At 35.3% G+C, this 57,671-nt stretch carries 52 protein-coding genes, 1 tRNA gene, 1 pseudogene and 1 other annotated feature (1 of these 55 only partly in view); of the genes and pseudogenes, 7 read left to right on the top strand and 47 right to left on the bottom strand.

Features of this window, described 5'->3' with window-relative positions; genetic code table 11:
• From JF75_RS03250 to JF75_RS03240, 3 genes are all read right to left on the bottom strand, one after another.
• Window positions 1-155: the 5' portion of a metal-dependent hydrolase family protein gene (locus tag JF75_RS03250; RefSeq protein ID WP_046331813.1), read on the bottom strand. 1,030 nt of this gene lie to the left of the window's left edge; only the first 155 of its 1,185 coding nucleotides appear in the window; its start codon is at window positions 153-155; the stop codon falls past the left edge of the window.
• A gap of 49 nt (window positions 156-204) precedes the next feature.
• Window positions 205-443: a binding site (T-box leader), on the bottom strand.
• A 1,044-nt stretch (window positions 444-1,487) separates the two neighbouring features.
• Window positions 1,488-3,533: a PTS sugar transporter subunit IIABC gene (locus JF75_RS03245; protein WP_046331812.1), complete on the bottom strand. Its 2,046-nt coding sequence runs from the start codon at window positions 3,531-3,533 to the stop codon at window positions 1,488-1,490.
• A 1-nt stretch (window position 3,534) separates the two neighbouring features.
• A complete protein-coding gene (locus JF75_RS03240; RefSeq protein ID WP_034977286.1) occupies window positions 3,535-4,236 on the bottom strand; it encodes an N-acetylmannosamine-6-phosphate 2-epimerase in 702 nt (233 codons plus the stop codon).
• A 139-nt stretch (window positions 4,237-4,375) separates the two neighbouring features.
• On the opposite strand from JF75_RS03240, the gene JF75_RS03235 reads away from it, so the two are divergent.
• Window positions 4,376-5,197, top strand: a complete 822-nt coding sequence (locus JF75_RS03235) for a MurR/RpiR family transcriptional regulator (protein ID WP_046331811.1) — start codon at window positions 4,376-4,378, stop codon at window positions 5,195-5,197.
• Window positions 5,198-5,372: 175 nt separating this feature from the next.
• Here JF75_RS03235 and JF75_RS03230 read toward each other — a convergent pair whose 3' ends face one another.
• From JF75_RS03230 to JF75_RS03195, 9 genes and pseudogenes are all read right to left on the bottom strand, one after another.
• The gene (locus JF75_RS03230; RefSeq protein ID WP_046331810.1) at window positions 5,373-5,858 is read right to left on the bottom strand and encodes a prolyl-tRNA synthetase associated domain-containing protein; all 486 of its coding nucleotides are present in this window, start codon (window positions 5,856-5,858) and stop codon (window positions 5,373-5,375) included.
• Between the two features lie 41 nt (window positions 5,859-5,899).
• Window positions 5,900-6,016, bottom strand: a pseudogene (locus tag JF75_RS10770) (type II toxin-antitoxin system RelE/ParE family toxin); the annotation flags it as partial.
• Between the two features lie 179 nt (window positions 6,017-6,195).
• Window positions 6,196-6,501 (bottom strand): hypothetical protein, encoded by a 306-nt coding sequence (locus JF75_RS03225; protein ID WP_046331809.1) that lies wholly within the window; start codon window positions 6,499-6,501, stop codon window positions 6,196-6,198.
• A 54-nt stretch (window positions 6,502-6,555) separates the two neighbouring features.
• Window positions 6,556-7,440: a restriction endonuclease gene (locus JF75_RS03220; RefSeq protein WP_046331808.1), complete on the bottom strand. Its 885-nt coding sequence runs from the start codon at window positions 7,438-7,440 to the stop codon at window positions 6,556-6,558.
• 42 nt (window positions 7,441-7,482) lie between these two features.
• Window positions 7,483-8,403, bottom strand: a complete 921-nt coding sequence (locus tag JF75_RS03215; RefSeq protein WP_046331807.1) for an abortive infection family protein — start codon at window positions 8,401-8,403, stop codon at window positions 7,483-7,485.
• A 52-nt stretch (window positions 8,404-8,455) separates the two neighbouring features.
• A complete protein-coding gene (locus JF75_RS03210; protein WP_046331806.1) occupies window positions 8,456-11,473 on the bottom strand; it encodes a type I restriction endonuclease subunit R, EcoR124 family in 3,018 nt (1,005 codons plus the stop codon).
• An 18-nt stretch (window positions 11,474-11,491) separates the two neighbouring features.
• A complete protein-coding gene (locus tag JF75_RS03205; RefSeq protein ID WP_046331805.1) occupies window positions 11,492-12,676 on the bottom strand; it encodes a restriction endonuclease subunit S in 1,185 nt (394 codons plus the stop codon).
• Between the two features lie 20 nt (window positions 12,677-12,696).
• Window positions 12,697-14,274 carry a type I restriction-modification system subunit M gene (locus JF75_RS03200; RefSeq protein ID WP_046331804.1) on the bottom strand — a complete coding sequence of 526 codons (1,578 nt, stop codon included), beginning with the start codon at window positions 14,272-14,274 and terminating at the stop codon, window positions 12,697-12,699.
• Between the two features lie 133 nt (window positions 14,275-14,407).
• Window positions 14,408-15,748: a KAP family P-loop NTPase fold protein gene (locus JF75_RS03195; protein WP_046331803.1), complete on the bottom strand. Its 1,341-nt coding sequence runs from the start codon at window positions 15,746-15,748 to the stop codon at window positions 14,408-14,410.
• A gap of 261 nt (window positions 15,749-16,009) precedes the next feature.
• Here JF75_RS03195 and JF75_RS03190 point away from each other — a divergent pair, with 261 nt between their 5' ends.
• Together JF75_RS03190 and JF75_RS03185 are read left to right on the top strand one after the other, a co-directional pair.
• Window positions 16,010-16,444 (top strand): LytTR family DNA-binding domain-containing protein, encoded by a 435-nt coding sequence (locus JF75_RS03190; RefSeq protein WP_046331802.1) that lies wholly within the window; start codon window positions 16,010-16,012, stop codon window positions 16,442-16,444.
• Window positions 16,441-16,899 (top strand): DUF3021 domain-containing protein, encoded by a 459-nt coding sequence (locus JF75_RS03185; protein ID WP_046331801.1) that lies wholly within the window; start codon window positions 16,441-16,443, stop codon window positions 16,897-16,899. Before JF75_RS03190 ends, JF75_RS03185 begins: the two co-directional genes overlap by 4 nt.
• A 131-nt stretch (window positions 16,900-17,030) precedes the next feature.
• Here JF75_RS03185 and JF75_RS03180 read toward each other — a convergent pair whose 3' ends face one another.
• From JF75_RS03180 to rlmD, 5 genes are all read right to left on the bottom strand, one after another.
• Window positions 17,031-17,396 carry a TIGR02328 family protein gene (locus JF75_RS03180; protein ID WP_046331800.1) on the bottom strand — a complete coding sequence of 122 codons (366 nt, stop codon included), beginning with the start codon at window positions 17,394-17,396 and terminating at the stop codon, window positions 17,031-17,033.
• Window positions 17,393-17,773, bottom strand: coding sequence for a YbgA family protein (locus JF75_RS03175; RefSeq protein WP_046331799.1), 381 nt, complete (start codon window positions 17,771-17,773; stop codon window positions 17,393-17,395). Before JF75_RS03175 ends, JF75_RS03180 begins: the two co-directional genes overlap by 4 nt.
• A gap of 117 nt (window positions 17,774-17,890) precedes the next feature.
• Window positions 17,891-18,589 (bottom strand): DUF6994 family protein, encoded by a 699-nt coding sequence (locus JF75_RS03170; RefSeq protein WP_379859266.1) that lies wholly within the window; start codon window positions 18,587-18,589, stop codon window positions 17,891-17,893.
• Between the two features lie 30 nt (window positions 18,590-18,619).
• Window positions 18,620-18,886 carry an AbrB/MazE/SpoVT family DNA-binding domain-containing protein gene (locus JF75_RS03165; protein WP_046331797.1) on the bottom strand — a complete coding sequence of 89 codons (267 nt, stop codon included), beginning with the start codon at window positions 18,884-18,886 and terminating at the stop codon, window positions 18,620-18,622.
• 354 nt (window positions 18,887-19,240) lie between these two features.
• The gene (gene rlmD / locus JF75_RS03160; RefSeq protein WP_046331796.1) at window positions 19,241-20,593 is read right to left on the bottom strand and encodes a 23S rRNA (uracil(1939)-C(5))-methyltransferase RlmD; all 1,353 of its coding nucleotides are present in this window, start codon (window positions 20,591-20,593) and stop codon (window positions 19,241-19,243) included.
• Between the two features lie 172 nt (window positions 20,594-20,765).
• Between rlmD and JF75_RS03155 the strand changes: the two genes are divergently transcribed.
• Window positions 20,766-21,476, top strand: coding sequence for a Bax inhibitor-1/YccA family protein (locus JF75_RS03155; RefSeq protein WP_046331795.1), 711 nt, complete (start codon window positions 20,766-20,768; stop codon window positions 21,474-21,476).
• A gap of 67 nt (window positions 21,477-21,543) precedes the next feature.
• Here JF75_RS03155 and JF75_RS03150 read toward each other — a convergent pair whose 3' ends face one another.
• From JF75_RS03150 to JF75_RS03075, 16 genes are all read right to left on the bottom strand, one after another.
• Window positions 21,544-22,464, bottom strand: coding sequence for a diacylglycerol kinase family lipid kinase (locus JF75_RS03150; protein ID WP_046331794.1), 921 nt, complete (start codon window positions 22,462-22,464; stop codon window positions 21,544-21,546).
• A 30-nt stretch (window positions 22,465-22,494) separates the two neighbouring features.
• The gene (gene gatB, locus JF75_RS03145; RefSeq protein ID WP_046331793.1) at window positions 22,495-23,925 is read right to left on the bottom strand and encodes an Asp-tRNA(Asn)/Glu-tRNA(Gln) amidotransferase subunit GatB; all 1,431 of its coding nucleotides are present in this window, start codon (window positions 23,923-23,925) and stop codon (window positions 22,495-22,497) included.
• Between the two features lie 3 nt (window positions 23,926-23,928).
• Window positions 23,929-25,368, bottom strand: a complete 1,440-nt coding sequence (gene gatA / locus JF75_RS03140) for an Asp-tRNA(Asn)/Glu-tRNA(Gln) amidotransferase subunit GatA (protein ID WP_045927722.1) — start codon at window positions 25,366-25,368, stop codon at window positions 23,929-23,931.
• Window positions 25,368-25,670: an Asp-tRNA(Asn)/Glu-tRNA(Gln) amidotransferase subunit GatC gene (gene gatC, locus JF75_RS03135; protein ID WP_045927721.1), complete on the bottom strand. Its 303-nt coding sequence runs from the start codon at window positions 25,668-25,670 to the stop codon at window positions 25,368-25,370. Before gatC ends, gatA begins: the two co-directional genes overlap by 1 nt.
• 14 nt (window positions 25,671-25,684) lie before the next feature.
• Entirely contained in the window at window positions 25,685-26,824 is a 1,140-nt protein-coding gene (locus JF75_RS03130) for a CamS family sex pheromone protein (RefSeq protein WP_034977775.1), read from the bottom strand.
• Window positions 26,825-26,837: 13 nt separating this feature from the next.
• A complete protein-coding gene (gene ligA, locus JF75_RS03125) occupies window positions 26,838-28,850 on the bottom strand; it encodes an NAD-dependent DNA ligase LigA (RefSeq protein WP_046331792.1) in 2,013 nt (670 codons plus the stop codon).
• A gap of 47 nt (window positions 28,851-28,897) precedes the next feature.
• Entirely contained in the window at window positions 28,898-31,150 is a 2,253-nt protein-coding gene (pcrA, locus tag JF75_RS03120; RefSeq protein ID WP_046331791.1) for a DNA helicase PcrA, read from the bottom strand.
• An 80-nt stretch (window positions 31,151-31,230) separates the two neighbouring features.
• Complete coding sequence (locus JF75_RS03115; protein ID WP_046331790.1) at window positions 31,231-31,878, bottom strand: glycoside hydrolase family 73 protein; 648 nt, start codon at window positions 31,876-31,878, stop codon at window positions 31,231-31,233.
• A 164-nt stretch (window positions 31,879-32,042) separates the two neighbouring features.
• Window positions 32,043-32,128 (bottom strand) — tRNA-Leu (locus JF75_RS03110).
• 72 nt (window positions 32,129-32,200) lie between these two features.
• A complete protein-coding gene (locus JF75_RS03105) occupies window positions 32,201-33,952 on the bottom strand; it encodes an ABC transporter ATP-binding protein (protein ID WP_046331789.1) in 1,752 nt (583 codons plus the stop codon).
• A gap of 86 nt (window positions 33,953-34,038) precedes the next feature.
• Window positions 34,039-34,713, bottom strand: a complete 675-nt coding sequence (locus JF75_RS03100; RefSeq protein WP_046331788.1) for a MarR family winged helix-turn-helix transcriptional regulator — start codon at window positions 34,711-34,713, stop codon at window positions 34,039-34,041.
• 110 nt (window positions 34,714-34,823) lie between these two features.
• Window positions 34,824-35,279 carry a SprT family protein gene (locus JF75_RS03095; RefSeq protein WP_046332924.1) on the bottom strand — a complete coding sequence of 152 codons (456 nt, stop codon included), beginning with the start codon at window positions 35,277-35,279 and terminating at the stop codon, window positions 34,824-34,826.
• Window position 35,280: 1 nt separating this feature from the next.
• A complete protein-coding gene (locus JF75_RS03090) occupies window positions 35,281-35,979 on the bottom strand; it encodes a glycosyltransferase family 32 protein (protein WP_046331787.1) in 699 nt (232 codons plus the stop codon).
• A gap of 2 nt (window positions 35,980-35,981) precedes the next feature.
• Window positions 35,982-37,412: an oligosaccharide flippase family protein gene (locus JF75_RS03085; RefSeq protein ID WP_046331786.1), complete on the bottom strand. Its 1,431-nt coding sequence runs from the start codon at window positions 37,410-37,412 to the stop codon at window positions 35,982-35,984.
• Complete coding sequence (locus JF75_RS03080) at window positions 37,409-38,557, bottom strand: CDP-glycerol--glycerophosphate glycerophosphotransferase (protein ID WP_046331785.1); 1,149 nt, start codon at window positions 38,555-38,557, stop codon at window positions 37,409-37,411. The genes JF75_RS03085 and JF75_RS03080 overlap by 4 nt, the downstream gene beginning before the upstream one ends.
• Window positions 38,558-39,002: 445 nt before the next feature.
• Complete coding sequence (locus JF75_RS03075) at window positions 39,003-39,851, bottom strand: aldo/keto reductase (RefSeq protein ID WP_046331784.1); 849 nt, start codon at window positions 39,849-39,851, stop codon at window positions 39,003-39,005.
• 289 nt (window positions 39,852-40,140) lie between these two features.
• Here JF75_RS03075 and JF75_RS03070 point away from each other — a divergent pair, with 289 nt between their 5' ends.
• Both JF75_RS03070 and JF75_RS03065 read left to right on the top strand, forming a co-directional pair.
• On the top strand, window positions 40,141-40,881 hold the full coding sequence (locus JF75_RS03070; protein ID WP_046331783.1) for a CPBP family intramembrane glutamic endopeptidase: 741 nt from the start codon (window positions 40,141-40,143) through the stop codon (window positions 40,879-40,881).
• 327 nt (window positions 40,882-41,208) lie between these two features.
• Entirely contained in the window at window positions 41,209-41,793 is a 585-nt protein-coding gene (locus JF75_RS03065) for a TetR/AcrR family transcriptional regulator (RefSeq protein ID WP_046331782.1), read from the top strand.
• A 66-nt stretch (window positions 41,794-41,859) separates the two neighbouring features.
• On the opposite strand, the gene JF75_RS03060 is transcribed toward JF75_RS03065, so the two are convergent.
• From JF75_RS03060 to JF75_RS03000, 13 genes are all read right to left on the bottom strand, one after another.
• A complete protein-coding gene (locus JF75_RS03060; protein ID WP_046331781.1) occupies window positions 41,860-42,618 on the bottom strand; it encodes a GntR family transcriptional regulator in 759 nt (252 codons plus the stop codon).
• A gap of 293 nt (window positions 42,619-42,911) precedes the next feature.
• Entirely contained in the window at window positions 42,912-43,445 is a 534-nt protein-coding gene (locus tag JF75_RS03055) for a ClbS/DfsB family four-helix bundle protein (RefSeq protein WP_045927709.1), read from the bottom strand.
• 62 nt (window positions 43,446-43,507) lie between these two features.
• A complete protein-coding gene (locus JF75_RS03050; RefSeq protein ID WP_045927708.1) occupies window positions 43,508-44,410 on the bottom strand; it encodes an ATP-binding cassette domain-containing protein in 903 nt (300 codons plus the stop codon).
• A 3-nt stretch (window positions 44,411-44,413) separates the two neighbouring features.
• Complete coding sequence (locus JF75_RS03045; protein WP_245190727.1) at window positions 44,414-45,481, bottom strand: ABC transporter ATP-binding protein; 1,068 nt, start codon at window positions 45,479-45,481, stop codon at window positions 44,414-44,416.
• Between the two features lie 5 nt (window positions 45,482-45,486).
• Window positions 45,487-46,395, bottom strand: coding sequence for an ABC transporter permease (locus JF75_RS03040; protein WP_034977189.1), 909 nt, complete (start codon window positions 46,393-46,395; stop codon window positions 45,487-45,489).
• Window positions 46,396-46,397: 2 nt separating this feature from the next.
• Window positions 46,398-47,330, bottom strand: a complete 933-nt coding sequence (locus JF75_RS03035; RefSeq protein ID WP_046331779.1) for an ABC transporter permease — start codon at window positions 47,328-47,330, stop codon at window positions 46,398-46,400.
• Window positions 47,331-47,407: 77 nt separating this feature from the next.
• Entirely contained in the window at window positions 47,408-49,027 is a 1,620-nt protein-coding gene (locus JF75_RS03030; protein ID WP_046331778.1) for a peptide ABC transporter substrate-binding protein, read from the bottom strand.
• 15 nt (window positions 49,028-49,042) lie between these two features.
• Window positions 49,043-49,858, bottom strand: a complete 816-nt coding sequence (locus tag JF75_RS03025) for a PfkB family carbohydrate kinase (protein ID WP_046331777.1) — start codon at window positions 49,856-49,858, stop codon at window positions 49,043-49,045.
• Window positions 49,859-49,872: 14 nt separating this feature from the next.
• The gene (locus JF75_RS03020; RefSeq protein ID WP_046331776.1) at window positions 49,873-50,850 is read right to left on the bottom strand and encodes an SIS domain-containing protein; all 978 of its coding nucleotides are present in this window, start codon (window positions 50,848-50,850) and stop codon (window positions 49,873-49,875) included.
• 233 nt (window positions 50,851-51,083) lie between these two features.
• Window positions 51,084-51,737, bottom strand: coding sequence for an amino acid ABC transporter permease (locus JF75_RS03015; protein ID WP_046331775.1), 654 nt, complete (start codon window positions 51,735-51,737; stop codon window positions 51,084-51,086).
• Window positions 51,738-51,753: 16 nt separating this feature from the next.
• Window positions 51,754-52,392, bottom strand: coding sequence for an amino acid ABC transporter permease (locus JF75_RS03010; protein ID WP_046331774.1), 639 nt, complete (start codon window positions 52,390-52,392; stop codon window positions 51,754-51,756).
• Entirely contained in the window at window positions 52,389-53,204 is an 816-nt protein-coding gene (locus JF75_RS03005; RefSeq protein WP_046331773.1) for a glutamate ABC transporter substrate-binding protein, read from the bottom strand. The genes JF75_RS03010 and JF75_RS03005 overlap by 4 nt, the downstream gene beginning before the upstream one ends.
• A gap of 11 nt (window positions 53,205-53,215) precedes the next feature.
• Window positions 53,216-53,953: an amino acid ABC transporter ATP-binding protein gene (locus JF75_RS03000; protein WP_046331772.1), complete on the bottom strand. Its 738-nt coding sequence runs from the start codon at window positions 53,951-53,953 to the stop codon at window positions 53,216-53,218.
• A 331-nt stretch (window positions 53,954-54,284) separates the two neighbouring features.
• On the opposite strand from JF75_RS03000, the gene JF75_RS02995 reads away from it, so the two are divergent.
• Entirely contained in the window at window positions 54,285-54,734 is a 450-nt protein-coding gene (locus JF75_RS02995; protein WP_046331771.1) for a GAF domain-containing protein, read from the top strand.
• 59 nt (window positions 54,735-54,793) lie between these two features.
• On the opposite strand, the gene JF75_RS02990 is transcribed toward JF75_RS02995, so the two are convergent.
• Window positions 54,794-57,463 (bottom strand): calcium-translocating P-type ATPase, PMCA-type, encoded by a 2,670-nt coding sequence (locus JF75_RS02990; RefSeq protein WP_046331770.1) that lies wholly within the window; start codon window positions 57,461-57,463, stop codon window positions 54,794-54,796.
• Window positions 57,464-57,671: the final 208 nt, after the last annotated feature.

The raw sequence follows: 57,671 nt of genomic DNA, 5'->3' as shown, positions 1-57,671 counted from the left end.
TGTAAATCTACTGTCTGATCAGCCTCAGGTGCAATACCCTCACATATTTTGGTAATCTTGCCGCTTTCATCATCAACCACCAACGTGGTATTAGATTGAATTTTATCATCAATCCCGTTAAACAAATTAACGTTAGTATAAGCAGTTTTAGTCATCTAAAAAACCTCCAAATTTTTGTATAAAAAAAGCACTCATCCTTTTCTTCTTAAGGACGAGTGCTCGCGTTACCACCTTTTATTCATTTATTACTCACGTAATAAACCTCATTAACTATCAAACAATAGCTTGCAAAAATAACGGATGCAACTCCGCCACTGGCTGATTATCACCAATGGACATCAATTAGAAGCCCATGTTCACTACTTACTGCTAACTGATTTTCACCAAATATCAGCTCTCTTTATCAGCAACAAAATAGTTACTCTGCTTTGCAAGATGTTGTTTATTTAATTGACTTTTAATTTATCATTATTTATTAATTATGTCAACACCATAAAGTAAAAATGAAGAATCGGCAGTTCTCTTGGGGGTATAGCATTAACTATTTGGCTAAGAATGGTAAAAAATTTATCATCTTAGCCTTACTTTTCTGATGTTTTTATAATAGTTATTTTGTTTAACCTGATGATATTGCTTTTTTAAGTTTATGTTAGGTAAAATTTTAGTAACAGGTAATCGATAACCGCTTTGATGCCACACCTCCAATTACGACTTTAAATTAGTTTTGATTACCACTGTTTTTAGTCGTTAAGCCAGAATGCTAATAATTAATCTATCCCTACTCATATGCGTTTTTTCTACTAGTTTGTAACTAGTATTAGCTTAATTGATCAACTAACAATCCTTTTTCCTGAAAGATGTAAAAGGCAAGAGCCTCAACTTTTTGCTTTAATCATCCGCTATTTTATTTAAACGTTGATGAGATATTAGCAAAATCAAATAAAAACTAAACTGATGAAATCCATCACCATTTAATGATTAAATGAATATTAATTATTCTAACTAAAACAACATTTTATTGAGAAATTAGATTTATACACAAGAAAGAAAGATACTTATTTAACAATGATGTAATTGTTTAATTAAAGTCACGGTTAAACTAATAACTATATTTTTAACATCAGATTCGTTACCATTATTGGCTGCGTTCAGGTCTTAATTTCTTGGTGCTTTTAAAGCAATACCCTAGTCCTGACCAGAGATTAACGGCAACGAAAAAGATTCTACAATGAAAGTTGATATAATTTAACCAATTACATTCATAAATAAAAATATTTACCTTTTGTTAATAATTTAGTGGTATTTATTTAGTTAATATATACAAACAAATAGCTGTATGGTTTATCAACAAAATAGCTTTTAATTTACATTATTTTTAAATACTCCAACTTGAGAAATATATCTTTTTAATTCTGGCTAAAATAAAATCACAATCAACATAGGACTAATCTTTTGCTAACCAATATCATCTTATCTACTAATTTGATTTATTTGACTAAAGCGTGATAAACATTATCTTGAGCGTGAATCTCATCGCCTGTTTTGGCATCATTACCTGCTTGTATAACATGATCTATTGAATTTGTAATTACTGTAATAATCGTTGACTTTTTGCCACTTGCTTTAATTTGTTCAAGATCAACTTCTGCCAACTCGGTTTTCGGAGAAACTTTATCTCCTTCTTTGACTTTAATAGTAAACGGTTTGCCTGCTAGATCAACAGTATCGATTCCCATATGTAATAATACTTCCAGTCCGCCTTTCGTTTTAAGCCCAATTGCATGCTTGGTCTTAAAAATTGAAATAACTTCAGCTTCTACTGGACTAAAAACATGTTGATCACTTGGTTCAATTGCAAAACCTTCACCCATCATTTTTTTAGAAAAGACTTCATCATCAACATCAACTAAAGATTTAAATTTACCATTAACGGGCGCAGTAAACTCAATTTTAATTTTATTATCTTCAGCATCTTGGCTAGTTGTGGTCTCATTTATTTTTTCAGGATGAGCTAGCAAATCATTTATTTCTTGACTATAAAGGTCAGCTTTACCACCAAAAATAATTTGAAGTCCACCAGCAACTTTTAAAACACCCGGAGAACCTAATTTTTTAAATACAGGTTCATTAACTTGAGTGTTATCGTTAAGTGAAATTCTTAATCTGGTAGCACAAGCAGAAATAGTATTTATATTCTCAGCCCCACCTAGAGCTGCAATAATTTGCTCAGACTCTGTATGTAGACTGGTGGCTTTCCCTGATTTGTGATCAGTTTTTTCAACGTCATTATCTACTTCAGTTTGCATTCCTGGAATATTGACGTGGAATTTTTTAATACAAAAAGTGAAAACAAAGAAGTAGAGGAAAAACCAAATAACTCCAATAATTAATACATTAGGCCAGTTGGTTTTATCTTTTCCTTGCAAAACACCAAACAACAGATAATCTATTAATCCACCAGAAAATGAATTACCAATTCTAATGTTCATAATATCTGCAAGATAGAATGAGCAACCATCAAGAAATGAATGAATTAAATATAACCAAGGAGCTACAAATAGAAATGAATATTCTAAAGGCTCGGTAATACCTGTAAGAAAAGAAGTAAGACCACCTGAAAGATACAATCCCCCATCTTTTTTCCTGTTAGCTTTTGGCAGGCAAAGATACATTGCTAAAGCAGCTCCAGGCAAGCCAAACATCATGGTTGCAAAACGTCCGGCGAAAAATCGAGTACCATAAGTGAATAAACCATGGAAATTCGGATCAGCTAATTGAGCAAAGAAAATATTTTGCGCTCCGACAACGGTTTTTCCAGCTACTTCTGCTGTGCCACCGAGTGCCGTATACCAGAACATCGGATAAATAGTATGATGTAAACCGACGGCTCCAGTCAGCCGTAATAAAAATCCGTACAGGAAACTACCAAAACTGCCCATTGCAGCAATTGCATGTCCAGCAGTAGTCAGCCAACCTTGAATTGGAGGCCAGATTAAGTAAAATATTGCACCGATAACTATAGCAGCAATTGCAGAAATAATTGGTACGAATCTTGATCCGCCAAAAAAGCCTAAAAATTGTGGCAATTGAATTTTACGATAGTGATTATGCAAGTATGCAACAACGGAACCAATTACAATTGCACCTAAAACACCGGTGTCAATTGTATTTTTAGGGTTAAACAATTGTAGCAAACCGGAAATTGTCGCAGTATATACAAGATAAGCTACACCACCTGCTAAACCGGCAGTACCCTTATCACCTTTAGCTAAACCAACAGCCAAACCAATCGAAAAGATTAAAGCCAAGTTACTAAAAACTGCGTTACCAGCAAAATTCATTATTTTTAATGTATTTTGTAACCAAACTTGATTTAAAACTGGAAAAGCTGAAACAGCCGCATCATTTGTTAGAGCTCCGCCAAGTCCTAACAATAAACCGGCAACCGGCAAAATAGCAATTGGCAACATGAAAGCTTGCCCTAATTGGGAAAACCACTGACCAATTGCAGTGAATCTCTTATTTTTAGTCATTTTATTCTCTCCCTTTTTTAAATACTGAAGTGAACGTCCTAGCAATTTGCAGAGGTCTGGTAATAGCACCACCAACTACGATTCCAAGCGGATTAAGGTCTATTACCTTTTTTAATTCAGCTGGAGTATGAATTTTACCCTCTGCAATTAGTGGCAGGTCAGCATCCACAATTTTTTTAATTAATTGAAAATCTGGTCCAGACTTGTTTTCACTTTCAGCTGTATAACCAGCCAAGGTAGTACCAACAAAATCTACGCCACATTCATAAGCGTTCTGTGCTTCTTCAAAATTTGATATATCAGCCATCATTAACTGATGCGGATATTTCAATTTAACTTCTTTGATAAATTGATTAATGGTTTGTCCGTCATGCCGAGGACGTAAAGTGCAGTCAAAAGCTATAACATCAACCTTGGTTTCAACTAATTCGTCTACTTCTTTCATCGTTGGTGTAATGTACGGCTCTTCAGGGGGATAATCCTTTTTAATGATTCCGATTATAGGTAAACTAACCGTAGCTTGAATTTCTTTAATATCACGGACTGAATTTGCACGTATACCTACCGCACCTGCTTCTTCAGCAGCCTTCGCCATAAGAGGCATTATCCCTCCTTTTTCAGTATACAAAGGTTCTCCGGGTAAAGCCTGGCAAGAAACAATCAATCCCTTATGGATCTTATTAATGAACTTTTCTTTTTCCATGTGTATTTTTACTCCATTAATATTATTTTTTGAAGTTTTGCTTCATAAAGTATGATATTATTTTTTGGCGGGAAATGCAATCGTTTTCTTGAAAAAGGATGATATAATTTACTCATTAGCGAAAGAGGCTTTTTAAGAAATGAATTTTATTCAATTATTTAATGAGAACAAAAAAGAGTTGACCAAATCTGAAGTAAAATTAGCTAATTACATTGCTAGTCACGCAGAACAAGTAATTTACGATACGATAAAATCATTGGCTATAGCTTCAGACACAAGCGATGCTACCATTATTCGCCTTTGCAAGAAACTTGGCTTTTCAGGCTTTTCTAAACTAAAAATTTATTTAGCACAAGAATCAATTTCGCAGAATAAATTGGCTGCCACTAGTGCGGATAGTAACTTTTATATTGAAAGTGCAAACTTATTAATCGATTCAATCAACAAAACTAAAAGTTTGTTATTTCCCCAAAATTTACTTAAAGCGGTTAAGATACTCGCTAAAGCCAAGCGAGTCTATTTATTTGGCATAGGGCATTCCGGAGAGTCAGCAAAAGATTTTGCTAAAACATGGTTAAGGATAGGTCTAATAGCGCATGCCGAAGTTGATCCACACATTCAAGTACAAATTAGTTCATTACTAACAAAAAAAGATGTTGTTATTGGCCTATCTCTTTCGGGTCATACCAAAGATACATATGACTCTTTAAAACTAGCTAAAAAGAACGGGGCAAAAATCATTACCATTTCTAATGAATTGAGCTCACCCATAGCAAATTTAGGCGACGTTCAATTACAAACAGCAGTGGGAGAATTTATAAATATTGGTTCTGTAGCCGGACAGGTTTCTCAACTTTATCTGTGCGATGTGTTAGCACGCGGGTACGAAATTTATACTAAAATTGATAGCAATTCCATCAAGGAAAAAGTCCTACCTGAAATATTAAAAAAGGAAATTTAAAAGTTGCTATAAAAAAGATGTGTCTGGGAAAAAACTCTAACTTAACTAAAAAGGCTGACAAATCACGTCAATAAAACGTTGATTTGTCAGTCTTTTTAAATTGTGAAATTTTTTAATTTAACTTCAAAGAGCACTTTTTTCCCACACACATCTTTTATAATACTCAGAATAAAAATTACATCTTTACTACCCTAACAGGATTGCCCAAATCCTTTATGAAATGAATTAGAGCTTGCGGCTTTAACCAAATAGTAGCTGTATTGTCGTTGAGATGAACGGCAATTCTCGGTTGTTGACTGAAATATGAGTCAAGGTAAAAGGATATTTGATGCTCAGAATCATTTAACAACCCTAAAGGTGTGACGGAGCCCGGTTCCAAGCCCAATTTTTCTTTTAAATCTTGCGGAGAGGCAAAACTAAGTCTGCGTGTGCCATTTTCCTCACGAAATTGCTGTAAGTTGACTCTTTTATCGCCCTTAATCGTCAAAAGGTAGTAGTCACGTTTCTTGTCATCCCTCACAAACAGATTTTTAGCATCTGCTTCAGGGTGTGGCAGTTTAATCTGCTCCATTTCTGCCATATTATAAACGGCTTGATGTTCCACTATTTCATATTTAATTCCAAGTTGATCTAAGTAATGTAATGTCCCGTTTTTGTTCATTTGGTGTTATTTTCTTAAAAGACGCTATTTTTAATCTTACTTCATAACTTACCAGTAGGAAGTTCCTTATGATTGGTGATAGTTACCATCCTTAAACGCTTTTTGGTATCTACTTGATAATAAATTACTAGTAAGTCATTAAGAACATGAACTTCGTAGTATGCACCCCAGACTTCTCACAAAAGTTTGTGATCAGTATATTTTTTCCATAGTTATGATTGCAACTGCATCTTTAATTGTTATCCTTAAATCTATCGTATCAACAGTAGATTGATTAAAAATACTTTGTAAATTATCCATCCTTTTTACAAGGGTTTTTCAAAACGTACTTCATATTTTAATTTTCTGTCCACCGCTTTTTCCAATCATCTAGATTATCTACTTTAATACTACTATCCTTAATCAATCCTAACTCTTCAGCTTTAGCTATTACTATAGCCTTTTCAACTTCGGAAGGTAAATTTGTATCTGATGTATCAGTTTCTTTACGATTTACAGGATAACTAAATCCTTTATCATGGTTAAACTGAGAGATAAGCATTTTAACTGCCGTAGCAGCCGTCAAGCCGATTTGCTTGGCATTATCATCTAATTCTTGCTTTTCTTTCTTATCTAATCTAATTCCAAATTGTATAGTCGACATAGTATCACCTTATCTGTAAAGCAATAACGATAAATCAGTTAACGTAAAGGTTGTTTAATCTTTTTCTGTATAAAATGGTTTCAACCGATATGTTGTCACAGGCTCCACGTAATAATTATATTTTGCCACCAGGTCACAGATTTCCTCACCATCAATCAAAGTGATAATTCTTGTGCCCTGACGCGCCGTCTTAATTGCACCGCGAGTAAAATCAGAATTAGTAATAAAAATACCAAATTCTGCGTTGTATTTATCCATTGCTCCGCGAAACTTATCTATTTCAGGTGCCGGCACATTAGATTGCCAGCGTTTTGCTTGCAGAGCTACTCTGGTAGTCCGATAATCGTTTGAACGAACATAGCCAAAACCATCAAGACCACCGTCAGCCACATAGTTAACGCCAACCGTCTTATCGACGTCAATTCCCATTTTGGTAAGTAAACCACGGCAAAAAAGTTCAAACTTTTTCGGACTCATTTTCATCAGGGCATCTAGCAAATCTTGTCTCCACTGATCTTCTTCTGTATCTTCATCCGTAGTTTCCTTAGCAGAATCAATTTCAGCCAAGTTCTTTTTCTTTAATTCCTGAGAATCATTATCTTCTAAAAAGGGGCGAACATCCTTTTCCGGATCAAAAGTATCAAGATCAACTTTACGACCTTTTTCAGATAATTCTACTTGATGATCATCTTCGGTTAAAAAACCAGTTCTTACTAAATACATAACTGCATAATTAAATGTATAGTCAAATGGTTTATACTTATTACCAGTTTTCTTAGATACCTTAACTTCATTCACTTCTTGTTCAGAAATTGCGACAGAATTGTCACGAATATCTGAACAAATTTCACGTCTTGTTACCTGACCACCAAGGCGACGCATTGCAATCAGAATTTCTTTCATAGTTAGATTCTCAATATTAATTTGTCGATTAGCCATTCACTTTATCTCCATTTTATAAATATAAATTTTTATATGAAATTATTTTCTCTTACTTATATTTTTTGCCGATACTGACAAAATAAAATCTGCCATAGTTAAAGCAGCGTTTAAAGCAAGACGCGCATGGTGTTCTTCAACTTTTATTCTTTTTCTTCCCAAACCATGAGCATCGCTTTCTTTGTTTCTCATTTCTGCTATCGCATTAACGATATTTTCTAGACCGGAAAGTAATTCATTTATTCTCTTATCAACATCTTTGCCTGTACTCATTGAATAAGCTAATTTAACTTGTCCATACAGTTTCTTAATATTTCCCTTTCTTGAAGGTTGAATCCCATCTACTTCAAGAACATACATAAATACCTCTTCAAGAAGAGTTCTTGCTTGAGTTAAAACACTATCAAAGTTGCCTTGCCTTAAATTTTCATTTGCTTTACTTTGAACCTCTTTAATGTATGTTCTGTCAATCTTTTGGATATATTTGCTCTTTATTTCAAACAGGTCAGATTTTAAAAACACATTATTATTTTTAATAATTAATTTATCCCCAGTATAATCAATGAAGTTATTAATTTTTTTAATAGCTAGAGTTGTTGCTTTTTGATAATACTCTTCGAACATTTCAACGGACAAGTCAGAAATATTTTTACACATGCTAAAATTAGTTTTACTAAACAAATAGCTCAAAATTTCCTGTGTCTTATTTTTATATTTTGCCTTTTCAAACATCTCTTGCATGTATGACCAGCGAGAGAATATATCATATTCAATTGGACTTCCAAACTTTTCAGATAAGTCACAAATATCTGGACCTGATAAATACGGCATATGAATCTCTACATTCATAGGTTGGCCATTATGTATTTTATCCTCACTAATTAAATTATCTAAGCAAGCGTCTCCATCCAAAATTTCAATAATTGGCTTTTTCATTAAAAAATCATATTCACTTTTTGGCAACACGTCTCACAACTTTCGAGAAATTATATTTACAAATAATAACTATCAATTTTTACTCTTCAGATTCTAAAGGTTTGATCTTTGTATTGTAGACTAGCTTAACCCTTTCGCGTACCTCAGTCTTCCAGCTAAGCCAATTCTTTAATTTACTATCAGGATGAGTCTCTTTGAACCTATCAAAATATCTTTTACTTACCAAATCTCCCATACCTTTATGATTGATTTCATCAGGCTTATAATTGTTAACAACATAGTTCAAATTGCCATAATCAAGACCGAAATCATCTGCCAGTTGACTTAAAATTTTTTTATTTTCCTGCTTGATAGAGTTTTCTAATACATCTTCAACTTTTTGATCAGAATATTTTTGTGGATTAAGTTGAACATCTTGCCAAATCGAACGAATATGGTTCGCACGTGGCTCATTAGTTTTAGCATATTGATCAATGTAGTTACCAACTTGTGAAGTCTCACTTTGATCTTTAGACTTTTGTGCAACATTTACTTGTTGGCTTTGCTGATTCGCTGTTGAAATATAATCTTGAATGAGTGACATAATATAGCGTTCATCCACTTCTTTAATATGAATAGATTCAAGCTCGTAATCTTCGTCAAGATCAACGTCTACTGGGTCATCATCATTTTTATTTTCTGCTTTTAAATTATCGATAATATTTTGGTATGTACCTTCTAAAGTGTTTTCTATTTCAGATGGGATATCATCAACATTAACTTGTGCAGAAGCAGGCAGTTTGTCCTGCTTATCTAACTCATCATAAGTTTTAATAGCAGCAAGCGCCTGATCATATTTTTGAAAAGCTTCAGCAAACTGTTTCTGTTCTTTTTTGGGGGCATTAATGAGCGTAGCCAATATCTGTGGATTATCGACATATTTGTCTAGTTTCTTACGTGCTTGTACATAACGCTTACGTGACGTATTCCAATCCGGGGCAAGAACGCCATTAGTGCCACCATTCGCATAAAGTGTCAACGCTTTATCTATTTCATCACTATACTGATTAGGATATTGGAAAGTTACTATTTGACCCCATTTTTTGCCATCATCATAAATACGGTTTGTTCTTGAAAAAGCTTGTATGAGGTTTTGGGCATTCATTGGTGGTCGGTCAAGATATAACGTGGACAATCTTGGCGCATCAAATCCAGTCAATAACCGATCAACTACGATCACTAAGTCAAGCTGTTGGTCTCGTGTTTGATATGCTTTATTTTTGCACGCCAAACGATCATTAACATTGCGATTATAACTGCCAAGTTCTGCCATAGAAAACTGCGTGTTAAACATTTTATTATAGTCATCCAGAGCTTGCTTCATTTCTGCCTGATTAGCCATTGATTCATCTTCGTTTTGAGAGATTGAATACGTAATAGCTATGCGGGGAAAATCTGGCGCCACTTTTTGAATACGATTAGGAACTTCACCGTTGGCAATTGCTTCCTGAAAAAGGTGATAGTATTTTTGTGCCTGCTTAATAGAAGATGTTGAAAACAGTGCCGAATACCTGTGTTTATTGCCAAGAATTTGCTTACGATAAGCTAGATCTAAAATTTGCTTGACCACTGCCTTCATGTGAGCATCTGTGAGATAAATATCATCGTTATCTGTTTGATTTGAATTTCCTTCGTTATCAATTTTAAAACCAAGTACTTTTTTATCATGAATTGCGTCTTCAATAGTATATTTGTGTAATATCGGACCATAAAGCTGCTCTGTGGTGCGGGCATCTTGGCCATTTTCAGCCCGTGCGTTCTCCGCAAAAATTGGTGTACCGGTAAAGCCATACCATAATGGTTGACGGTGAAAGAATCTATCTAGTTCTCTTTTTTGAGTTGGGGTAACGGCTCTATGACATTCATCAACAATAAAAGCTAATCTTAAGTCCCTCAGCTTTTCATATTTTTTAGCTATTTCAGGTGAATTTTCCATTCGTTTGAATATCGTTTGCAGTTTTTGCCTGGTAGTTACAACCACATTGCGGTTGCCATCACCCAATTGCTTAGCCAATTCAAAACTATTCGCTGTTTCATCCACATCAATCGTGTCATTATTTGCATAAGTCTGAAACGCAGTAACGGTTTGCATATCCAAGTCCTTGCGGTCAATTAGAAAAATTGTCTTATCAATAGCTGGTATTTGTAATAAGTTGCGGGCGACTTTATACGAAGTCAAAGTTTTACCTGAACCCGTAGCGTGCCAAATAAAGCCAGACTTTCCTTCACGCGATGCTTTGAAAATTGCTTGTATTGCTTGAATTTGGTAAGGACGCAGCAGAATGATTCTCTGAGCATTGTCGTCTAAAACTGTATAATCAGCAATCATGTGATGTGCCATCGGAATGGATAATACATCACGTGCAAAGTCTAAGTAATCATTAACTTGCTGCTTGTTTTGATCAATCCAAGAAATTAAAAAATTAGCACGTAAATTTTGCCCAGCAGGAATATATTGAGTATTGGTACCATTGGTAACAACAAACATTTCCACAAAATTATAGATATCACCAAATTTATCTTCATCTATATACTTTTGTATTTGACGAAACGCATCCATAAAGCGACATTTTGGGGTTTTCAATTCAATATGAATTAGGGGTAAGCCGTTAATCAAGAGGGTAACATCAAAGCGCCTATCTTGATCAAGCGGTGACAAACTTGACTTATTGACTTCTATTTGATGAACAACTTCATAAACAGATGTTCCGCCAGCAATATTAGTGTTATCTAAAATTAACAAATCAGCATCTGGCAAAGAAGAATCATCACGTTTTAAGTGATGCCTAACCTGCCTGTTGGCACCAGCCAAGAATTTAGCAGCTTGGTAAAAATTAGGTTGGGTGATTTGCGTACGAATAGTTTCTTTTTCATTTTGTGTTAGTGGAACATCATGAAGTTGATCACGGTTGTTATCTTCAAGAATTTGGAAAAAGTTAGCCCATAATTGCGGAATTGTTTTTAAATCCTCACGTAAACGCCATTGATTAATACCTTGCGTTAATTGCTCAATTAAAGTTTTCTCCATTTGAGCTTCTTTAACTGCTGCCACTGACATATCTGTCTCCTTTCCCTGCTATTCAACAAACATATTTTGTAAAAGACACTTTTTAAGTTGTTGAAAATTTTGTAATTTCTTATTTTCTAATTCGATTAATTGATCGACTTTAGATAGGAGGTTGCCGATTTTTTGTTGTTCTTTATCTATTACTGTAAATTTTGCTTTTTTACTTTTAAGAATTGAAAAGTGTCGCCTATATCCTTCTGAATCAGGCTTATATTTTTGTAAAAAGGCAAACAAAAAGTAGCCATTCCAGTCTTTTACATATAATATTTTTATTCCGTCAGTAGCAATTAAAAAAGGACTTTCCGGTTTGTATAAAGACAAAGTATGGTCTCCAAAAAGTACTACTTTTTTATACTCTTTGTATGGTGCTTTGTTAGAAAAACCCAAAATGGGTTTTTCACCCTGTTGAATAACTGGATTTAGACCTTTTTTTGAAGCTTCTGCTATATATTTTTTATTTGGAACAACTTCTAACAAATTACCAACAAGACAATCTTCCCACTCGCCATTACAGCCTTTAAATCGCAATTCAGGTACTTTGGAGTCATGCTTAGGAAATAGCTTTTGCAATAAAGTCTTTTTTAGCAATTCCAAATTGTCAATCTTTTGCTGCTGCAAATCAAGTAGTTTATCTAATTTAGCAAAAAAGTTACCGATTTTTTGTTGCTCTTGTTTATCGGGTATAACAATTGAAAAATTTTTCACTTCTTTCATCGAAACTAAATTTGATATAGCAGAACCCGGATTTTTTTCTGTCAATTTTCTCTGCATAGTATAGCTGCGCATAAAAGTTAAAAAAAATGTTCTTGAAGTTGTTTTTTTATTAATTTTGAATCTTATTAGCGCTTGATTAAAAATGCCAGGCGTAATTCCCTCAGGTACTTCAGAAATTTTTCCGATTGTACCAGCACCACTCATAATAAAATCACCAGGTTGAAGCTCAAATTTTTTTAATTCTTCAAATTTTGATTTATTTATGTTATACCTGGTTTTATACATGTTATATATCGCATTTTGTTGCTCATAGACAACATAATCACCTTTTTTGACAAATGAATCTTTTCTTAAAGAACTCCCAAAAGGTCCTCTTCGAATGCCATTATTTTTGTCTAACATATCAGCAAATTTATATTTAGACCATTGTATTTCAAATTTTTTAAACCTTATATTGGGTACTAATCTACTATCACTCATTTACTAAGTCCTATCCAAAACTATAGAATATTCTTTAATTGGCCTAATGTTTTTTGTGCTTCTGGGTTTGTACCAACCAATTCATCCAAAGAATGCTTAATTTCATCAGTTGTTTCTTTTTGTTCTTTTGTAATGTTAGCCATATCTGCAACTAGTTTTTGCACGTCAACCGGTGGCTCCTCTTCAAAAGTATCAACATAACGCGGAATATTTAGATTAAAATCATTTTCCTTAATCTCATCAAATTTTGCCAAGTGAGCATATTTTTCAACATCTTGGCGTGCAGAATAAGTAGTTAAAATCCGGTTTATATCTTCTTCACGTAATCTGTTTTGCGTTTTAACCTTTTCAAAACCTTTAGAAGCATCAACAAACATGACATCCCGGTCTTGCTTATCTTTTTTAAGTACAACAATTACTGTTGGAATACCAGTACTATAAAACAAATTTGCTGGCAGACCAATAATTGCATCAATAGCACCATTTTCAAGTAGTTTTTGTCTAATTTTACCTTCAGCACCGCCCCGAAAAAGAACGCCATGAGGTAAAACGATGGACATTACACCACTATGCTTTAAATGGTAATAGCCGTGAAGTAAGAAAGCATAATCGGCCTTCGATTTTGGGGGTAAAACTCCATAAGGTGAGAAACGGGGGTCATCTAAAAAGCCCTTGCTTGCTGACCATTTTAATGAATACGGTGGATTCATAACAACTGCATCAAAGTTATTGGCTTCCTCTGCTGGCCAATCTTCATCCAGAGTATCGCCATTCCGCAAATGCCTATTTGCTTGGTCAATGTTGTGTAAAATCAAATTCATTTTGGCTAAATTATAAGTAGAAGTATTAATTTCTTGCCCATAGTAAGTAACTCGATCATGAGCTGAACCATATTTTTTAAAGTTTAAAAGTAAAGAACCAGAACCCATAGCAGGATCATAAACTGTCATTCCTGTTGAATAATCTTTACCCACTAATGTTAAGCGCGTTAATAGCTCGGAAACTTGTTGAGGTGTATAAAATTCACCCGCTTTTTTGCCAGATTCTGAAGCAAACTGACTAATTAAATATTCGTAAGCATCGCCCAGACTATCTCCTGAAGTTTTAACCAATTCTATTTTGCCAATTGCTTGAATAACTCCAGCTATAGTATCTGTTCTTTTTTGCGCCGTACTTCCTAAACTTTTGGAATATAAATCATAATCATCAAATAGCCCTTCAAAGTCTTGGTCCGAGCTTTCCAGTTTATTGAAAGCATCACCTAATTGCTTGACCTGAAAAGTATGATTGTTGACCGCTTTTAAAATACTATTGTAGGTATATTCAGGTTCAATTACATAACCTAATGATACCCGCAACTCATTAACTAGTTCTGCATCATCAGCATTATCTTCATATATTTTTTGAGCTTCATCTAGCGTTCCCTCTGGTTCGTCAGCTAATAATTCCAAAACGTTGTAAAGCATGTGATCAGATAAATATTTATAAAAGACTGTGCCCAATAAATAGTTTTTATATTGACTCGCATCCATTTTCGATCGTAATGAATCTGCCGCACTAAACAGTCCTTGCTGTAAACTTGTAGTCGTATTTGACAATGTTATCTCCTTTAATTTTAAAATTTATATTCAAAGTTATTTTCTAATTTAATTAGTTGATTGAAATTAGCTCAATCAATGTCTATTTAATTGTACCATTATATATTTATCAATCAGATAAATTTTAATATGCTTATTTCTTAGTGGATTTGGTATCTTTATCTTCATAAACCGAATCATTTGATACCAAACTTAAAATATCATTGACTTCTGTTTTTAATTTATAAGGTTCTCTAATATAGATGTTCTTGGGTTCTTGAGTAATTCCAACAGATTCTACAATTTCATTTCTCACAAAAATACAATCATAAATGTCTTTTGCAGCTTTCTTAAGAGTATTTGGATCTTCATTCCACAAATAACTTGAAAAGATTTTACTCGATGCTAAAAAATCAATAAAGTCTGTACCATCATTATAAAAAACAAAATCATTGAATTGATTGCTATTGACCATTTTGAGCGCAATCAAATAGGGAATTATAAAGAAATCTATTATTTCATTACCATTTCCGAATACATCTGCATGGTAATTAGAAGACAAGAATCTATTTTTAACACCAGTAATATCTATCATGCTTGTAAAATGATTCTCTTCCCTAAGACTAAAATTGAATTTCTGAGTGATCTCGTCACAATACTTTAAATACATTTTTTCATCTGAAGACATACCTTGTATATTTTCAGAAGTATAATTTGCATCCGGTAAGCTGATAATTGAATAAAAAAATCGATCAAGGTATCTATCACCGTCAAAACTTGAACCATAAAGCTTTTTTATTGTATTTTTTAATTCATAAAGATTGACGGAAAAAACGAAGGTAATTTTCTTGTTATCAAAAAAATGTTGTACTCTTTCTAATAGCTTAACAGCATATGTTGGACGACACCTATCTAATTCATCGATGAAGACAATTGGACGTCCATTTTTCGGAATTAAAGAAGCTAATTCCTTCTTGAATTTGGCTTCAATATCTTCTTCTGTATGAAATATATCTAAGATATTATCAATATCAGTTTTTGCAATTTCCTTAGCTGCTATTTTAACTAATTCTTTTCCCGCTTCAATAGCTACAGTCTTAGCTTTCGTTTTAATGTTAAAAGCAGTTGTAGCTATACTTTTGGATAAAGACACAATCGGATCTAAATCACTATCATTTTTCCAAGCGTCAAAATAAACAGTTTTAAAATTAATTTTTGTAAGTTTAGCAATTTCATCTTGACCTATTATGTCTAAAATTTGATCTTTATATGAGTACTGATTCTCTTCACTTAAACAGTCCAATACTAATTTACATTGTTTTACAAAAAAGGTTTTCCCCGAACCCCATCGCCCATCAAAAGCAATTGAGTATGAATCATCCTGATAATTAAGCATTTCTATAAACTTAAATAAGCTATTATTTCTTCCAACACTGTTCTTAACAAAAGTATCTATTATATTTTCTTCAGTTGGCTCTAAATCTCTTTTTTTCAAAAACATCTTCCTTTCTATTCGTAAATTGCAATTTTAAGTTGACACCTATTTGATAGATGCAATCTAATCTTAATTCATCTCTTGTAAATTATACTTTAGTATATTCATGCACTCAAACCCTCTTTTAATTATAAAAGCTAAATTTTAGCCAAAAACACAAATTTTCTAACCATTAATGACATTTATTCCACCATTTGCAGTTTCCACGTATAAAAGTGAAATTCATCTACTATACTTATTAACAGAAAGGAGAAGCAAGAAATGAAAATTAATTGTCACGTCGACCCTAATATTAGTGAGGAGCACGGTGAATTATGGATCAAAAAAATGACACCAGCAATTAATGAACTTTTGCAAAAATTAACAAGGTCCGAAAATTCACTATGGTGTCATTATCAATCTCAAATTTATCCAATTCAATTTGAAGACATTTATTCACTTGAAGTTGCTAATAGAGATATTAATGTTTATACAGAAAAGCAGCAACTTACATATAATGATCGTTTATCAAATTTGAAAGCAGATCTACCGAACTATTTTATTGAAGCTTCACGCAGCGCCATATTTAATTACCAGCATATCGACCACCTTGAATTACTTAATAATGGGTTAATCGATGTTGTTCTGACTAATAAGCATCGCGTACAAATATCAAGAAGAAATATTAAGAAACTGAAAGAGAGGTTAGGAATATGAAAAACACAAAGAGATTTATCATTTATTTGTTTAATTTTGCCGTTAGAGGCATCTTCATTGGCTTAATGATTTCTATCTTTTGCAGTTACGCATCACATAGCTCAGTTTATGTTCCATCCAGTCCATCTTTTACGACAAACTTTAGCAATTTGCTTAATGCTTTTACCGCCTCAATTATTCTTTGGGCGGTTACTGGAATATTTTTCGGTTTTGGCAGTTTTATCTTCACTATTAATCATTGGTCATTATTAAAGAAGACAGTTATAAATTTCTTCACCTACTATTTTGGATTTGTTTTTTTGGCCCTTTTAGCTGGTTGGGTTTCGTTAGACTTGATTAACTTCACAAAATTTACTGTGATTTTTGTCATCATCTACTTAATTTGCTGGTATTATAATTACCATAAAATTGCAAAGGAAATTGCAAATATTAATCATAAAATCAAAAAAGAGTAATCTAATTACAATGTCAAAAAAGTTGAGCATTCATATCAAAGTGCTCAACTTTTTTACTTGTGTTTCTTAAAAAAGAGATTTAGAAAAGATCATCATTCAATGTTAATCTTCCGCTTTTTAGCAAACTAAACTTAATATAAATCTATTCCTTTTTGATGTAAATTATCCAAACAACTTTGTAAATAAGCTTCGTCGTGCTCTGGGTAAATTGGATCAGTCCACGGAATAGCTGTTAAACTTTCGTACTTAGAACAATATTGTCCTCTATAATATGGATCAAACCATTTAAGATCTGGATGATAATGACGACGTTGCATTTCAGCTAATACTAACAAATGAAATTGATACAATTTGTAAGGTGAATGTTGAAAAACATAGTTAACAGTAGTATGGGGCTTGCCCCAGCCACGTCCGCGCAAAGCAGCAATTTCGCGGTGTTGCCCTAATAACTGCTGCCTTGGCAATCGCCAAATTAAATCTTGATGCCATAATCTCATGATTTTTCTTTGCACTCCTGAATTAAACGTGAGTTTAATAAATAAGAAACTTGATACTTTTCAGCTAAACGACTTAAAAATGGACCCAATTCATCTTCTGTTGGTGACAATTCTTGCAATAAATGTAAGTAAGTTTGCTTTTCCTCTGGCATACAAGTTTTCTTAAAGTAGCCCCAGACATGTTGATAGGCGTTGGTTAAGGTTTTAACTGTTGGAATTTGACTGGCTGCTTTTTCTAATAAGTTCTTGAATTCAATATTCTTTTGTTCTGACCATTCGTTGTCTTTAGCCAGCAGCCTAATCTGCTCATAGCACTGTTGCGAATGAGCCATTACCCAATATTTATTATAGGCCCACTCTTCTTGCCATTTTTCCATTTTCATTTGTCCTATTTTTTATGCATTTAAATGCATAGTTTTATTAATAATAAATTCTTCCTAACTAAATTTTATTACTAAATACTATTTCTAAACAAATGATTCAAACTAAATTTATTAAAACAGCTTGTCCAAAGTTAATAGCTGTTCCATGTATCGTTTTTGAACAATTTTATTCTTAGCTTTACTCTGAATTTGCTGTAAATCGCCAGTAACAACTTTTCTTTGTCCAAATTCAATATCCAGCACATCATAATTTTCATCAACAAAATCTTCGAAGTGCATTTCCTGAACAAAATTTGGAAAATCATTGTTAAAAGCATCAAGCCAAATCTTAGTATTATTATTTTGATAGGCTTTTTGCATCGACGTTGCTTCACCGATAAAGTAATGTTTCAAATCATATAACAAGTAATCAATGCGATCGTGATAAATTTGATAGCGATAAGTATTTATTGTCGGAACTTTATGCTGGGGCCATATGAAATGTAACTTTATACTTGATCTAATTTTGGCATAGTTTGATAAAAATTCTGGCGTAGTTAACCCTAAATCTTTTAAACTTTTAATACCACAAACAATATCTGCTGACATTTTTATCTTTTGATTATTGACGTATACAAATAAATTACATTTCTTGCACTCTAAATCATACTTAAGAGATAGATCTTTGTATAATTCAATATCACAATTATCTGGATCTTCATATAGAGCATCTTCAACATTTTTGACCATTTTAGGATCATTAGTTTCCAACCAACTGTAATAATCACTTTGATAGAAATTTTTCAAACGTTCAATGTTTTTTAAGTACACTTGCAAAAGTCATTCATTCTCCTGACTCTATTAGCCATTAACCATCCAGTCATGGAAATCCGGTGATTTTTTAGGGTCAAAATAACCATTTTCATCGATATTAACATCCTCAACTGCAATTTGCTTAACCAAATTAGCCCAATCTAATGCCGTTGGTAATTTTTTGATAGTAATTTCACCATTATTTAGTTCGAATGACACTTTGCTTCCCTTTTTCAAACCTAAAGCTTTTCTGATTTGTATTGGAATAACTACTTGTCCTTTTTGTGAAACTTTACCAATCAAAACGCGGTTCATAACTATGCCTCCTATTTATTTTAAGTCTTACAACTGTTTTACCAAAAACCCCTGTTAATACCAAAAAATTATGTCAATTAATTTTGTTAACAAAGTATTTGACATCAATAAAGCATCGCTTAAGAATAAATTATCTAGTACAAATTTCTCTTGTTTTTAAGCATCTGAACAAATGAGAAAAACTATTTAGTAAAAAGATTTTCATGCTACTTTTTATAATAATTGCTTTTCTCTTGTCCAGAAAACACTGTGGTAAAGCTCCGAAAACAAAAAACGTTCTAATTCTAATCTTTAAAATAGGAATTAGCACGCTTTTATTCTATATAAAATGGTCTTTACATAGAAATTTAGTATTTATTTTCTAGTCCGTTCTAGCACCGTCACCGCCTCTACATGCGGTGTTTGTGGAAACATATCAACAGGATCGATTTGACTAAAGGTATAGCCTTCATTCATAAATTCTTGCAAATCACGAATCATGGTTGCAGGATTACATGAAATATAAACAATCTTCTTTGGACCAGTTTTTACTGCTGCTTCAATAAATTCTGATGTTAATCCTTTTCTTGGTGGGTCGACAAAGATAACATCAGCTTTCATCCCCTTAGCAGCCCATCTTGACATCACTTCTTCAGCCTTACCAGCCACATATTTAGCATTATTGATACCATTCAGTTTGGCATTATTATTGGCATCTTTCACCGCGTCAGACACGCTTTCAATTCCACGAACAGATTTGACGTGTTTGGCAACGCTTAAACCAATGGTTCCAATACCAGAATAAGCATCAATCACAATATCATCAGGCTGTAAATCAGCTTTTTTAATAGCTAAATCATATAAGCGGGGGGTTTGCAGTGAATTGATTTGAAAGAAACTTTCAGGGGAAATCTTAAACTTAACATCACCTATTTGATCCGTAATTTGTGGTTTACCAAAGATTAAGTAATCAACTTTACCTAAGATAACGTTGGTCTTCTTCGGGTTATAGTTCAAGACAAGGCTAGTTACGCCATCGATTTGTTTAATTGCCTCTGCTACTTTAGGTAGTTGCGGAAAATCCTTGTGCAAACAAACCAAGATGACCATAATTTCACCAGTCGCTTTACTGCGGCGAATATCCAGGTACCTGATTTCACCTTGATTATGAATTTCATCGTATGCTGGGACATGATACTGTCTTAAAATGTCACGCACAGCGACTAAAACGCGGTCAATTTCAGGATCAGTAGTAAAGAAATTGGTCAGAGGCACTAAGTCGTGTGAATGTTTTCTAAAAAAGCCAATTTCAAGCTGGCCTTTAACTTCACGCACTGGCACCTGTGCCTTATTACGGTAGCCAGTTTGTTCTGGACTAGGCAAAGTCTCGCCTACTTTTACATCATCTAAATGTGCTTTCTGCAATAAATTTACTACTTGATTACGTTTAAATTCCAGTTGTTTATCGTATTTAACGTGTGCTAAAGATGCCAAGCCAGTTTGGACCCACTGGTTGAGCTTAATATTAACCCGGTCAGGACTTTCCTTAATGATTTGCTCGATTTTAGCAAAAGCAAAACTCTTTTTGACTTTTAAGATCTTGGCTTCTACCGTTTCTCCCGGTAAAGCATTGTTAACGAATACCGTCATCCCTTCATAATGAGCTACTCCCATAGCTTCATATGATAAGTCGGTAATTTCAAGTTCAATTATTTGATTCTTTTCCATATTTTGTCCTTTTTTACAAACACTGATTAATATATCTATTTTACTAAAAATCCAAGCAAAAGTAATGTACATGCCTATTCTTAATATTGAATTAATTTCAACTTTTTCCCTTCACACTTACTTTAGTCTGTGTTACTTTTAATATTAATAAATTAAAGAAAGGACGTTTTTCATGAATAATTACGATACTAATTCAGATAGGCGCCAAATCCACACCATTTCCGAAACCAATACTTTTTTAACTAAAATGTATGCTCTCATGGGTGGTGCCGTGCTGATTTCTGCATTAGCAGCTTACTTAACAATGACCGTATTCAGAAGCGCTGTGATGAACATGCCAGTAGCCATGATGTGGCTCATTTTATTTGTACCTTTTGGCTTATCAATGGGAATTAGCTTTAAGGCTGACCGTAGTCCAGTTGCCAGTTTAGTAATGTTAACAATTTTATCAGCAATTTACGGCTTTGAGTTTGCCTTAATTGCCGGCTTTTATACCGGTACCCAAATCACCACTGCTTTTGTTTCAGCAGCTGCCGTGTTTATTGCCATGGCCTTGTTTGGTACTTTTACTAAAAGAGATCTTAGCAACTGGAATTCGTACTTGAGTGCTGCTTTACTTGGTTTCGTTGTTGCCTGGGTAGTTAATATGTTTTTACGTAGCCCTGCCGTTACCTATGTCTTCTCGTTTATCGGTGTCATTCTTTTCACGGGCTTAGTTGCCAGTGATGCTAACAGAATGAAAGCAATTTACAGTAATTACGGTGATCAAGTTTCAACTAATGGTTTAGCAGTTCTTGGTGCATTGCAACTTTACCTTGACTTCATTAATATTTTTATGTTCTTGTTGGAAATCTTTGGTGGTAGTGGCAATAGCCGCAACTAATAGATTTTGTTAACAAGTAAAAAGAGCAGCTACTATTAACGGTAGTTGCTCTTTCTTTGTGTTTTAATTATTCACCAACAAAAAATTCAATTCGTTGTTGTAAATTTTTAAAGGTAACAGGACAATAATCACCAATTTCACCATCAAGGTTAACTGGCAACCTCTCTCCCTTGCTTTTACCCATTAATTCAATCTTTAAGCTACGTGTCTTGGTGTAAATAATGTCTGGGTCATCAACATGCTTGCCGTTTAATGCCAAAGCCATCAATTTCAGTAATTTTACTGGATCAGACGGCTTAACAATTATTAGTTGGAATAAACCATCACTTAGTTCAGCATCAGGCATTATTTGTTCAAAACCACCAATAGAATTAGTCATTCCGAGCAATAGCATTGAAAGCTTGCCCTCATACACGCCTTCATCATATGTCAGACGCAATTCATTTTCAGTTAAATGAGGCAACATTTCAGCACCTTTAATTAAATAGGCGGTATAACCCAGAGCAGACTTTACTTCTGAAGGAACTCCATAAGTTAATTCGGTTAGTGAGCCACAAGCTGCAATATTGACGAAATACTGAATATCTTTGGCAAAAGTCGCTTGACCAATGTCCATTTTACGAGTTTTATTTTTGAGAATAACTTTTGTCGCTTCGGCAATATCATTTCGTGGAATATGTAGAGCACGAGCATAATCATTAGTTGTACCGGCAGGAATAATTGCCATCTTAGGTCTTTTCTCTAAATAAGCAATGCCGTTTACTACTTCATTGATAGTGCCATCACCACCAGCGGCAACAATCAATTCAAAGCCTTCATTAGCTACACGGGTTGCTTCTTTTTGCGCACTCTGCTTTTCCGGCTTAGTTCTAAATGCACTTGCCTCATATCCAGCTTGTTCCAAAACGTCCAATATATCCGCGACATTTTTAGGCATCTGTTCGTGACCAGATACAGGATTATAGATCAATCTTGCTTTTTCAGTCATAATTTCTACCCTTATTATTTCAAAACTTACTTAACGCTTCTGCAATTCTTCATTCAGCAACTTATTAATTATCTTTGGATTGGCCTTGCCCCTGGTTTGTTTCATTAACTGACCGACAAGATAACCAATTGCCCGATCCTTACCATTCTTAAAGTCTTCTACCGATTGTGGGTTGTTATCAACAACTTCTTTAACCATAGGTGCCAAGACACTGGTATCAGATAACTGCACCATGCCCTTGTCTTCAACATACTTCTTAGGATCGGTACCATTAGCGATTGTCTCTGCAAAAACCTTTTTAGCAATCTTAGAAGAAATCGTGCCATCTTTAATCAACTTAATCATGGCAGCCAAATGCTCTGGTGTCAACTTAATATCAGCAAGTTCAACGCGATTATCATTCAAATAACCATTAACTTGGGTATTCATCCAATTGGCAGCAAGCTGAGGATCAGCTCCAGCAGCAACAGTTTGATCAAAGAAGTCTGAACTTTCTTTAGTTTGCAAAAGAACATTAGCATCGTATTTTTTCAGACCAAATTCATTCACGTATTGGTTGTATCGTTCTTCAGCTGAGCGTGGCAAAGTTGATTTGATTTCATCAATCCACTCTTGGCTGATATGATCAGGAGCAATATCAGGTTCAGGGAAGTAACGGTAATCTGCATCGCCTTCTTTGACACGTTCCAAAACAGTTTTACCAGTTGCTTCATCAAAACGACGAGTTGAAAGTTGCACGCGACCGCCGGAAAGGAGAACTTGTGCTTGCCGTTTTTCTTCATATGCCAAAGATTTACGCACATGTTCAAATGAGTTCAGGTTTTTCATTTCAACTTTAGTACCCAGCTCTTTTTGGCCAGCGGGTCTAATGGAAATATTGGTATCAACACGCATTGATCCCTCTTCCATCTTAACATCGGAAGCTCCTGTAAACTGAACAATTTTACGTAATTTTTCAAGGTAGGCGTATCCTTCATCAGGATCAGCAATTTCTGGCTCAGAAACAACTTCAAGTAAAGGAACACCTTGACGGTTTAAGTCAACGTAAGAATAACCGTTTGTACCGTGAGTATTCTTGCCGGCATCTTCTTCAATATGCATTTCATGAATTCCAATGCGCTTTTTCTTACCGTGAGATTCAATTTCAACATAACCATCACGAGCTAGTGGTTGGAAAAATTGGGTGATTTGGTAAGCCTTAGGGCTATCTGGGTAATAATAATTTTTCCGATCAAAATGAGTAGTTGGTAAAATATGAGCATGTGTGGCCAATGCAACCATAATTCCTAAGCGATAAACGTCTTTGTTAACGTAAGGTAAAACACCTGGCATTGCCCAATCAATTACATTTGTTTCCGTGTTGGGCTTTGCACCATAACTTACTGGTGAAGGTGAAAAAATCTTACTTTTAGTTTTTAATTCAAAGTGAACTTCGAACCCAATCGTTGATTTAAAATTCATCAGTTAATCCTCCATTCCAGTTGGTGTTTTTTCATAAAACTTATTAGTTCTTTCAATAAAGTCAGCTACTTGGAAAATACTGCCTTCATCGAATCTTTTGGCCATAATCTGCAGACCTACAGGCATTCCGTCAACTAAACCAGCTGGAACACTGGCAGCCGGTATTCCGGCTAAATTAGCTGAAATTGTCAAAATATCATTGTTGTACATTTTGATTGGATCGGAAATTTCACTACCGATGCCAAAAGCAGGAGTTGTCGTTGTTGGTCCCACAATAACATCATTTTCAGCGAAAATCTTATCGAATTCATCACAAATTAAAGTTCTCACTTTAGATGCTTGTCTAAAGAAACGATCATAAGAACCAGCTGAAAGTGCAAAGGATCCCAGCATAATCCGCCGTTTAACTTCTTCACCAAAACCCTCTGAACGAGATTTAACGTAAACATCTAGTAAGTTCTTAGTATTTTGAGCACGGTAGCCGTAACGAATCCCATCAAATCTTTGCAAGTTTGATGAAGCTTCACTTGAGGCAATGATATAGTAGTCGGGAACTGCATATTTTGTTAAAGGTAAGGATACTTCAGTGATAATAGCACCTGCTTTTTCCAGAGCATCAATTTGTTCTTGCAGAACAGCACGCATATCGCCATCAACTGCAGCCATATATTCTTTAACAACTGCTACATGCATCCCTTTAACATCTTGACCAATATACTTGGTAAAATCGGGAACTGCCCTAGTTGAAAGAGTAGAGTCGTGATCGTCACTACCTGCAATAACATTTAAAACTTGAGCCGAGGTTTTTGCTCGCTTACTCATCACACCGATTTCATCTAATGAAGAAGCAAATGCAATTAAACCCCAACGTGAAACTCGACCATATGTCGGCTTAATACCAAAAATACCGTTAAATGCAGAAGGCTGTCTGATTGAACCACCAGTGTCTGAACCTAAAGCAGCTACAACTTGTCCAGAAGCAACAGCAACAGCTGAACCGCCCGATGAACCACCCGGTACCTTATCCAGATTCCACGGATTATGAGTAATGCCAAAGTATGAATGTTCAGTAGAAGAACCCATCGCAAATTCATCCATATTGGTTTTGCCCACGAAAGTCACTTGTGCTTTTTTCAGCCTTTCAATAACCGTTGCATCATATACCGGAATATAATTATCCAAAATATGACTGGCAGCTGTGGTCTTAACACCATCAGTTATAATGTTATCTTTAATAGCAATTGGAATACCAGCAAGTTTATTTTGATCAAAATCAAGATTACTTGCAGGTTTGGCATCTTCTTGAACAGTAATCCAGGCATTCAACTTGTCATCTGTTTTTTTAATATTATCGATTGTATCTTGCGCTAATTTGTCTGCAGACAAAGTTCCTTGGGCAAGCTTTTCATTTAAAGAGTCAATATCTTCATTTAAATAATTCATTACTCGTCCTCATCCTTGTTAATAATTACTGGAACCTTAATGAAGCCATTGGCTTGATCAGGAACATTTTTCATTAATTCATCTCTGTCTTGCCAGTGTTCAGGCTTATCTTCTCTAAAAACAGTATCACGATCAACAACCTGAACTGTCTCCTTAACGCCATCGGTATTAACTTCTGACAATTGATCTGCCATATTAATAATTGAACTCATTTGTTCAGTTACTTTGCCGATATCTTTTTCATCAATTTCAAGTCGCGACAAAGTCGCAACGTGTTTAATTGTATCTTCTGTAATTTCCACGCAAATATACCTCCTTATTCGCCACCATAAATATGGACTTGATAACTACTATCCCCTGTTTCCTTGGCAACTAAAGCCTGGATGTCATTAACAGAGCCAATTTTAATTTCAATTGGCACGTTATTAGCTAAATACTTCTTTGCAGTTGATAAAACAAGTCTCGTGAAACTTTGTATTTGCTCATACCCATAAAACTGGGTAGTAATTGAAATATTTTCCTGAGCTAATTTACCATTTTCATATCGTAAAGTTGCCGTTACACCACTGATATTAGGGAAATAATTTTGAATAGATTCTTTAAAACTATTGAAACTGGAAGCATCACTGCTGTTGATTGCTTTTTTACCACCAACAGTAGGCAAAACTTCAGATTGAGTATTAATAGTTTTCCATTTAGTTATTTTACTACTATTAGCAGCCGCTGTCCCACTCAAAAAGTAAGTTCCAGCAACTAACGAATCCTTGCTTTCTTTAGCAAAAAGACCAACAGTGATTGGAATTTTCTTTAACGATTTTTTCTTCCGCAAGCGAGCTACGACTTGTTCAGCTGCTGCTTGGCCATATTGCTTTTGCTTTGCACGCGATATTTGGGCTTGATATTCAGGACCATCTTTTTTCTTTTGATAGTAATCAATAGAATTAAGAGCAAGACCAACGCTAATACCGCCAATATGATAATTCGAACCGGATCCTGTCAAAAAATCTTGTTCAAGTATTTCTTCTATGTAATACGGCTGATAATTTTTCTTAGTTCCAGCCTCAGGATTCAGACCATTGGGATTTGACTTTGACTTGCGCCCTAACCATTCATTAGCCATGTTGGCAGAAATATACTGACCTTCTTGAAAAACATAAGAATTGGTTGAATAAACACCCTTAGAAATCTGAACCAAACCTCGTTCTAATTCTCTGGTATCCACCGAATTATCATTATTAGTTGCTGTTAAACCAGATATTGGGCTAGTTACATAGTGTCCGTTTTTAAGCAAAACAGTATATCCATTGTTACCAGTATCAGTAGTCTGATAAGTTTTAGAATTGGAATTAGAAGATGTTTTGGCATTATTCGCCAAGTCAGAATTTTTCAAGTTTCCACAAGCCGTCAAACATAATGATATTCCTAAAAGCGCTAATATATGCAAGTATTTTTTCACTTTAAATGGTCCTTTATTTAACTTGAGCAATTGCTTCTTCCTCAGTCAATAATGGTACGCCCAGTTTCTGAGCCTTGGAGTATTTGGAACCAGCATCCTGACCATAAATGACATAGTCTGTTTTACCAGAAACAGAACTAGTTACTTTTGCACCTAAAGATTGCAATTTTTTAGTAAATTCACTTCTAGTATAGTGAGCCAAAGTCCCTGTTAAAACAACAGTCTTATCTTTAAAGTAATTATCTGGAATAGACTCAGTTTCTTCTGGACCCGCACCAAGATAATCCATATTAAGGCCGCTATTTTTAAGTTCATTGACTAACTCTACGACTTCATCCTGAGCAAAATAGGTTGTTAAAGATTCTGCAATTGTCATGCCTATTGTATCTATTGCAGCCACATCTTGCACGTCCGCAGCCATAATCTTTGCCATATTTTTAAACTTTTGTGCAATTAAACGAGCAGCTTTGGCACCAACATGATCAATACCCAGTCCCGTTAACAATAATTCCACTGAATTTCTTTTCGAATTATTAATTGCATTTAATAAATTGCTGATGGACTTATCCTTGAAATGATCTAGTTTTGCCAAATCAGATGCATTTAAATGGTATAAATCAGCCACATTATGTACCAGATCGTTCTTAATTAGCTGTCGCACAATTTTTGGTCCCAAACCATCAATATTCATCGCAGGTCTTGAGGCAAAATGAGTAATTCCTTCTTCAATTTGAGCAGGACAAGAAGGATTAACGCAGCGCAGTGCCACTTCATCTTTTAGATGGATCAGTTTTTCACCACACGATGGGCACGTTGTCGGAATTGGATACGGCTGGGCATCCTTAGGCCGTTTTGCTAGCACCACTTCTGAAATTTCAGGAATAATGTCACCCGCTTTATGCAGCATAACGGTATCACCAATGCGGACATCCTTTTGTTGCAATAAATCGGCGTTATGCAAAACAGCATGAGAAACTGTAGTACCAGCAAGTTGCACAGGATCCATGATAGCGGTAGGCGTTACGACACCAGTACGACCAACGGTCCATTTAATTTCATGAACCACAGTTTCCTGCTCTTCTGGTGGAAACTTATAAGCTATTTCCCACCGAGGCACTTTGACCGTGTTTCCCAGTTCTTGCTGTAAATCCAAGTCATCAACTTTTAAGACGATGCCATCAATGCCATAATCGAGTGAATTTCTTTTTGCAGTATATTCATCAATAAAAGCAAAAATGTCAGCCATTTTAGCAATTCTGCGGCCTGTTTGGTTGGTGTGAAAACCCAGCTGCGTCATTTTTTCAATAGCCTGATGTTGACTGGTAATCTCTGCTGGCGGATTAACCCAAGTATAAATAAACGTACTTAAATGTCGGTGCTTGGTAATGCTGGCATCTAATTGCCGCAAAGACCCGGCTGCTGCGTTACGGGGATTAGCAAAAGTTGTTTCGCCTTTTTCATCACGTTCTGCATTAAGCTTGGCAAAAGGCTCTTTGCCCATGTAACATTCGCCGCGTACTTCCGTTGTCAGTTTTTCTGGTAAAGTTTGGGGAATATCTGCAATATAACGAGCATTAGGAGTAACATCTTCACCTACTTGACCGTTACCTCTAGTTGAAGCTCTGGTTAATTTACCGTTAGTATACTCAAGTGCAATTGATAAACCGTCAATTTTTAATTCGACGTTATAAGCAACTTCATGACCAATCTGTTTTTGTACTCTGTCATCAAATTGCTGCAGTTCTTCTTTTGAAAAGACATCACCCATTGATAACATCGGAATTTCGTGATTAACCTTAGCAAACTGATTGTCAATCTGACCCCCAACCTTTTGGGTAATTGAATCTTGCGACACCAGTTGCGGAAATTCCTGTTCAAGTTCAACTAAACGATTATAGTTTTTATCATACACATTATCTTCAACTTCAGGTGTGTCATTTGTATAATATGCATTTGCCCAATCATCCAGTTTATCTCTCAGCGCAGCAACTTCTTTTCTGGCCTCATCAAGAGTTAAATCTGCCATTTTCTTCCTCCTGATTAAAAAATAGTATTTTTTTACTTCTACCTTAATTATACCTTTTTAATTGGTGCAAATGCTGCTAGAAGCCGCTTGATTCCTTTGCCACTAAATGCAATATCAAGCTCCATGTCTTCACCTTTACCGTTAACCTTAGTCACAACGCCTTTGCCCCAAGATTTATGTTCTACTTGATCACCGACATTCCATCCCTTTTTCTCAGCACCAACTGCACCAGCGGGTTTGATTTTAGGAGTGTAAACCTGTGCACGGGCTCGTTCATCGCTATTAGCAAAGGGAGCAGTTTGTGTCTGGTAATTGTCATTTGAGAAAGTAATTGGAACTGAATTTTCAATATCCAGATCATCTTGATCAATTTCTTCCAAAAATCTGGATGGCGGATTATTCTGCATTCGACCATACATCATACGTGAGTACGCATTTGTTAAAAACAGTTCACGCTTTGCCCTAGTAATACCCACATAAGCCAGTCTACGTTCTTCTTCCAGCTGATCATCTTCCATTAATGAACGTGATAAAGGAAAAAGTCCATCTTCCATCCCCACTAAAAAGACTACTGGAAATTCCAGTCCTTTGGCAGCGTGTAACGTCATTAATGCCACCTGATCATCATTATTAGCTAAATCATCCTGGTCGCTTAAAAGAGATACTTCCGCTAAAAAGTCACTAAGAGCATTTTCGGTCTCATCACTGTCGTCATTTTCTTCATATTCGTCATCAAAACGTTTCGTAACAGACAAAAATTCATCCAGGTTTTCTAGTCTGGTTTCAGCCTCAATTGTGTGTTCAGCTTTCAAGGCAGCAGTATAGCCAAAATCCTGCAGTATTTTTTCTGTTAGCCCGGTAACGCTATGATCTTTAGCAAAATTAATCGCATCGCGTAGTTTAGCGCCAAAATCACTCAGTTTGGCAGCTGCCCGTGTAGTTATGCCTGACATGGTAATGTGATCAAAAGCTCCTAGAATCGACAAATTATTTTCACGGGCAAAATCTAGAAAACGTCTGACACTAACTGGTCCAATACCACGTTTAGGGGTATTAATAATGCGGTTAAAACTCATTGAATCGCTCGGATTAGCAACCAATTTCAGATAAGCCATAATGTCCATGATTTCTTTTCTGTCATAGAACTTATGACCACCGACAATTTGGTAAGGCACGTTCGACTTTACGAATGACTCTTCGACTGTTCGAGACTGGGCATTAGTACGATATAAAACCGCAAAATCATGGTAAGAACGTTTTTTCTCTTCTACCTCTTCTTGAATTTTAGCAATAATAAAGTGCGCTTCATCGTCGCCACTTTGAGCACGGTAGTAAGTTACTTTTGCTCCTTCACCTTGGTCTGTCCATAATTTTTTAGCCTTACGGTTGCTATTATTCTTAATGACTGCGTTAGCGGCAGCCAAAATATGTCCAGTTGAACGGTAATTTTGTTCCAGCTTAACGGTTTGCACGCCTGCATCATGATAATCTTTTTCAAAATTCATGATATTTTCCATATTAGCGCCACGCCAACCATAGATAGACTGATCTGCATCTCCCACCACGCAAATATTTTTATATTGTGCAGCTAATGCATGACACAATTCATACTGGGCCTGGTTGGTATCCTGGTACTCATCAACCAGTAAATAACGAAACTTATTTTGGTAATAATGTAAAACAGCGGGATCGGTTTTAAACAGAACTAAAGTCTGCATGATCAAATCATCAAAGTCCATAATTTGATCATTCTTTAAGCGTTTTTGATATTCTTGATACACTTGCGCAGTTACTTTTTCAAAAGGTGAAGCAGCACTGGCAGAATATGCATCTGGAGTGAGTAAATCGTTTTTGCCATTAGAAATAGCAGACAAAATTCTGCGTGGCTCGTACATTTTAGGATTAATATTTTGTTCTTTTTGAATATGTTTAATTAAAGTGAGCTGTTCTGCCGAATCAGCAATCGAAAAATTACTGGTATAACCAATTTTTTCTGCGTCTCGCCGTAATATTCGCACACAAAGAGCGTGAAAAGTAGACATCCAAATACTGTCAGCCTGCTGTCCCAATAATTTATGCTCACGCTCTCTCATTTCAGTGGCAGCCTTATTGGTAAAAGTGATAGCCAAAATATTCCATGGCGCAATCCCTTTTTCAGCAACAAGGTAAGCAATTCTTCTGGTTAAAACAGAAGTTTTCCCTGAACCTGCTCCTGCAACCACTAATAATGGTCCTTCGGTGATTTGTACTGCCTTTTTCTGCTGTGGATTTAAACCTGCTAAAATTGATTCTGCGCTCATTTTGAATTCTTTCACCCCAAAAATTTTTTAACTATTCTATTGTACCAAAAATCATGACCATAATTTGAGTTGATTGCATTCTATTTATCAAAACGCGCAAGATCATACTCTTCGATTAACTTAATCAATTTGTCCGCATAATTGGGGTCAGTCGCATAGCCGTCTTTAACTAGAGCTCGAGCCTGCGTTTGATAGTTCTTAGCAGCTAAAACGTGACGATATTGTTTTGCGTCCCAGGTTGTCCCCTTTTGGAACAAGCGCGCATGAGCCCTTATAGAAGCTTCATAGGAATCATAGATTTGAAAGCGAGCTTTAACAACTATCCATTTACCTTTTTCAAACTCTTTGGTTTTAAGTACTGCCGAAGTATTAGGGTTATTTCCTTTAATGCCAAACAGATTATTGTATTTTTGTGAAAGGTCGCTTTTGCCATAGTCACTTTCAAGACAAGCCTGAGCGATAGTAATACTTGGCAAAAGGTCAAAGGATTTATCCACTTCTTTAGCTATCGGACCTATTTCTCTGATAAAAGCTTTGTGTTGCCTGATGATTTTCTGCCTGGCCTGTTCTCGAGCAAGCTGCTCCTGTCTAATCTGCTCTGATTGAATTGCCTGTCTGCGATAATAACGAAAAGTTGCAAAAGCAATAATCAATAAAAATAGAATTATAAATGTTCGAATGATGATCGCTGTATTAGATAGTTTCTTGCTTTTTCGTTTTCTCGCCATTTGTTTTCCCTTGCTTTAAAAATCTCTTCTTAAGTATAACCTCTCTTGGATATAAATTATGCAATGTAATTAATTTTTAAAATAAAAGTAGTAAGCTAACCTAACAATTTTGCTCATTTATAATTAAGTATACAAAAAAATGGAGCCAAAGCTCCATTAAAAAATGCGGGCAAGAAGACTCGAACTTCCACGATCTAAAAGCGATCACAAGATCCTTAGTCTTGCGCGTCTGCCATTCCGCCATGCCCGCAACACATTCAATACTATAACCCAAAATTAAATTTAACACAAGACTTTTCTTACTCATTTTAGCTAAAAAGCTTTAATTGACCATTTGCTCATTTACATACTTGGCATACAAACTGTGATTTTGCATTAATTCGTGGTGGGTGCCATGACCTGTAATTTTACCGTGCTCTACAAAATAAATTTGATCGGCATTAACTATTGTAGCCAGGCGGTGTGCAATAACCAAGGTTGTTCTATTGACCATTAGTTTATCAAGTGCTTGTTGCACCTTTCCCTCAGATTCTGAATCAAGGCTGGCAGTCGCTTCGTCCAGCATCAAAATTTTAGGATCACGCAAAAAGGCTCTGGCAATAGCTAAACGTTGTTTCTGACCACCAGATAATTTAATTCCCCGTTCACCAATTTCAGTCTCCATTTGATCAGGAAATTCCCGCACAAATTGATCGGCATAAGCCAATGCCAGTCCGTGCCAGAGATCATCGTCAGTCACATCTCTGGTTAAACCGTAAACCAAATTTTGCCGGATCGTTCCGGAAAAAATAGCGCTGTTCTGAGATACATAGCCTATTTGGGAGCGCCAATTTGCCAGGTCAATATCTTGAATATTCTCATCCCCAATAGTGAATTTGCCACTTTCAGGCTGATAAAAGCGTTCTAGTAAGGCAAAAATCGTAGATTTGCCACCACCACTAGGTCCCACAAAGGCAATTACAGAGTTGGGTTTTGAAACAAATGAAACAGATTGTAAAACGGGTTCGTTTTTAACATAACTAAAGCTAACGTTTTGTGCTGTCAATGTTTTATTACTCAAATCAAAAGTACGATGACTTAAATTTTTTTCAGGTTCAATTTGTAAAATTGCTTGTATGCGTTCAGTTGAACCCAAAGCTTTTTGTATCTGTGAAAAGAAAGTTGCAAAATTAGCAACTGGTGCAATCACGTTAAACAGATATAGTAAGAATGCTACAAGAGAACCACTGGTCAAAGAACCCTGACCTACGCGAATAATGCCAAATGCCAGAATGCCTGCAAAAGCCGCCATCATCAAAGTCATGATAATCGGCTGCAAAATAGCTTCAACACGAGCGTCCAATACGCCAATAGTAAAAATCTTCTTGATGCTGTGGTTACCCGATTCTTGTTCATACTTTTCGCCATTACTGGATTTAATTAAACGTACTTCAGACAATTTTTCACTGACATCACCGTTAAATTTAGCTGTTTCTGACTGCAATTTGCGACCAAGTCTGACCATAATGCGACCAATTGGCAATAAAATTACTACCACAATAGGAATTACAGTAAACATTAAGGTGGCCATTTGCCAATCCATCACAAATAAAATGATTAATGAGAAAAAGAGTTGAATTGCGCCAGTAATAAAGTTAGGGAATTGAGAAGCCAGCAAATCTTTAATAATTCCCGTATCATTAACCAAGCGAGAACTACTTTCACCTACTTTGGTAACATCAAAATACGTAACAGGTAACTTTAAAAGATGTCCCCATAAGCGTTCACGAAGGCTCTTAACTACACTTTCACCAAAATAGCGCAGAACAAATCCGCCAACTGTTCCTAAAATTAATTGTAGGACAAAAACAATGATAATAATAATTAAGCTCGAGTAATTAAAATTATCCCACTTGCTCGTATCCACTAATTCTCTTGTTAATAGTGGTAATACTAAATTTGCTACACTTGTGACCAGACTGAGAAACAGCCCTAGTGCAAATAACGATTTTTTAACATTCAAACTTCTTAGCAAGTTTAAAAAATCACTGAATTTAACACCTTGTGTTTTATCTTTAAGTGACTTGAATGCCATAAAAGATACCGGCTTTCCTTAGTTAGACTAAATAAAAGAGTTTTTCAATAATTGAAAAGCTCTTTATTTTATCTTGCTAATTATAATCATTCATTTTCATTATGCCAGAATTTGCGCCAAAAGTCCCTATCATATTTATGCATCTTATCATAATTGTAACAATTTTTGGTAAAATCACCTGGTTCAAAGTCATGATGGCAGTGATGCGCCCTATACATGTGGCGGCACATATCTCGCATATCAGACCTGGAGAAGTCATGGTCTGCAGCATATTTACGCCATTTTTTAATCCTTTCCATACGGTAGGCAGGATCAACAAAATCAGTGGCTTTTTCCTTAAAATCTTCATCCCAGCCAGCAGCAATTTTTCGCAGATATTGACCAAATTGCTCCTGCTCTTCCGCAGTCAAACCGGCAAAGAAAGGCTCGGTATCTTGCTTGTCTTTTAATTCAGCCAGCTTGGCAGCCTTTTCTTTCCCAGCTGCTGTGAGATAAACACGTTTAACTCGTTTGTCCTGCTCATCAACTTCACGTGAGATATCTCCTTTTAGTTCCATTTTTTTCAATAATTCAGCTAAAGACCCAGGTTTCAAAGCCAAAATTTCAGCTAAATAATTTTGGGTTAAACCGTCTTCCAGCTTTAAAACAGCCAATACCCGTTTTTGTCCCGATATCGGTTCTTTGTTTTGAAACATATAGTAACGACTAGCCCGCAAAATAAAATGAAGTTGTTCCATTAATTGATCACTTGCTTGACTCATAATTAAGTTCCTTTAAATAAAAAGTTAGGTACCTAATATAATTTACAATTAAATTATAGTTTGATACCTAACAGTTTGTCAAACAAAATGTCAAAATAAATTTTATTATTTTATCTATAACTGACTAATCTTAACCTGCCGCCGCATTTGCCACAGCCATAACGACGTACATTAACGCGCCGAACCCGCACAAACTGTTGACCGCATATAGTGCAAACATACAAATATTTTGCTTTTCTTTTGCGTTTAAGACCTATGTCCGGGGCATACCGTGAACCACCTACTCTATCAAGCAAAACCTTGAAATCTTGATCTTTGTGGCGATATCCTTTATGAGTTAAGTGCAAATGATAATGCGTCAGTTCGTGCTTAATTATGCCAATCAATTCTTGATAATATTGCGGCACTAAAAAATGCGCATTAATTTCAATGTGGTGATCATCCAAATGATACCGACCACCAGTTGTTGTCATGCGCTTATTAATTTTTACTTGGTGCTTAAACTGTCTGCCAAAAAATTGGCAAGAAACATTTTCCACCAATTTTTGCAACTCTTCTTCCGTCATGTTACCTGAAAAATCTGGCATAAAGAGCTGCCTCTTTTTTTGTCTTAATCCTGACTTTAAGAGCTGTGACTAACTTTCTTTTTAACGGTTTGGCACCTTCCATCCACGTACCAGTAAACACATGAATAGTTTTTGATTGTGCTGACGGATTACAAAGAACGCCATCAGGATAAACATGTATGCCTTCCTGCAATTGCTGTTCTTTGTTATTGGGCTGAGCACCATACTTATTTTTTAAAATGTCAGACACCGATACAGTATTGACTCCCGCCAATTGGTCCTGCTTATCAAATGTAAAATCACGGTCATCATAATAAGAAAGCATGTCCTTAATTAATGGATGACCTTTTTCGGCGCCAAATACTGCTGTGAAGGGATTCTCCTTATTTTCAAAACCGACAAAAGCTTTATTATTTAACAAATCGTGTAAATTATCCAAGACTAAAACATCAGTATCCATATAGATACCGCCCATTTCATAGACTGCTTTAGCTCGAATGTAATCTGAAACAAAGGCCCATTTTTTAGCTTGATATGCTTGTTCTACATATTTATTTTCGTGAATATCAAAATTGTGTTCGTTCCATTCAATAATTTGATAATCCTGCAAGTGCTTTGACCAGGTCTTCATGCAACGCTGAATATTTTGTGGTTTAGGGTTGCCCCCCACCCACACATAGTGAATTATTTTGGGAATCATATTTAACCTCTAGTAAAAAATTTCTTTAATAGCAAAATTATGTCTTGATTAAAGTCTAGTTTCAACAAGAACATTAGAGCGATATACAAAACAAACATAATGATTGATTTGACTAGCATATTAAGAAATGCTGATGAAAACAATTGTGGCAAAAGCATCCCCGCTGTCAAAACAATAATTGCAATTAGGAAATATTTAGGAATTTCACGAAAAGAATATTTAAAATCATAGCCATCACGAACAATCCATAGTCGTAAAAGCAAAACTATAAACTCAGTTATCAAAATTGCAATCATTGCTCCCGTTGCACCGTACAGTTGATCCAAAAAGTAGCTTAATACTACTTCTAAAATAGCTCCCACTATAACGGGAATAGCATAATCTCGGTCTCGATGATTGGCAAGGGCAAATTGATTGGCAAAAACCCCACCAGTTGGAATCATTATGATAGTCAAAGTGAAGAAAAACATTAACGGCGTCATCGGGATAAATTTATGTCCAAAAAAGAAAGGCACAAATTCTTTAGTATTCGCCATAATAATAACTGCAAATAATGTCCCTAGCATCACTGTCGCTTCCAGGGATTTTTTTAAAACTATTCGTTGTTCTTTTTTACCTTCACCCGCCATTTTAGGCATAATCACTAAGGAAATACTGGTTACAATTCCCAAAACCATGTTAGAAATTCTTTGGGAGTTGTCATAAAAGGCAACCTGCGTCGAATTTTGAAAGAGGCCCAAGATAGGTTTATCGAGAGAAGTATAAATTTGGGTGGCAATTTGCGGAATCAAGAGAGTAATAATTGCTTTAACAGTCGCGCGATATTGATAAAAGTGTTTGACCGGCCCACCAACATAGCGGTGAATGTCAAACCAAAAGACAAATGACCCTAACATAGTTGAAGCCGACATAATCAACATATACTTCCAAAGATCACCCGGATTTTTAACCCATAATAAAATCAATATAACAGATACTAGCTTAACGGCAGTATTTTTTAAAACCACCCGGCCAAAATCGGCCAGTCCCTGAAAGAACCAGGAAATATCCACTTGAGCTGAAATAAGATATGGCACCATTAATAACAAATATTGACCGTACTTAATATGGAAAAAACTGGTAACAACAATCACTATCACTATTGTGACGAATCCTGCTATGGCCTGAAAGTACCACAATCCCCAAAACGCTTTGGTTAAATCTTGACCACTGCCAAAAGCTCTAATCTGCGAAATGGTCCTCATACCAATATATGACACAGACAGAGTACAGAATATCATTAAGAACTGAACAATATTATTCACATTACTATAAATACCATATGTTTTAGGGCCCAAAATTCGGGAAAGGTAAGGCACGGTTATTAGTGGTACTAATACCAAAAATATTTGGTAAACCGCATTATATAGAATGTTTAAAAATGTTCTTTTCACAACTTACCCTCTATTTTTAACAATTTAAATACATTTTCACAGTTTGAATCGGTCTGCACTTCATTAGTTAGATTTAGCCAGTAGTGCCGCTTCTGACTGAATTGATCTGGCATTACAAGTGCCTTAATAAGTTCCTGCTGTGTTTTCACGCACACTCCAGGCACAATTTCTTCATAAGGTCCCATTAAAAGTCCCCTTTTTTTTTCGTATTGCCGCAAATAATTGGTAATAAATATGATTGGTTTGTCAATATTTAAATAATCAAAATAAATCGAAGAATAATCAGTAATTAAAAAGTCTGTATTACCTAAAAGTTCATATAAATCAATATCAAGTTGATACAAATAGTCGTTATTGAGAAAGGCAATATTTGAAAAGCTGCTCCGCAAGTGTTTAAACAGATTCATTTCATAGGGATGCAACTTTACTATTAAATACTGATGGTTCTTTTTTAAAGAATTATTCAGCTTCACAGCATCAAAATCAGGCAATGCAAAGAAATTACCCTGCTCAACTTGAGTCATAATTTGTCGATCATCCATCTCATAACGAAAAGTTGGCATGTATATTCCAATTTGAGCACCATCATCTTCAGCTTTGAATAAGTCAGTTAATAGTTTCTTTTTACTAATAGCAGGATTTTTCAAGGCATCAAGACGAGGAAACCCAGTTTTTCGATATTTGTTAGTTTCAATCGCGCAGCAGGCACTCATTAGACTTTCATATAAATCACTGCTTGAGCAAACAACGTCAGCATTTTTTTGCCATAAATTAGCATTACGCTGATCAGTTTTAAGACTAGTATTATTAGCCATAAATCCCATACGCTTGAGGGGAATACCATGCCAGAACTGAATATTGATTTGTCTAGCATGAACTTTAAATGGCTGGTGTGTCGTTATTACAAACTTTGCTGCACCAATTTGGCGCCAAGTTTTTAAAGATAAATGTGAAGACGGCCAGGGCTCTACAAGGGTAACCTCGTATTCGGGATGATTCTTATACAAATATTTACCAAACAAATAACCATTTGACCCTGATCTACCTGCGCCATTAAGAATCACCACTTTATTATCTTGCACTGGTGTAAAACGGGCAATTAACTTCATTGCCGCTAAATATAAACGAAACAAAAAATTTTTCATTATTCAACTTCCCAATTTTTTACATAGTATAAGGGTACAGAAAAAGCCTGAGAGAACTCAAGCTTTTTTGCTTTATTTTTTAGTTTTTTAATGATTATGACTAATAAATAACTATATTAGCTGTTATTTTTCAGCAATTTACATTACTCACACAATTTGCCACAATTAAAATATATTTATTAGAAACTTTAAGAAAGAGCAAAAATGAACACTGAAAATATAGTACCAAATAAAGTTTTAGCACTTTATCTGGCACTTTTTTACCTTTGGTGGACTGTCGAAGAGCTGCAAATTGGGACTATACAGTAATATTTTGTCATAAGTCCTATTGAGACTATCAGTTAAATTTATTACTCGGAGCATTCCCACATTTTTTTAGTTAAGAAGTATTCGCCTCAAGTAAAATTCGAATACCCACAACTAGTCAAGAAACATTTCCGTCTTTTTAATATATTGCCAGGGGCTCTTTATGATCTGGCTTCGGATAAGCTTGTTCCAAAACTTGTAAGTCTTCCGGAGTTAACTCAATATCTAACGCTTTCAGATTAGATAATAAGTGCTTTGAACTACTACTTTTTGGTATCGCCATAACATCTGGTTGTTGCATTACCCAAGCAAGCAAAATTTGATAAGGACTTGCCTCATGTTCTTCAGCAACTTGTAAAACCGCCTGGTTTTTCATCATTGTGCTGCCCATTTTTGGTCCACGTCCTAAAGGACTATAAGCAATTAATGGAACGTGATGCTCTCTTTGCCAAGGTAAAAGACTGAATTCAATTCCCCTAGTCTCCAAATTATACAAATCCTCATTAACAACGCAGTTCTGACCATTTGGCACCTGCCAGAGTTCCTCCATATCATCTATGTCGAAGTTTGATACTCCCCAGGCACGAATAAGTCCTTCATCTTGCAGTGACTGCAGTTCTGAAACTGTCTCTAACAGAGGAACCATTCCGCGCCAATGATAAAGGTACAGATCTAAATAATCAGTTTGCAGCCTCTTAAGACTAGCTGCCAAACTTTGCCGCATTTTATGTGCAGAAGCATTTTGAGGCAATACTTTAGATATTAAAAAAATTTGTGATCTTTGATAAGGCTTTATCGCCTCACCAACTAGTTCTTCCGAATGACCATTGCCATACATCTCGGCCGTGTCAATCACTGTTAAGCCAGCATCAAGTCCTGAACGAATAGCTGTTATTTCTTCTTCTCTGACTTCTGGGTCATCCCCCATTTCCCAAGTACCAATACCTAAAGCTGGCAGAACTTGATTATTGATAGTAACATTTTTCATAAGCAACCTCCTTATGATTCTATCTAAATTATTGTGCATATATATATAATTATATAAGTGAAAATAAACAAAATTTTAATAGCATCCACTTATGGATTTTCCAATCTCGATATAATTAATTGTAACACATGTTCCACTAGTCTATATTTGTGTAAATTCACCTTTAAGTTAAGGTATCAGAATCTTATAGAGTAGTTATACAAAAATATCATGTTTTGCTTTTCACAAGCTTGGGGATTGTATTTTTATGATTGGCAATATAAAATCAAAAATAAAAAGGTGAATTTCAATGACAAATAATTTAACAAATTCATTTCATTTATCTGGTAAAAAATGGTTATTAATATTATTATCGAACATAATTGCATATTGCTGTTTGATAATGCCTGGTATACAAGTTCCAGACTATTTAGTCTTTGATGAAAATCATCCCTCTTTAGCAGCTGTATGTTTTCAGCTATTAATTGTAACCATTTTTTTAGTAATTCAAATAATCGGTGTACAAATTGCTACTGGTAAAAAATGGCATCATTTATTTCATGTACCACATGCTAAAGAATGGCTTTGGATTCTTGTTTTCTTTGTCTTTGCCTATTTCATATCTGTGTTATCAGGAACAATTTCTCAAAAATTATTTGGTTCTGTTTCGGGTAATGCAGCTGCAGGATTGACTATGAAGACGCCTCATGTTTGGCCAATTTTTCTCTATCAACGTTTAAGCAGTGCTATCCAAATATTGGGCGAAGAATTTTTAGCAATTATGCCTTTATTAGCTGTTACCCAATTAGCTGATTCTTGCCATATGCCTCACCCACTATTTTGGGGTAATATTGCCTCTGCCCTGATTTTTTCTTTACTTCATCTTTCTACTTATGACTATAATTTAGGCTATGTTATTTTAGGTTTGGCTTTTACACGCCTAGTTTTAAACTGGGCTTTTATAAAAACACATAATATTTGGATCAGTTTTTTAGTCCACTTCTTATTTGATACATTAGCCTTTTTAATTTTATTATTAGCAACTAAGTAAACAAATATACTCAAATTAATTTCAAGTCATAACTGTAGTTTTTTCTAGTTATGATTTTTATTTTAGGCGTAATCAAATCACTTTATAAACATGAATATTTTATCTGCAGTCCTTAATGTGTTCTATATGACAGTTCAATATTTCTTACCTGTCTACTATGAAATATACAATCATTTTAACTTAACGTCTGCAGTAATTATAAGAACATTAGCAAATTGTTGGAATTTACTTATTACTTGTCTTGTTACTTAATGTGATAATTGTTACAATTAGACACAAATAGCCATTATTGATATTTAAAGAGTTGAGTTAAGGTGGGTGGCCAAAATGAGTGGTAATGTTGAACAGAGAATCTTAACAGCTTTCTCACAATTATTGATTCACAATGGTTATCAAAGAACCACTACTAAAAGAATTGCTCAAGTCGCTCAAGTTAATGAAAGTACCTTGTTCAGGCATTTTAAAGACAAACGTGGCATTTTACAGCAACTGATATCTAAGTATCGTGATGATATTCAAATGATCAATAAAAATTATCAGTTAGTTGGCGATTTAGATAAGGATATTATGAATTTTTCCATTATCTATCAAAATTTTATAAAGCAACATCTAGCTTTGTTTTTAACTGGTATTCGTGAATCTCAAAATTTGCCAGAACTGCAAACAGTGATTAAAAATCTTCTCGATTTAATCAGAAAAATTTTAGCTGAAAAGTTTGAACAAATGCAAAAAACAGGAGAAATTGCTCAAGATATTGATAAAAATGTTGAAATTGATAATTTAGTTTTACTCAATTTAGGTCAAGCTATTATGCAGCATTCCTTTCCTAATTGTGTTTTTCAAACTCAGCCACATGCTTTTGTACAAAATAATATTCGTACCTACTCTCAACATTTAAAGCCTAAAAAATAATAAAACGACCAGATGAATTCATTTCAACTGATCGTTTTTAAATATTGAAAAGTTTTTAAAATACAATTACTTTTTGTGGTTAAAATAAATATTGCTGTCATTTTTGGAGTCGATAGTATAAACCATTTTATCTCCTCTTACAACATAATGAGAAAATTCCAGCGGCTGATCAAACTGATTGTAAACAGTCTTGTTTACATCAAAAAGTGGTACTACATTAGTTAATGCCAGTAATCTAGCTTGTTCACTACTGGGTAGGATAGTGCTGATTTCGCGATATGAACTTGCTAAAGTTTCATGGTACTTATCTGCTAGGTATTGGTATAGTGAGGTATCTTCATGAATATTTGTAAGTAATTCCGGAAAGCGTTCAGCTGATAGCCAGGCTTCATCAATTGCCATAGGCTCATTTCCTGTTTGAGAAATTCTTTTAATATAAACTAAATCTGCTGGCTCAGACAGTTGCAAAATCTTAGCAATTTGAGAATTTTGTAAAATTTCTCTTTTTAAAATAATCTTTTTATTTGTTTTAGAGCGAGACTCAGAAAATTCAGAGAATCCTTCAATTTGTTCCAATCTTCCCCTCATTTTTTTGACATTGACATAGGAGCCTTTCCCCTGGATAGTAACTACTAATCCTTCATCAGTCAATAATTTCAGAGCTTTACGCACTGTTATTCTGCTAACCTGATATTGTTGACACAAATATTGTTCACTCGGTAATTTTTCATCAGTTTTCAAAATGTTTTGCTGAATCTTTTGTTTGATATCTAAGTAGATTTTTTTGTAAAGTGGTACACCAGCTATTGTTTTGACAGAATTCATTATCACACTTCCTTAACTATTCAATATTACTAAATTAAAATAAAAATAACAAACTCAAAGATTAGTATAACAGTCATTTAAAATTATAACTGTATGAAAAGTTTGGTAGATTATACTAACTAAAAAACTCTAAAAATATTTTAAAGCCTGAAATATTGCTTTAGAGCATTAGCTATAAAAGTTTTTTATCAGAATTTTTTATAAATAAATTGTCAAACTTTTGATTTATTTAAATAAGTGGCTCATTAAAAACAAAAACCGCCAGCTTTTACGCTAACGGTTTTAATAAGCCATTATTTCAAGGATCTTTGATATTTTCGTAACTTCTTTAAAGCCCATTCATAATGACTGCAAGTATTTGCAATGAAATAAGTACCTAATGCATTATTACCAGTCCAAGGAAAAACATTCTTTTGAAATAGTTGCTCTTCCGTATAGGTATCAAGCAAAGCCATAGTTTGTTTATGACTATTCGCCAGCATTTTTTCTGCTTCTGCAAGTGGCGTAGATTGGTGCTTTTGCCAAAATTCTTGATTCATTTCACCATAATTACGCCAATTATACCCTTCAGGCAAAAATTCTTTGTTTTCACCGGATTGATTGCTTTTAACCCACTCTAGCAACAATTTTTGCCATTCATATAAATGGATCAAAACATCGCGTACATTATGATCTCTCTTCCAATGGGCTTCTTTTAGTTTACTCGTATCAAAATTGAAACTGCCAGTGCGAGCATCCTCTGGCAACTTAGCGATTAAATCAACTATCTTCTGGTATGACGAATTACTTGCATCAACTAATTCTTGCTTGGTTTTAGGACGTGGCATCTATTTTTCCTTTTCTTGATAATATTAAAAATTTATTTATCAATATTTTATCATAAGGAGTTTTACTTAGTCCACGACCCATCGTCTATTGCATAGTGACCATTGCCTAAATCTGCCATTTCTTTATTTTCATATTGTTGTCTAAATGCATGATAATTTGATAACTTTTTATTTTGTTCTGCTATTGGATTAGTAGTGGGGATAGCGGTTAACAAACTTTTTGTATAAGGATGCACAGGATCGTCAAAAATTGCTTCTGTTGGCCCAATCTCGACAATATGTCCCAAATGAATTACTCCTATATGACTTGAAATATGTTTGACCATTGCCAAGTCATGGGCAATAAAGAGCATGGCACTGCCACTTTCTCTTTGTATTCTTTGAAGAAGATTAACAACTTGAGCTTGTACTGAAACATCTAGAGCAGAAATAGCTTCATCTGCAATAATAAGTCTGGGATGCATGATAACTACTCTGGCAATACCAACTCTTTGTCTTTGTCCACCTGAAAGTTCTTGCGGGTAGCGGTTAACAAATGATGAGTCAAGACCAACTATTTTTAACATTTCAATAACTTTTTGCAGTTTTTCATCCTTAGTTAATTTAGGATAATGAATATCAAGACCGAGCTTGACTATGTCACCAACTTTTTTACGAGGATTTAGTGAAGACATAGGATCTTGAAAAATCATCTGCATGTCTTTACGCAACTTAGCAGTCTGCTTTTTACTTAACTGACCTGCTATTTGTTCACCTTCAAAAATCACCTCACCAGCAGTAGGCCAATAAAGACGAATAATAGAGCGGCCAATAGTGGTCTTTCCACTTCCTGACTCACCTACCAGACCAAAAGTTTCACCATTAGTAATGTTAAAGGAAACATCATCTACCGCTTTAACTATTTTTTTATTTGCAACTGGAAAATATTGCTTTAAATGATGAACTTCAAGGATATTTTTAGTCATTGCTTATGATGCCCCCTTCATTTTTAAAATTCTCTTTTGCAAAACTGCTGGAATTGGTACTTTGGGAGCTCTTTTATCTAAGAGCCAAGTTGCAGCATAATGGTGGTCATTAATTTTAAACATTGGCGGTTGTTTTTTAAAATCAATGTTTAAGGCATACTTATTTCTGGGAGCAAAAGCATCTCCAACAATCGGTTGTGTTAAGTCTGGAATCGTTCCGGCAATAGTCGGTAATTCGTCAACTTTCTCATTGATATCAGGTACTGATTCAAGCAGACCCCAAGTATATGGGTGACGAGGTTCAAAAAAGATATCTTGGCTCGTTCCAGTCTCAACTATTTTTCCAGCATACATGACGTTCACATATGTTGCAATATTGGCAACCACCCCTAAATTATGGGTGATAAAAATAACAGATAATTTCCTGCTCTTTTGTATATCTTTAATCAGGTTCAAAATTTTAGCCTGAATAGTAACATCCAAACCCGTAGTTGGTTCATCACAGATCAGTAAACTGGGATTCCCGGCCAACGCAATGGCGATAACAATTCTCTGTCTCATTCCCCCAGAAAGTTGATGTGGATATTGGTTCTGAACAACCTTCATGTTTTGAATGCCAACGGTTTCAATTAAATTAAGCACCCGTTCGTTGATTTGATCCTTGTTCATCTCAGGATGAGAAGCCTTTACTGCCTCAGCGATTTGCTTATTAATTTTCATGGTTGGATCGAGAGAAGTCATTGGGTCTTGAAAAACCATTGCTATTTCTTTGCCCTTAATACGATTTTGCATAATCTTAGGACTAATTTTTAATAAATTAACTGTTTGTGGACCATTTTCAGTCTGGTAAGTGAAATTGATCTCACCGGATTTAATTATTTGATTGGCTTCTTTTTCGCCCATGATTGGCTTTACACTAGCTGACTTGCCACAACCGGATTCACCAACTAAAGCAACTGTTTCACCCTTTTTTACCTGATAACTTATTCCTCTAACAGCTTGCACTTGTCCGTGATCGGTATGATAGGCTACTTGTAAATTTTTTATTTCTAAAACTGTTTCGGTCATAATCTTACCTAACTTCCTTCAATAGCATCCCGTAAGCCATCCGCAATAATATTAAAACTCAGCATAATTAGTGCTAAAAACAATACGGGGAAAATGACCATGTATGGGTAAACGATAGCCTGGGTATAACCATCATTAATCATTGTTCCTAATGAAGCTAATGGTGCCGGAACACCTAAACCGATAAAGGCTAAGAATGCTTCCAAAAAAATTGCGTTCGGAATAGATAACATAAATGTGGTAATTATTTGTCCTAATGTATTAGGCAAAATTTGAGAGAAAATAATTTTAATATCAGATTCTCCCATTGTCTTTGCTGATAAAACATACTCGCTGGTTTTTAGTTCCAACACCTGTGCGCGAACTATTCTACTCATATTAATCCAGCCGACAATCATCATCGCAGTAATTATGCTTACTAGACCTGGCTTCATGACCAGAACAAGCAAAGTAACAATAATGATCATAGGAATAGTACTAAGAATTTCTGTTATTCTTTGCATGAATAAATCAATTTTGCCACCAAAATATCCTGAAATCAGGCCATAACTAGTACCAATAACCAGATCAATTGCCATTGCCACCAGAGCAACCCTTAGTGAAACTGAAGTACCAGCAGCAACTCTTACAAAAATATCTCTGCCTAAGTTGTCTGTTCCAAACCAATGACCATTAACTCCAGGAGCTAAATTAGACTGGTTAGGATACGGTGTAGTGGGTGAGTATTGACTAAGGTAAGGCGCCAGAATGGCTATTAAAGCAATAATAATTAAAACAACTGCGCTAATCACCGCACCTTTATTTCTTAAAAAGCGATGCCAAACCAACTGCCCATATGAATAAGATTTACCAGAATAATGGTCAACTGTTTCAGATTTATGGGCAAATTCAAAATCATTATTTTCTATATTAGTCATAATTATTTGCCCTCATCTAATCTAATACGCGGATCTATTAACCCGTAAAGAATATCAACTATTAACATAATACCAATAAAAAGCACTGCATAAAAGAAAGTTATACCTAAGACTACATTGTAGTCATTAGCTTGTATAGCACTGATATACAATGTTCCCAAGCCTGGAATAGCAAAAGCTTTTTCAATTACCATACTCCCGGCAATTAGGTCAATCATCAGTGGTGCTAATACAGTAATAACTGAAATTAAAGTGTTTCTGATAACATGGTGTCCGATCAACTGGAACTTTTTAATTCCTTTTGAATCCGCTAAACGATAATAATCAGAATTCATAATATCAATCATGTCATTTCTAACATATCGTTCAATACTTGCCATAGTAAAAGTACTCAATGCTATTGTAGGCAGAATACTTGATACAAATGGTTGTGTTGGTTGGTATGTTCCTGGAAAGACCATTAGTTTATAAGAAAATATGATTGACACGATCAATGCTACTACAAAGTTAGGAAGACTTATTCCCAAAACAGAAATGCCAGTCATTAAGTTATCCCAAATTGTACCTTTTTTGATTGCTGCCAAAATTCCCATCAGAAAGCCTAAAACTGAACCTAGTACAGTAGCCTGTAAACCTATCTGAAGTGAAATGGTAAAATGCTGCAAAATCATTGTAGTAACCGGCGTATTAACTTGAACGGTATACGAAACACCGAAATCGCCAGATAACATATTTTTCAAGTAATTAAGAAACTGCAATGGCACTGGACCGTCTAAACCATATTTATGGTAAAGTGCCGCTATTTGAGCATGTGACATTTTTTCATCATTAAATGGCGAACCAGGCATTGCCTTTTCCATAATAAAAAGAATCAAAGTAATTAAAAATAATGTAATCACTGCGATTAATATTCTTTTTAAGACATACTTTTTCAAGTTTTTCCCTCCAATCTTCCTAAATAAGCAAACAGAGCTGAGATTGTATCCCAGCTCTATTAATACTTTTAACGAAATTATTTAATTGAAGCATATTTGAAGAAGAATGGTACACCTGCAATATGCATCGGTAAATCTTTAATATTAGATCTTTCCAAAACTGGTGCACCAATCTGATATAGCGGTGGGCAAGAAGCACTGTCAATTAGGATATTGTTTGCCTTAAGAAGCAATTTGTATCTCTTAGCTTGATCAGTTGTTTGATCAGATTGAGCCATTAACTTATCAAATTCTGAATTTGCCCAGCGACCGTAATTGCTGTCGTTCTTAGATTGATACATACTCAAGATCGCTGTTGGATCAGCATAGTCTGGTCCCCAACGAGTTAAAGTAGCATCATAAGTAGCTTTTGACATCTTATCAGTTCTAGTCTTCTTTGCTACTTGCTGCAGTGTCACTTTCATGCCAGGAAGGTGTTTTTCAACTTGAGCCTTGATATACGCAGCTACGTTAGCATATGAAGGATCACTGTCATCATAAAGCAAGGTAAATGAACGCAAGTTAGTTGCTTTTTTTGCCTTATTCCAATACTTTTTAGCTTGAGCTGGTGAATACTCGTAAAGATTAGTAGTTGATTCATCTGCAAAATCTTTGCCTGTTGTCGGATTCTTAACCAAATCTTTCATAACCATAGAATGAGAAGGAATTGAACCATCTTTTAGGATGTGAGTTGTTATTTCTTTACGGTTAATGCTGCAAGAAATTGCCTTACGCAGATCAGCATTATCTAATCCCGGTTTTTTCAGATTAAACATAATGTACTGTGTAAAATTACCAACATCATTGACAAAGTTCTTATCTTTTCGATATTTAGAAACAAGCTGACCACTTAAGTGAACATAGTCTGCACTGCCATTTTCGAATGCAATAGCTGCCTTTTCTGGGTCTGTAATAATATCAAGCTTAACATTCTTAATTTTGACATTTTTGGCATCCCAATATTTAGGATTTTTAACTAACTGGATAGTGTTATCGCCTAATTTCCAATCCTTGATTTGGTATGGACCAGAATAAATTAAATGACTGGAATCTTGTGCAAATTTCTTTCCTGCTTTTTCAAAATATTTTTGATTAACTGGGGCAAAATCACTGAATGCCAGCAATTTGTTCATGTAAGGTACAACATGATCCAATTGCACTACTAGAGTTTTAGGACCAGTGGCCTTAACGCCCAATGACTTAACTGGCTTCTTGCCAGCAACAATGTCATTAGCGTTTTTAATGCCGGCCGCACCAGGCTGGAAGTTAAAGGCTGAGGCAATCTTAGGATCAGACAACCGTCGCCAGGCAAAAACGAAATCATTGGCGGTTACTGGATCACCATTTGACCATTTAGCATTTTCACGAATAGTAAAAGTCTTGGTGAGTCCATGATTACTCGTTTCAACTTTAGAGGCTAATGCCAATTGGGGCTTATCGTGGGCATCAATAGTATACAAGCCTTCTGCGGTGTTAGCTACAACAGTTGAAGAAGTGTTTTGATATGCTAAAATCGGGTCAAGAGAGTCAACCGTTGCATTTTGAACAACAGTAATTTTATCTTGATTTTTTGTACCAGAACTAGAATTTTTCTGGCATCCTGTGATTAGCAAACCTACACATGCAATTGCAGTAGCAAACAATGCACTTTTTTTCATAAATATCACTCTTTTCTAAAAAGATTTCTGATGACCAAAGCCACCAGATAGTTGGCAAGTAACTGCAGCATTTTTACTAGCAGCTAAAGCAGCTTCTTGCAGATTATTTTGATTTAAATAGGAAACTAGAAAGCCGGCAATAAAGCTGTCACCTGCTCCCATCGTGTCGACAATCTTCACGGTTTGTGGTTCTTGATAAAAGGACTCTTGCGATGTCAACAAAAAAGCTGGCTTGGCACCGCGAGTTATAACAATGACTTTTGGTCCCAAAGTTAGATATTTTTTAGCAAAACCTTCTACTTGTTCATCCGACATTTCCGAACCAGAAAAGAAAGCATAATCTACAAAAGGCAAAACACGTTTAAAATAACTTTCATTACGAGAATCTGAAAAATCAAATGATACTTTGGTAATATGATGCAGTTCATCAAGATAGTTTTCAATTCCTGAGTCAATTCCAACGTGAACTACATCAAATTTTTTTATTTCCGCAAAATCCGTCGGCGTAAGCCTTAAGGATAACAAATGCATTACTGAATTTTTAGGGCCAGGGGCAAAAGTTCTATCACCATCATCTGTGAGGATAACTCGAGGCTGTGCCGTGGGAGCATAAACCTTACGACAATTAATGAGTTCCACATTTTCTTCTGTTAAAGATTGTTTAATATGCTGTGCCCGATCGTCATCTCCAAACATTCCCAGGTAAGCTGATACATCAGCTCCTGCCTTTTTGGCATCAACTGCTACATTGACACAATTTCCGCCTGGAAAAAATACCTTTTGCTTGATGTATGTGTCAGCCACATTGTCACCAACTGCAATTATTTTCATGATTTGCAGCCTTTTTAATAATCGAGATGTCCCATATAACGACGAACATCTAATGAGTGTCCTCTTTCATAAGCAAATCCTTCGGCTAATTGACGGAAAGCTACTCCTGAAAGAATCTGAGAATAGTATTCTTTAAAGTCGTCGTCTACTTCATGCATATCAAAGTCGGCGTCGTCAATTACATAAACTTTTTGACTATGCTTTTTAGCAAAATCGATTACACGTTGATCCATCTTTCTGGTAACGCCTAATCCTTTACAAATGATAAATGGCACATCAAAATCTGTTACTTCAAAAGGACCGTGGAAATACTCGGCAGAATTGATATATCCACTATGAATCCATTGCATTTCTTGAAGCCAGCATGCTGAAAATGAATATGTTTCTCCAGTATTAATACCTGATCCTACAGCATAAATTAATTTTTCACGTTTTAATTCACTGGTCCACTTCTTAGCAGTTTCGCCAAATTGCTTTCTTACCCTGTCAGCCATAGTTTCTAGACTATCCAAAGCTTCCAAGCCTTTTTCATATTTATTATCACCAGTTACAGACTTCAATAAGCTAAACAAGAAACCATATAAAACTCCATTATTTAAATCAGAAGCATCCGTTCCTTTGCCCCAGCTATAATGCAAAGTAAAATCTGAGTTCTTTTCTAAGTCAGAACCTACCGTGTAGGTAATGCCGACTGTGAGAGCCCCTTTACCTTTGGCGAAATTAACTGCCTCATTTGTTTCTGGTGTAGTACCTGAATGTGAACAAGAAACTACTAAACTATGCTTGCCTAAATCATGAGGATTGCGAGTTGTGAATTCTCGTGCAGGTAAAATTGTAGCTGGAATATCACATTCACGATTGAAAATATATTCAGCTGGCTGCATAAAAGCCATAGATCCTCCACAAGCTACAAAATAAACATGATTAATGCCATCAAGCTTCTCTGTAGCAGCAAGGGCGTTCTTAATTTCTTGTTGATATTCTTTTTTCATTTTTAACCTCTCAATCATTCTTGTTATATGATGTTATATTATAAGATAATCGCTAGTTTTTAATATGTCAAGAGTTTTCTTAAAAATATTTAATAAAAAGGGATCACTTAGTAAAAAAATAATAAAAAGTTTGTGAACTGGTATAAACCAATTACCTATATATCAAAGTATGCAAAAAAAGCACTTCACAAACTAGTGAAATGCTTTTTAATAATTGCTAATTAAATTCTTATTTAAGACAAATGCTTACCAATCACACTACCAACAATTGAAAGTGTGAAGCAAACTGCAAAGTACAATACAGCTAAGGCAGCAAACATAGGCAAAATATAATTTGCATTTTGACCATAAATAACTTGCGCGTGTTGCATCATTTCCGGCACTACGATGATTGTGGCCAAAGATGTGTCCTTAATCAGAGAAACAAACTGACTGATAATCGTTGGAATCATGTTCTTATAAGCCTGAGGCAGTACAACATGCCATAAAGCCTGAACAAAGGACATGCCAGTTGATCTTGCACCTTCCATCTGACCGATAGAAACGGATTGAATACCTGAACGCACAATTTCAGCAATCATGCAGGATTCAAATACTGTCATTGCAATAATCGCCGCCGGTATTGTTTCTGGCCTTAAACCAAAGTTGGGCAGTCCAAAATAAGTAAAAAAGATAATTAGCAGCAAAGGAATGTTACGAATAATATCAATAACGAAACCTACAATTGCTGAAACATATTTAATTTTAGAATATCTAATTATTCCTAAAATGGAACCAATAATAAAGCTTAGAATGACTGAAATTACGGAGATGTAAATAGTTACCCAGAGGCCCATCAACAAAAAGCGCACATTAAGCCACGAAAAGGCGTTAACCCAATTTTGCATTTTCTAGTACCTCCTTTTAACCTAATTTCTTTTCCAGATGCCGCATATAATAACTAATAGGCAGAGTAACAATCAGATATAAAACACCTACAACTAAATAACTGTTAATAGTGTCAAAAGTTGCTGATGCAATTGAATTTGCTTGGTACATTAAATCAAATCCTGCTACAAAGGCTAGAACTGAAGAATTTTTGACCAAATTAACAAACTGATTTCCTAAAGGTGGTATTACTATCTTGAATGCCTGAGGCAAAATTATATACCGCATTGCCTGCCAGTAGGTCATACCAGTTGATCTTGCACCTTCCATTTGACCGCCGGAAACAGACTGAATTCCTGAACGAATTGTCTCGGCAATAAAAGCAGAAGTATATAGAGTTAACCCAATTGTTCCAGCAGTAAAGCCGTTTATTTTAACGACATACATAGGAATTACTAAATAGAAAAACATAGTAATTACAAGCAAAGGAATGTTACGCATTATTTCCACATAAGCATGTCCAATTACACGCATTACTTTACTTGGAACGACTTCCATAATTGCAAATATTGTTCCTATTATTAAACTGAAAAATAAAGCAATTACACTAGATAGTATTGTCCAGCCTAAACCAACAAACAGCTGGCTGCTGAATTTTGAAAAAATATTAATCATCGGCGATACAGCTCCTTATATTTAAATCCTGGAACATCGCCAAACCACTTTTTAATTAAGCGATTATATTCACCATTATGCTGCATCTCAAGAACTGCCTTGTCTACAGCTTCAGTAAATGAGGTTTGTCCCTTGTTAACCGCAACACCGTATGGTTCAACAGTAAAAGTACCACCACGGACTTCGTAGCCCGGATTTTGCACTGCTAACCCAAATAAAATTCCGTTATCAGTAGTTAATGCATCCCCCTGATGTGATTTTAAGGCGTTCATTGCCTGAGCATAGTCTTGCAATTCAATCACTTTTGCTCTTGGAGCCACCTTTTTAATGTTGTCAACTGAGTTTGCGCCTACAACACCGATAACTGTCTTACCATTAAGGTCCTTTGTACTCTTGATTGAAGAATCTTTAGGAACTAAAAGTGACTGACCCGCGTCAAAATATGACTTTGAAAAAGAAATAATCTTTTTACGCTCGGGCGTGATTGACATCGTGGCTATAACTGCATCCACATTTCCGTTCTTTAAAAGTGGGATTCTGGATTGAGATGTTGTTGTAACAAACTCAGCTTTTCCTTGAGGTCCCAATATATGCTTTGTAATATGTTTTGCCATATCAACATCAAAACCTTTTTGCTGACCATCCTTAACATCAATTAAGCCAAAAAGTTTAACATCACCTTTAACACCCCAAACAATAGTATTTGCTTGTTTGGCATTATTTAAAACAGATTGATCACTAAGACTTTTACCACAACCGGTTAACATCAAAATACATGCTAATAAAGGAAACAGCCAAAATTTCTTTTTCATAATTGGCCTCCTTAGTGAGAAATAATTTTACTCAAAAATTGTTGTGCCCGCTCCGTCTTAGGCTGTTTAAAGAAGCTTTCGCTATCATCATCCTCAACAATTCGGCCTTGATCCATAAAGATAACTCTATTTGCTACCTCTTTAGCAAAACCCATTTCGTGAGTAACAATTAATGAAGTCATACCACTTTCTGTGGTAACTCTCTTCATAACTTGTAAAACATCATCAATCATTTCCGGATCAAGAGCAGAAGTTGGTTCATCATATAAAATAAGTTTTGGTCTCATTGCCAATGTTCTGGCAATAGCAACACGCTGCTTTTGACCACCAGAAATTTGTGAAGGCATATTATGTGCCCATTTGCGTAACCCCACCATGTCAAGTAGGTCTAAAGCCTGTTTTTTATTTTCTTCTTCAGGCATGTGGCTTACTATTCTGGGAGCTAACATAATATTTTCCAGTACATCTTTATTTTTGTATAAATTAAAGTGCTGGAAAACCATCCCAACATCACTCCGTAAGATGTTGAGGTTGGTCTTTGGATCTGAAAGATCGTGACCGTTAACTATTAACTTACCTTTCTGGATTGATTCAAGCCCGTTTACGGTCCGTACTAAAGTACTCTTACCTGAACCAGATGGTCCAATCAGAACCACCGTTTCACCTTCATCAATCTCTAAATTAATGTCGTGCAGTGCATGAAAATGGCCATAAAATTTTTGCACGTCATGGAACTCTATCATCGACATTGTCATCGCCCCTTTCATAATCAATGCATGAAATAATAAGTTGTAGAATCTATTTTACTATAACCGTTAAGAATTTTAAAAGTAATACAGTGTTTTTAATAAAAATTTATAGAAAGATCTGCTTAATTCACATTGACCTGAAAATCACTTAGTTAGCGTTGTGACGGGAAAGTATGGTAATAAAAAGCATTTTTGTATGTTCATTAATAATAATTCAATGTCAAAAAATACCAGTTATAATTAAAAATATCTGTGAAAAATATACTCTTATTTGCATTTTTTCTTTCCAAAATAGTTTGACTAGCATACACTCTAATTAAGGAGAAAACTTATGAATAAAGAAAAAAATTATAAATTACTTTTAAAACAGGCTGGCAGTCTTCTTCAAGGTGAACATGATTTAATTGCCAATATGAGTAACATTAGTGCACTACTATTTAATGGTTTACCCGAAGTAAGTTATGCCGGATTTTATCGCTTTCAAGAGCAAGAGCTCATTTTAGGACCTTTTCAAGGGCCAGTCGCCTGTATGCATATTCAATTAGGAAAGGGCGTCTGCGGAAAAGCTGCAGAAACAGGTCAAATTCAAATTGTTCCTAATGTTCACGAGTTTAGTGGTCATATTGCCTGCGATGCTAATACCAATTCAGAAATCGTTGTTCCTATTATTCACAATAAGAAACTTCTTGCTGTTCTTGACCTTGACAGCAATGATTTTGCCAGATTTGATCAAATTGATGCTGAATATTTACAAAAAATAGCTGATCTTGTTTCAAAATAAACTAAAAAAGTTCCGCAACCTAAATTAAGATTGTGGAGCTTTTTATTATGTATAGCTTTCTACTTTTTGCCTGCTAGACGTTGAAATGCTTTTACAATTTCAACTATCACGATCATACAGATTCCGGCACCTAAAACTATCAACCATTGTGTGGAATTCAATTCTGTGACATCAAAGAACTTAGTCATAAAAGGTAGTTCAACTGCCGCCATGACTACAGCAGAAATTAGTATCGCCCAATTAAACCATTTATTAGCAAATGTCCTTTTAGAAAAAACTGATTGATGAATATACTTAGAATTAAAAGCATGAAACAGTTGAATTAAGCCTAAAGTGAGGAAAGCCATAGTCAAAGCATCAGCATGTTGCAGGTTGGCATTACCCATATGAGGACCAAAATTTAAGCCTAGTTGATAAGTGGTTAAAACAATGACACCTTCTAGTATTCCTTGATAAACAATTGAGCTGGCAACGCCACCACTAAAGAAGTTTGATTTTTTACCCCGGGGTGTCCGTTTCATAATGCCTTTTTCAACTGGTTCAAGACCCAGAGCAATAGCAGGTAAAGTATCTGTTACCAAGTTAATCCACAGCAATTGCACTGGAGCCAAAATATCCCAGCCCAACATGGTCATCATAAATACTGTTAAAACTTCCCCAACGTTACAACTCATGAGGTAAAGAATAGCTTTTTGAATATTGCTAAAGACCTTGCGTCCTTGTTTTACTGCTTCAACAATAGTGGCAAAGTTATCGTCTGCTAAAACCATATCACTGGCACCTTTTGACACTTCTGTACCAGTGATGCCCATACCAATTCCAATATCAGCTTGCTTTAAACTAGGTGCGTCGTTAACTCCGTCCCCTGTCATAGCCACAATTTTGCCTTGGGCTTGCCAGGCCTTAACGATACGAACTTTGTGTTCTGGAGAAACCCTGGCATAAACATCAAAATCAGCTACATGCTTTTCCAGATATTCATCACTAAATTCATCCAGCTGTGCACCGGTAACTACCCGCTCATCTTGGCCAGGCTTCAAAATGCCCAGTCTTTCTGCAATTGCCTGAGCAGTGACTTGAAAGTCACCTGTAATCATAACTGTTCTAATACCGGCACTGTGAGCTTCTTTAATAGCCTCTTTTGCTTCAGGACGCTCTGGGTCTATCATCCCTACCAAGCCAGCAAAAATCAAGTCCTGCTCAACATTATCAGTTGCAGGATCATCATATAATTGCTCAACTGGTTTATAAGCTAGCCCCAAAACCCGCAAGGCGTTTTTAGCCATGTTCTGATTTGAAAGCATAATTTCATCTTTTTGCTTCTCAGTGATCTCACTGACTTTACCATCAAGTTCAATCCGCGTTACCCGTTTAAGCAGTTGATCTGGTGCCCCTTTAACCGCTACAAAATATTGACCGCTGTCTTCATTAATAGTACTCATTAATTTACGGCCGGAATCAAATGGCACTTCCTGGAGTCTCTTATGATTTGCAAGTAAATTATGCACATCAATTTTTTGGTCAAGCGCATACTGAATCAAAGCTGTTTCAGTTGGGTCGCCCAACAATTGATTGTTATCATCAAGTTTTGAATCATTAGCTAAAACCATTGCCATCAAAGCATGATTATCATGATTAATGCTATTTGAAGAATTATGAACCTGGTTATCATAATAAACTTGTTCAACTGTCATTTTATTTTGAGTTAAAGTACCAGTTTTATCAGAACAGATGATATCCGTTGCCCCTAAAGTTTCTACTGCTGGCAACTTACGCACAATTGAATTGTGCTTGGCCATTACCTGAGTACCTAGAGCCAAAATAATAGTTACGATTGCAGGTAAACCTTCCGGAATTGCTGCAACAGCAAGTGAGACAGCTACTAAGAACATATCGATTGCTAACTTATCTGTGGGTTCCGTACCCTTTTTGGTAAAAAAGCCTACAACAAAGACCACAGCACAGATTAGCAGGATCATGATAGTTAACGTTTTGCCTAACTGGTTGAGATTACGCTTTAATGGTGTATCCGTTTCATCAGTGTTGTTAAGCATTGTAGCTATTTTACCGACCTCAGTGGTCATACCTGTTGCGGTAACAATTCCTTCACCACGACCATATGTGACATTGGTATTAGCAAATGCCATATTATCCTGGTCGGCTAGTGCTAGCTTTTTTTCATTTACAGGTTCACTATCTTTATCAACCGGAACGGACTCACCAGTCAAAGCTGATTCTTCGATTTTGAGACTTTTAGTAAGAGTCAACCGCAAATCTGCCGGTACGACATCACCTGCTTCAAGCAAGACCACATCCCCAGGTACTAGTTCCGTACTTGGTATTTCTACAATTTGACCATCGCGCCGAACATGGGCGTTAGGAGTAGCCATTTTCTTTAACGCATTAATTGCTTCTTCAGAACGTGTTTCTTGAAAAACGCCTAAAACAGCGTTCAAGATGACCACAATCATAATAATTGCCGCATCTGTCCATTCTTGAGCCACAAAGCCGGAAAGCAATGCTGCAACTATCAAAACAATGATCATGAAATCCTTAAATTGTGCTAAAAAGCGTTGCCAAATGCTAACTTTCTTTTTGCTAGTCAAACTATTAGAACCATACTGTGCTCGTAATCCATCTATTTGACTCGCTTTTAAACCACTGGATACAGACGTTGCAAAGTCCTTTGCAACATCCTCAATTTTTTGATTGTAAAAATTCCGGGGCATCTTTACCTCCTATAACAAAAAAGAGACTTATATGTACAACACACACAAGTCTCACTATTTAAGATAAGTCCAGAAGTATTTCTTCGGGTGTTGGGCTTATCGCAAGTAATTGCTGTTACTCCCTTATGATGTTTCTTATTATAAATAAATTTATTACTTTTAACAAGAATAAGGCTATTAAATTAATTAAATAAAAAACATGACTTCT

Origin of the sequence: Lactobacillus kimbladii, from assembly GCF_000970755.1 — a bacterium.
Lineage (GTDB): Bacteria > Bacillota > Bacilli > Lactobacillales > Lactobacillaceae > Lactobacillus > Lactobacillus kimbladii.
Note: the sequence above shows the minus strand (reverse complement) of the source record. Positions and strands in the feature narration are given on the sequence as shown.

What these genes read in the sequence shown, in the direction of transcription:
- JF75_RS03010 (WP_046331774.1), bottom strand. Translation starts at nt 52,392, where the DNA reads ATGATTAATATTTTTTCAAAATTCAGCAGCCAGCTGTTTGTTGGTTTA.
- JF75_RS03075 (WP_046331784.1), bottom strand. Translation starts at nt 39,851, where the DNA reads ATGAAAAATGTTACTATCAATAATCAAGTTCTGCCAGCTTTAGGTATT.
- gatB (WP_046331793.1), bottom strand. Translation starts at nt 23,925, where the DNA reads ATGAATTTTAAATCAACGATTGGGTTCGAAGTTCACTTTGAATTAAAA.
- JF75_RS03055 (WP_045927709.1), bottom strand. Translation starts at nt 43,445, where the DNA reads ATGCCACGTCCTAAAACCAAGCAAGAATTAGTTGATGCAAGTAATTCG.
- JF75_RS03240 (WP_034977286.1), bottom strand. Translation starts at nt 4,236, where the DNA reads ATGGAAAAAGAAAAGTTCATTAATAAGATCCATAAGGGATTGATTGTT.
- JF75_RS03115 (WP_046331790.1), bottom strand. Translation starts at nt 31,878, where the DNA reads ATGGCGAGAAAACGAAAAAGCAAGAAACTATCTAATACAGCGATCATC.
- gatA (WP_045927722.1), bottom strand. Translation starts at nt 25,368, where the DNA reads ATGAATTATTTAAATGAAGATATTGACTCTTTAAATGAAAAGCTTGCC.
- JF75_RS03210 (WP_046331806.1), bottom strand. Translation starts at nt 11,473, where the DNA reads ATGTCAGTGGCAGCAGTTAAAGAAGCTCAAATGGAGAAAACTTTAATT.
- JF75_RS03175 (WP_046331799.1), bottom strand. Translation starts at nt 17,773, where the DNA reads ATGGAAAAATGGCAAGAAGAGTGGGCCTATAATAAATATTGGGTAATG.
- JF75_RS03030 (WP_046331778.1), bottom strand. Translation starts at nt 49,027, where the DNA reads ATGAAAAAAAGTGCATTGTTTGCTACTGCAATTGCATGTGTAGGTTTG.
- JF75_RS03190 (WP_046331802.1), top strand. Translation starts at nt 16,010, where the DNA reads ATGAAAATTAATTGTCACGTCGACCCTAATATTAGTGAGGAGCACGGT.
- JF75_RS03180 (WP_046331800.1), bottom strand. Translation starts at nt 17,396, where the DNA reads ATGAGATTATGGCATCAAGATTTAATTTGGCGATTGCCAAGGCAGCAG.
- JF75_RS03245 (WP_046331812.1), bottom strand. Translation starts at nt 3,533, where the DNA reads ATGACTAAAAATAAGAGATTCACTGCAATTGGTCAGTGGTTTTCCCAA.
- JF75_RS03070 (WP_046331783.1), top strand. Translation starts at nt 40,141, where the DNA reads ATGACAAATAATTTAACAAATTCATTTCATTTATCTGGTAAAAAATGG.
- JF75_RS03205 (WP_046331805.1), bottom strand. Translation starts at nt 12,676, where the DNA reads ATGAGTGATAGTAGATTAGTACCCAATATAAGGTTTAAAAAATTTGAA.
- JF75_RS03095 (WP_046332924.1), bottom strand. Translation starts at nt 35,279, where the DNA reads ATGACGGAAGAAGAGTTGCAAAAATTGGTGGAAAATGTTTCTTGCCAA.
- JF75_RS03185 (WP_046331801.1), top strand. Translation starts at nt 16,441, where the DNA reads ATGAAAAACACAAAGAGATTTATCATTTATTTGTTTAATTTTGCCGTT.
- JF75_RS03025 (WP_046331777.1), bottom strand. Translation starts at nt 49,858, where the DNA reads ATGAAAATAATTGCAGTTGGTGACAATGTGGCTGACACATACATCAAG.
- JF75_RS03165 (WP_046331797.1), bottom strand. Translation starts at nt 18,886, where the DNA reads ATGAACCGCGTTTTGATTGGTAAAGTTTCACAAAAAGGACAAGTAGTT.
- ligA (WP_046331792.1), bottom strand. Translation starts at nt 28,850, where the DNA reads ATGGCAGATTTAACTCTTGATGAGGCCAGAAAAGAAGTTGCTGCGCTG.
- JF75_RS02990 (WP_046331770.1), bottom strand. Translation starts at nt 57,463, where the DNA reads ATGCCCCGGAATTTTTACAATCAAAAAATTGAGGATGTTGCAAAGGAC.
- JF75_RS03155 (WP_046331795.1), top strand. Translation starts at nt 20,766, where the DNA reads ATGAATAATTACGATACTAATTCAGATAGGCGCCAAATCCACACCATT.
- JF75_RS03150 (WP_046331794.1), bottom strand. Translation starts at nt 22,464, where the DNA reads ATGACTGAAAAAGCAAGATTGATCTATAATCCTGTATCTGGTCACGAA.
- JF75_RS03220 (WP_046331808.1), bottom strand. Translation starts at nt 7,440, where the DNA reads ATGGCTAATCGACAAATTAATATTGAGAATCTAACTATGAAAGAAATT.
- pcrA (WP_046331791.1), bottom strand. Translation starts at nt 31,150, where the DNA reads ATGAGCGCAGAATCAATTTTAGCAGGTTTAAATCCACAGCAGAAAAAG.
- rlmD (WP_046331796.1), bottom strand. Translation starts at nt 20,593, where the DNA reads ATGGAAAAGAATCAAATAATTGAACTTGAAATTACCGACTTATCATAT.
- JF75_RS03090 (WP_046331787.1), bottom strand. Translation starts at nt 35,979, where the DNA reads ATGATTCCCAAAATAATTCACTATGTGTGGGTGGGGGGCAACCCTAAA.
- JF75_RS03225 (WP_046331809.1), bottom strand. Translation starts at nt 6,501, where the DNA reads ATGTCGACTATACAATTTGGAATTAGATTAGATAAGAAAGAAAAGCAA.
- JF75_RS03080 (WP_046331785.1), bottom strand. Translation starts at nt 38,557, where the DNA reads ATGAAAAATTTTTTGTTTCGTTTATATTTAGCGGCAATGAAGTTAATT.
- JF75_RS03040 (WP_034977189.1), bottom strand. Translation starts at nt 46,395, where the DNA reads ATGACTAATATAGAAAATAATGATTTTGAATTTGCCCATAAATCTGAA.
- JF75_RS03065 (WP_046331782.1), top strand. Translation starts at nt 41,209, where the DNA reads ATGAGTGGTAATGTTGAACAGAGAATCTTAACAGCTTTCTCACAATTA.
- JF75_RS03015 (WP_046331775.1), bottom strand. Translation starts at nt 51,737, where the DNA reads ATGCAAAATTGGGTTAACGCCTTTTCGTGGCTTAATGTGCGCTTTTTG.
- JF75_RS03230 (WP_046331810.1), bottom strand. Translation starts at nt 5,858, where the DNA reads ATGAACAAAAACGGGACATTACATTACTTAGATCAACTTGGAATTAAA.
- JF75_RS03105 (WP_046331789.1), bottom strand. Translation starts at nt 33,952, where the DNA reads ATGGCATTCAAGTCACTTAAAGATAAAACACAAGGTGTTAAATTCAGT.
- JF75_RS03050 (WP_045927708.1), bottom strand. Translation starts at nt 44,410, where the DNA reads ATGACTAAAAATATCCTTGAAGTTCATCATTTAAAGCAATATTTTCCA.
- JF75_RS03005 (WP_046331773.1), bottom strand. Translation starts at nt 53,204, where the DNA reads ATGAAAAAGAAATTTTGGCTGTTTCCTTTATTAGCATGTATTTTGATG.
- JF75_RS03060 (WP_046331781.1), bottom strand. Translation starts at nt 42,618, where the DNA reads ATGAATTCTGTCAAAACAATAGCTGGTGTACCACTTTACAAAAAAATC.
- JF75_RS03020 (WP_046331776.1), bottom strand. Translation starts at nt 50,850, where the DNA reads ATGAAAAAAGAATATCAACAAGAAATTAAGAACGCCCTTGCTGCTACA.
- JF75_RS03235 (WP_046331811.1), top strand. Translation starts at nt 4,376, where the DNA reads ATGAATTTTATTCAATTATTTAATGAGAACAAAAAAGAGTTGACCAAA.
- JF75_RS03000 (WP_046331772.1), bottom strand. Translation starts at nt 53,953, where the DNA reads ATGTCGATGATAGAGTTCCATGACGTGCAAAAATTTTATGGCCATTTT.
- JF75_RS03100 (WP_046331788.1), bottom strand. Translation starts at nt 34,713, where the DNA reads ATGAGTCAAGCAAGTGATCAATTAATGGAACAACTTCATTTTATTTTG.
- JF75_RS02995 (WP_046331771.1), top strand. Translation starts at nt 54,285, where the DNA reads ATGAATAAAGAAAAAAATTATAAATTACTTTTAAAACAGGCTGGCAGT.